Annotated in this window: 37 protein-coding genes (1 of these 37 running past the window's edge); 21 read left to right on the plus strand and 16 right to left on the minus strand. The window is 49.0% G+C overall.

Going from position 1 to position 40,578, the window contains the following annotated elements; all coding sequences use genetic code 11:
- On the minus strand, positions 1-899 hold the 5' portion of the coding sequence (coxB, locus tag E2I14_RS09275) for a cytochrome c oxidase subunit II (RefSeq protein WP_133327716.1). The gene continues 292 nt to the left of window position 1, outside the view; 899 of the gene's 1,191 nt are visible here — the first part of the coding sequence; it begins with the start codon at positions 897-899; its stop codon lies off the left edge, out of view.
- A gap of 418 nt (positions 900-1,317) precedes the next feature.
- Positions 1,318-2,220, minus strand: coding sequence for a methyltransferase domain-containing protein (locus tag E2I14_RS09280; protein ID WP_133327718.1), 903 nt, complete (start codon positions 2,218-2,220; stop codon positions 1,318-1,320).
- Between the two features lie 80 nt (positions 2,221-2,300).
- On the opposite strand from E2I14_RS09280, the gene E2I14_RS19670 reads away from it, so the two are divergent.
- From E2I14_RS19670 to E2I14_RS09295, 4 genes are all read left to right on the plus strand, one after another.
- A complete protein-coding gene (locus tag E2I14_RS19670) occupies positions 2,301-2,753 on the plus strand; it encodes a ComF family protein (protein WP_227544677.1) in 453 nt (150 codons plus the stop codon).
- Between the two features lie 24 nt (positions 2,754-2,777).
- Positions 2,778-3,071, plus strand: coding sequence for a ComF family protein (locus tag E2I14_RS19675; RefSeq protein ID WP_227544682.1), 294 nt, complete (start codon positions 2,778-2,780; stop codon positions 3,069-3,071).
- A 69-nt stretch (positions 3,072-3,140) separates the two neighbouring features.
- Positions 3,141-3,611 (plus strand): tRNA (uridine(34)/cytosine(34)/5-carboxymethylaminomethyluridine(34)-2'-O)-methyltransferase TrmL, encoded by a 471-nt coding sequence (gene trmL, locus E2I14_RS09290; protein WP_133327720.1) that lies wholly within the window; start codon positions 3,141-3,143, stop codon positions 3,609-3,611.
- 66 nt (positions 3,612-3,677) lie between these two features.
- The gene (locus E2I14_RS09295) at positions 3,678-4,157 is read left to right on the plus strand and encodes a copper chaperone PCu(A)C (protein ID WP_133327722.1); all 480 of its coding nucleotides are present in this window, start codon (positions 3,678-3,680) and stop codon (positions 4,155-4,157) included.
- 26 nt (positions 4,158-4,183) lie between these two features.
- Here the strand turns inward: E2I14_RS09295 and rfaE2 are convergent, their stop codons facing one another.
- Entirely contained in the window at positions 4,184-4,651 is a 468-nt protein-coding gene (rfaE2, locus tag E2I14_RS09300; RefSeq protein ID WP_133327724.1) for a D-glycero-beta-D-manno-heptose 1-phosphate adenylyltransferase, read from the minus strand.
- A 281-nt stretch (positions 4,652-4,932) separates the two neighbouring features.
- Between rfaE2 and E2I14_RS09305 the strand changes: the two genes are divergently transcribed.
- The 4 genes from E2I14_RS09305 (at position 4,933) to E2I14_RS09320 (ending at position 11,278) form a co-directional block, all read left to right on the plus strand.
- Positions 4,933-6,105, plus strand: coding sequence for an efflux RND transporter periplasmic adaptor subunit (locus E2I14_RS09305; protein ID WP_133327726.1), 1,173 nt, complete (start codon positions 4,933-4,935; stop codon positions 6,103-6,105).
- Entirely contained in the window at positions 6,098-9,193 is a 3,096-nt protein-coding gene (locus tag E2I14_RS09310) for an efflux RND transporter permease subunit (protein WP_133327728.1), read from the plus strand. Before E2I14_RS09305 ends, E2I14_RS09310 begins: the two co-directional genes overlap by 8 nt.
- The gene (locus tag E2I14_RS09315; RefSeq protein ID WP_227544678.1) at positions 9,193-10,701 is read left to right on the plus strand and encodes an efflux transporter outer membrane subunit; all 1,509 of its coding nucleotides are present in this window, start codon (positions 9,193-9,195) and stop codon (positions 10,699-10,701) included. The genes E2I14_RS09310 and E2I14_RS09315 overlap by 1 nt, the downstream gene beginning before the upstream one ends.
- A 199-nt stretch (positions 10,702-10,900) precedes the next feature.
- Positions 10,901-11,278, plus strand: a complete 378-nt coding sequence (locus E2I14_RS09320; RefSeq protein WP_133327730.1) for a RidA family protein — start codon at positions 10,901-10,903, stop codon at positions 11,276-11,278.
- Between the two features lie 75 nt (positions 11,279-11,353).
- On the opposite strand, the gene E2I14_RS09325 is transcribed toward E2I14_RS09320, so the two are convergent.
- Both E2I14_RS09325 and E2I14_RS09330 read right to left on the minus strand, forming a co-directional pair.
- Positions 11,354-11,977: a hypothetical protein gene (locus tag E2I14_RS09325; RefSeq protein ID WP_133327732.1), complete on the minus strand. Its 624-nt coding sequence runs from the start codon at positions 11,975-11,977 to the stop codon at positions 11,354-11,356.
- A gap of 206 nt (positions 11,978-12,183) precedes the next feature.
- Positions 12,184-13,026, minus strand: coding sequence for a ferritin-like domain-containing protein (locus E2I14_RS09330; protein ID WP_133327822.1), 843 nt, complete (start codon positions 13,024-13,026; stop codon positions 12,184-12,186).
- A 328-nt stretch (positions 13,027-13,354) separates the two neighbouring features.
- Between E2I14_RS09330 and E2I14_RS09335 the strand changes: the two genes are divergently transcribed.
- On the plus strand, positions 13,355-14,290 hold the full coding sequence (locus tag E2I14_RS09335; protein ID WP_133327734.1) for an IS1595 family transposase: 936 nt from the start codon (positions 13,355-13,357) through the stop codon (positions 14,288-14,290).
- Positions 14,291-14,408: 118 nt separating this feature from the next.
- On the opposite strand, the gene E2I14_RS09340 is transcribed toward E2I14_RS09335, so the two are convergent.
- Together E2I14_RS09340 and E2I14_RS09345 are read right to left on the minus strand one after the other, a co-directional pair.
- Positions 14,409-14,924: a DUF924 family protein gene (locus E2I14_RS09340; protein ID WP_319945925.1), complete on the minus strand. Its 516-nt coding sequence runs from the start codon at positions 14,922-14,924 to the stop codon at positions 14,409-14,411.
- A 9-nt stretch (positions 14,925-14,933) separates the two neighbouring features.
- Complete coding sequence (locus tag E2I14_RS09345; protein ID WP_133327736.1) at positions 14,934-15,455, minus strand: hypothetical protein; 522 nt, start codon at positions 15,453-15,455, stop codon at positions 14,934-14,936.
- Positions 15,456-15,579: 124 nt separating this feature from the next.
- On the opposite strand from E2I14_RS09345, the gene E2I14_RS09350 reads away from it, so the two are divergent.
- Positions 15,580-16,461, plus strand: a complete 882-nt coding sequence (locus E2I14_RS09350; protein ID WP_133327738.1) for a LysR family transcriptional regulator — start codon at positions 15,580-15,582, stop codon at positions 16,459-16,461.
- A 264-nt stretch (positions 16,462-16,725) separates the two neighbouring features.
- Here the strand turns inward: E2I14_RS09350 and E2I14_RS09355 are convergent, their stop codons facing one another.
- The 4 genes from E2I14_RS09355 to E2I14_RS09370 form a co-directional block, all read right to left on the minus strand.
- Positions 16,726-17,841 carry a substrate-binding domain-containing protein gene (locus tag E2I14_RS09355; RefSeq protein ID WP_133327740.1) on the minus strand — a complete coding sequence of 372 codons (1,116 nt, stop codon included), beginning with the start codon at positions 17,839-17,841 and terminating at the stop codon, positions 16,726-16,728.
- Positions 17,842-18,251: 410 nt separating this feature from the next.
- Positions 18,252-19,061: a head GIN domain-containing protein gene (locus E2I14_RS09360; protein ID WP_133327742.1), complete on the minus strand. Its 810-nt coding sequence runs from the start codon at positions 19,059-19,061 to the stop codon at positions 18,252-18,254.
- Positions 19,062-19,131: 70 nt separating this feature from the next.
- Complete coding sequence (locus E2I14_RS09365; RefSeq protein WP_165967805.1) at positions 19,132-19,929, minus strand: DUF1700 domain-containing protein; 798 nt, start codon at positions 19,927-19,929, stop codon at positions 19,132-19,134.
- Positions 19,930-20,067: 138 nt separating this feature from the next.
- Positions 20,068-20,814: an MgtC/SapB family protein gene (locus E2I14_RS09370; RefSeq protein ID WP_133327746.1), complete on the minus strand. Its 747-nt coding sequence runs from the start codon at positions 20,812-20,814 to the stop codon at positions 20,068-20,070.
- Between the two features lie 307 nt (positions 20,815-21,121).
- On the opposite strand from E2I14_RS09370, the gene E2I14_RS09375 reads away from it, so the two are divergent.
- Entirely contained in the window at positions 21,122-22,363 is a 1,242-nt protein-coding gene (locus tag E2I14_RS09375) for a TIGR03862 family flavoprotein (protein ID WP_133327748.1), read from the plus strand.
- Complete coding sequence (locus tag E2I14_RS09380) at positions 22,360-22,572, plus strand: DUF1289 domain-containing protein (protein ID WP_133327750.1); 213 nt, start codon at positions 22,360-22,362, stop codon at positions 22,570-22,572. The genes E2I14_RS09375 and E2I14_RS09380 overlap by 4 nt, the downstream gene beginning before the upstream one ends.
- 43 nt (positions 22,573-22,615) lie before the next feature.
- On the opposite strand, the gene E2I14_RS09385 is transcribed toward E2I14_RS09380, so the two are convergent.
- Together E2I14_RS09385 and E2I14_RS09390 are read right to left on the minus strand one after the other, a co-directional pair.
- Positions 22,616-23,998, minus strand: coding sequence for a carbohydrate porin (locus E2I14_RS09385; protein ID WP_133327752.1), 1,383 nt, complete (start codon positions 23,996-23,998; stop codon positions 22,616-22,618).
- Positions 23,999-24,104: 106 nt separating this feature from the next.
- Positions 24,105-24,776 (minus strand): TetR/AcrR family transcriptional regulator, encoded by a 672-nt coding sequence (locus E2I14_RS09390; RefSeq protein ID WP_133327754.1) that lies wholly within the window; start codon positions 24,774-24,776, stop codon positions 24,105-24,107.
- A gap of 158 nt (positions 24,777-24,934) precedes the next feature.
- Here E2I14_RS09390 and E2I14_RS09395 point away from each other — a divergent pair, with 158 nt between their 5' ends.
- Together E2I14_RS09395 and E2I14_RS09400 are read left to right on the plus strand one after the other, a co-directional pair.
- Positions 24,935-25,906 carry an NAD(P)H-dependent flavin oxidoreductase gene (locus E2I14_RS09395; protein ID WP_133327756.1) on the plus strand — a complete coding sequence of 324 codons (972 nt, stop codon included), beginning with the start codon at positions 24,935-24,937 and terminating at the stop codon, positions 25,904-25,906.
- A gap of 141 nt (positions 25,907-26,047) precedes the next feature.
- Positions 26,048-27,190: a carbonic anhydrase gene (locus tag E2I14_RS09400; protein ID WP_133327758.1), complete on the plus strand. Its 1,143-nt coding sequence runs from the start codon at positions 26,048-26,050 to the stop codon at positions 27,188-27,190.
- A gap of 200 nt (positions 27,191-27,390) precedes the next feature.
- Here E2I14_RS09400 and E2I14_RS09405 read toward each other — a convergent pair whose 3' ends face one another.
- Positions 27,391-29,343: a methyl-accepting chemotaxis protein gene (locus tag E2I14_RS09405; protein ID WP_133327760.1), complete on the minus strand. Its 1,953-nt coding sequence runs from the start codon at positions 29,341-29,343 to the stop codon at positions 27,391-27,393.
- 778 nt (positions 29,344-30,121) lie between these two features.
- Between E2I14_RS09405 and E2I14_RS09410 the strand changes: the two genes are divergently transcribed.
- A complete protein-coding gene (locus E2I14_RS09410) occupies positions 30,122-30,937 on the plus strand; it encodes a Rossmann-like and DUF2520 domain-containing protein (protein WP_319945926.1) in 816 nt (271 codons plus the stop codon).
- Between the two features lie 71 nt (positions 30,938-31,008).
- On the opposite strand, the gene E2I14_RS09415 is transcribed toward E2I14_RS09410, so the two are convergent.
- Positions 31,009-32,469: a sensor domain-containing diguanylate cyclase gene (locus tag E2I14_RS09415; RefSeq protein ID WP_133327762.1), complete on the minus strand. Its 1,461-nt coding sequence runs from the start codon at positions 32,467-32,469 to the stop codon at positions 31,009-31,011.
- 292 nt (positions 32,470-32,761) lie between these two features.
- Here E2I14_RS09415 and E2I14_RS09420 point away from each other — a divergent pair, with 292 nt between their 5' ends.
- Positions 32,762-33,139 (plus strand): MAPEG family protein, encoded by a 378-nt coding sequence (locus E2I14_RS09420; protein ID WP_133327764.1) that lies wholly within the window; start codon positions 32,762-32,764, stop codon positions 33,137-33,139.
- A gap of 97 nt (positions 33,140-33,236) precedes the next feature.
- A complete protein-coding gene (locus E2I14_RS09425) occupies positions 33,237-34,262 on the plus strand; it encodes an AI-2E family transporter (RefSeq protein ID WP_133327766.1) in 1,026 nt (341 codons plus the stop codon).
- 380 nt (positions 34,263-34,642) lie between these two features.
- Here E2I14_RS09425 and E2I14_RS09435 read toward each other — a convergent pair whose 3' ends face one another.
- On the minus strand, positions 34,643-35,317 hold the full coding sequence (locus E2I14_RS09435; RefSeq protein WP_133327769.1) for a hypothetical protein: 675 nt from the start codon (positions 35,315-35,317) through the stop codon (positions 34,643-34,645).
- A 158-nt stretch (positions 35,318-35,475) separates the two neighbouring features.
- Between E2I14_RS09435 and E2I14_RS09440 the strand changes: the two genes are divergently transcribed.
- The 4 genes from E2I14_RS09440 to E2I14_RS09455 form a co-directional block, all read left to right on the plus strand.
- On the plus strand, positions 35,476-35,961 hold the full coding sequence (locus E2I14_RS09440) for an asparaginase domain-containing protein (RefSeq protein WP_133327771.1): 486 nt from the start codon (positions 35,476-35,478) through the stop codon (positions 35,959-35,961).
- 14 nt (positions 35,962-35,975) lie between these two features.
- A complete protein-coding gene (locus E2I14_RS09445; protein ID WP_133327773.1) occupies positions 35,976-36,302 on the plus strand; it encodes an antibiotic biosynthesis monooxygenase family protein in 327 nt (108 codons plus the stop codon).
- A gap of 540 nt (positions 36,303-36,842) precedes the next feature.
- The gene (locus tag E2I14_RS09450) at positions 36,843-40,118 is read left to right on the plus strand and encodes a metallophosphoesterase (RefSeq protein ID WP_133327775.1); all 3,276 of its coding nucleotides are present in this window, start codon (positions 36,843-36,845) and stop codon (positions 40,116-40,118) included.
- A 72-nt stretch (positions 40,119-40,190) separates the two neighbouring features.
- A partial coding sequence (locus tag E2I14_RS09455) for a hypothetical protein (RefSeq protein ID WP_206105614.1) occupies positions 40,191-40,578 on the plus strand: 388 nt, incomplete at its 3' end.

Genomic DNA, 40,578 nt, shown 5'->3' on the forward strand with positions numbered 1-40,578 from the left:
AATTCATCGACAGTCCAAGTTTTATTTGGATCATCGGCTAACGCTGCCATTTCTTTTTTCTTGGAATCGACCCAGACTTTGTAGTCTGCTTCGCTCACAACGTTGACGACCACTGGCATGAACGCGTGCTCTTTGCCGCACAATTCAACGCATTGACCACGGTATTTACCGACCTTTTCCGCTTTAAACCAAGTATCACGTACAAAACCTGGGATCGCATCCTGCTTCAAACCGAATGCAGGAATAGTCCATGAGTGGATGACGTCATTTGCAGTAGTAATGATGCGGACTTTTTTGTTGACTGGGACAACGACTTCGTTATCGACTTCGATCAGGTAGTTTTCGCCACGAGCTTGGGTTGGGGCTTTACCTGGCGCGCCAATTTGTTCGCGCGGAGTGGATAAAGTCGACAAGAATGAAATGCCTTCGCCTTCACCTTTGATGTAGTCGTAACCCCATTTCCATTGCATACCCGTTACTTTGATGGTGATGTCGGAATTGGAAGTGTCTTTCATCGCAACCACGGTTTTGGTCGCTGGCAAAGCCATACCAATAACGATTAAGAATGGAACGATGGTCCATGCGATTTCAACGGTAATGCTTTCGTGGAAGGTCGCTGGTTTGTGGCCTAAGGATTTGCGGTGTTTCAGGATGGAATAAAACATTACTCCGAACACCACAACGAAAATCGCCAAGCAAATACCCATCATCAAGTTGTGAATGGAATAGATTTGTTCTGCAATTTGCGTCACAGGCTGCTGGAATGTCATTTGACGTACCGCAGGGCCACCTTTGCTATCAACAACATTTTGAACAACTTGCTGCGCCCAAGATGACGTCCCTGCTGCCATCATTAAGGAACCGAGCATTAACGATGGTAATCGCTTCGCATGTTTCATGTTTTCCCCAAAAAACCAATTAGAATTCTTATCACTAGGTAGCCTAAGCCGGACACAATTTAGCTAAAAAATTGGGCTTAAAATTTACCCCTGCCGTTACTTAAAAACTTAAAACACTTACTGAAATCAAGCACTTGCGCGCTGATTTGGATGGCATAGCTACTGTGTACCGATTGTTCAGACGAGTATTGAAAAGAATGTAACAAATACCAATAAAAACAATAATTTACTAAAAATAATATGTTTTTTAATAAAAAACTGAGGCAGCTATATATCTAGGTGATATCCCATATTGACGAGAGTATATGTCGAAAACAGGCTTGCCATCAAGCAAAATGCTGCCAAAAATCAATTGATGTACCGCAAAAAAGTTCTCAATTATGGAACAAATATTTAACACAGATCAAAAACTGCCGACTTAATTCCGTCGATCGATGAATTGAATAACGCTTTCCCCGGATTTGTTTGTTTTAGGCATTGGCTTAAAAGCATGGCCGTAGATAATTTCTAAGGTCAATGGAATCCGCCCATCGGCAGCACGCATCCCATCCAATCTAGTTCGCATCTGATTCCATTGCAACTTTCCCGTCAGCGATTTGTTACGGGTGGCTAGCGGATTACCGCCCAGGGCGCGCACTTCAGTCAATAATTGATCGACCGTTTCGTAGGTCAACGTAATGACTTCCATGTCCATGACGGGGGTCGAAAATCCGGCATTCACCAGCATATCGCCAAAATCGTGCATATCCACAAACGGCAACGTATGCGGGGTTAAGCTGCCGTCAAAGGCGGTGCGGATTTCTTTCAAACTATCCGGTCCGAAAGACGAAAACATCAGCAAACCGTTAGTACGCAAAAGGCGGCGCCATTCTTTGAACACCTGATCCGGTTCCGGATGCCAATGCAGCGCTAAGTTAGACCAAACCAAGTCCATCGATTGATCCGCAAACGGCGTTGCGCCAAAGTTTCCGGTCACCATTTGGGAATTACTCGACGTGCCTTTGGAAAACAGCCATTTCGACATCAAACGCTGCAACGACGAATCCGCGGCAGCGCGCTCTTTTAGTACGCGGCTTAGCAACTGGTGGCTACCATCCAAGCCAAGTACGTGCGCTTTGGGATAGTTATTTTGCAAGACGCCTAAATCAGCGCCGCGACCACAACCTGCATCCAAGACGTGTGCAGGGTCCAAACGCACTAATTGCAAGCGCTCCAGCATACGCGCGGCGATCTCGCGATAGACGAAATCAGCCGGCGCTCGGCGCTCGGGTCGGTTAAAGGCGGCTCGTACTGACGCTAATTCGATTGGCGCACTTTGCATAAATACAATTCGTTATGATAAAAATATTTTTTAAGGTTGAATTCAACGTCCAATCGTCGATTTAACATCAAACACCGCTCATGCACTTGAAATTGGCGCACATTCTATCGAAAAACATCTTATTCCGCGCCCAACAAGCATTGCGCGAAGCAACTCGTTGTTTTCCGAACAGTTGCCAACTGTGCGGCATCGAAACGCACGACATTCTATGCGCGGAGTGCGTCAACCAATTTTTTACGGCTAACCAGCCAAACAGCTTCAGTCGCTGCCAAATCTGCGCTTTACCCGTTCTGCGTCAATCAACCACATGCGGCACATGCATCAACAAACCACCTGCCTTTGATGCCACTTTCGTCGCCTGCGATTATTCAGCGCCGCTCGATCAATTAATCTTATCGCTCAAATTTGGACACCGTTTAGCCCTGGCTCCGATGATGGCTAGATTAATGGCGCAATCAATCCAAGCTGCGCCAAATACATCTTGGCCGGATGTCATCATTCCCGTGCCGTTGAGCAAAGAACGTTTAGCGTAACGTGGATTTAATCAAGCATTAGAAATTTGCAAACCGTTAGCCAAAATAATTAAGCTCCCCTACCAAGCGCGCCTCTTGATGCGGGTGCGCGATACACAGCAACAAACCCAACTCCACCCCAATCAACGGCATAAAAATATTAAATACGCTTTTTCCCCCAACGAGCGCTATGAAGATAAAATACGCGGCTTACACATTGGCGTAGTTGACGACGTAATTACCACCGGCGCAACCTTGCACGAAGTCGCAGCTTGCTTGAAGCGGCATGGCGCAGCAAGAGTGACCAATTATGTGTTTGCCCGGACACCACCGCATTAGTTGGCACGCTTCAATACACTTTGTACGCCGCGCCAAACCCACATTTAGCAGTTCACTGAGGAGTTTATTTTGTTCCACGTCGTTCTGGTTGAACCGGAAATCCCGCCCAATACCGGCAACATTATTCGTCTATGCGCCAATACCGGCGCACAATTACATTTGATTGAACCGCTAGGTTTTCCCTTAGAAGACAGCAAACTCAAGCGCGCTGGCTTGGATTATCACGAGTACGCCAAAATGCGCGTGCATCCGAATTGGGATGCGTTTATGGCCGAATTAAACCCCGATCCGACGCGCCTGTTCGCCATGACTACACATGGATCGGGCGTATTCTCGCAAGCGCGCTTTCAGCCTGGCGATGTGTTTGTGTTCGGCTCTGAAACCAAAGGCCTCGATCCAGCTTTGCGCAATTCGTTTCCTACCGCGCAGCGCATTCGTTTGCCTATGCGGCCCGACAACCGTAGCTTGAATTTATCCAACAGTGTGGCAATTGTGGTCTATGAAGCTTGGCGGCAAAACGGCTTTGATGGTGGCGCTTAGTAATATTTTATTAATGAACACACTGTGTTAACATCTGCGCCACGTTTTATTTTCAAAGGAATTACCATGTTCTCAAGCACATTCAAAACCTTCGCTAGCATCGTTAGCACAGCATTACTTGTTAGCTCTGCCTACGCGCATGAATTCACGTTGGGCGACATCCAAATTGCCCATCCGTACGCGCGCGCCACGGTAGCGCAGCAAACCTCGGGCGGCGCGTATTTTGGGTTGGAAAACAAAGGCAAGCAGGACGACAAATTAGTCAAAGTCAGCGGCACGATCGCTAAATCGGTCGAAATTCACAATATGGAAATGGCGGGCGACGTCATGAAAATGCGTGAAGTCGATGGCATTGAATTAAAAGCTGGCAGCAAAATCAGCATGAAACCGGCTGGCGGCTATCACATTATGTTGATTGGCTTAACGCAGCCGTTGAAAGCGGGCGATAAATTTCCGCTGACTTTGCAGTTTGAAAAAGCGGGCAAGATTGAAGTCGTTGTGCACGTCGAGGCCGCCTCAGCCGCGCCTATGGAACACCAACATTAATGCATTCTTTTTATAACAAAGCGCGCTTATTTGCGCACTTTAGCCAGTAATTTTGAAGTCGAGCGATCATGCAAGAACGTGATCGCTTCGACCTTCCCACCGTAAGATAAGACTTCCTTCCCTTCTGGAATCGCATCCATCTGATAATCGCCACCCTTGGCGTAAATATCAGGATGGCCAACTTTGACGATTTCTAGCGCCGTATCTTCTTCAAACGCCACCACCAAACTGACCGATTCCAGCGCGGCCAACACCGCCATGCGATCAGCGCACGTATTAATCGGTCTATCGTCACCTTTTCCTAAACGCTTAACCGACGCGTCGGTATTAACCGCCACCACTAACGATGCGCCCAGTTCACGTGCCTGCTCCAGATAGGTCACATGACCGCGATGCAAAATATCAAATACACCATTGGTCAGCACAACCGGCTTGGGTAAATCTTGCATCCGTTGTTGTAATTGCTCGACTGTGGTGATTTTATTTTCAAACATACTGGCTCCGTTGCTATAGTGAATTGGACTAATTTTAGACCGCGCAGATGATAACAGGTATCGATTTTATCGTGAGCCAATTGCTGTGGTCGCTCGATATCCAAGGTTAAGGCAAACAAACGGCTCGGTCAGGTTTTTGTCAGGAAAATGTCATACCGCTGTCAGTAAATCTTCGTAGACTAGTTGCAAACTACGAAGCATCAGCCGTCTGCGCTCGATGTATCTGATAGTAATCCGCTAAAAAAATTGGCAATTGTCTCCCCCAATAAACGAGTCAGCACATGAAAAACAACAGCGAATTTAGCTCCGCCCCCCTGAAAAAGCCAATTGCCATCGCGGTTGCGTGTTTAGTGCTCGTCGGCGCAGGCGCGCTCTACATTGGCAAATCGCATTCGGAAGAAAGCAAGAAAACGGCGACAGTCGATGCCCCGATGTTCACCGCGCAAGGCGATAAATTAACGGTGCCAGCCGATTCGCCATTACGCAAACGTTTGGCAGTTGCAGCAGTTAGCTCTGCCGCGCCGATTCATACGATTGATATTCCTGGCGTGGTCGAGGCCGATCCAGCCAATACAGTTAATATCCTGCCGCCGCTCACCGGGCGCTTGCTTGAGCTAAAAGTTAAATTAGGCGATGCAGTCAAAGCCGGACAAATCGTTGCGGTAATGAGCTCACCCGATTTAGCCCAAGCCTATGCGGACGCCGACAAAGCGCGTGATGCGCTTGAGCTTGCACAAAAAGCCCAGCAACGCGGTGAAGGTGTCAACAGCGCGGGCGCCAACGCGGCCAAAGATTTAGAACAAATTAAGAGCAATACTAATCAAGCCTTGGCCGAATTCAATCGCGCCCAAGCGCGCTTAAAAACATTGGGCGTTTCCAGCGATAGCAAAGACAACACCAATCGCCTACTCACGATCGTCGCGCCTGTTTCAGGAACCGTTACCGCGCTCAATCCCGGCAAAGGTGCTTACCTTAACGACCCGACCGCTAGCATCATGACCATCGCCAATCTCGATACCGTTTGGGTCACCGCCAATGTGCCGGAAGATTTGGTCTCCAAATTACACAAAGATCAATCCGCCGAAATCAGCTTGCAATCCTATCCCGATCAAACCTGGCAAGGAAAAATCAACTCCATCAGCGCGGTGCTCGAACCGGACACGCATCGCAATAAGGCGCGGATTAGTTTCAATAATGCTGATGGCCGCCTAAAGCCGAACATGTATGCCAACGTCAAACTGGCAACGGCTCAAACGGGCAAATTGATGATTCCTACTTCGGCGTTATTAATGAATAACGACAGCATCACCGTATTTGTTGAGACCTCGCCGTGGGTATTTGTGCGCCGCACTGTCACCATCGGCAGCGAAGATGGGGAACAAGTTAGTGTGTTGTCGGGTTTAGCCGCCAATGAGCGTGTGATCGTGCGTGGCGGAGTTTTACTCAATGATTAATTTACTCATCTCCATTTGCTTTCGCCGCCGCTATCTAGCTTGGGCTATCGCTATCTTGGTGTTGATCTACGGTTATGTATCGTGGACCAATATGTCGGTTGAAGCGTTTCCCGATATTAGCGACATCACCGTACAAGTCACGACCCAAGTTCCCGGATTGGCCGCCGAAGAAATTGAGCAGCAAATTACCACGCCCCTAGAACGCGCTTTATCCAACACGCCGGGCTTGGTGACGATGCGCTCGTCGAGCACATTTGCGTTATCGCTGGTCACGTTGGTATTTAAAGATGGATCCGAAGATTATTTCGTGCGCCAGCGGATTTTAGAGCGCATCGCCACAGCGACTTTGCCAAGCGGAATTCAACCTACGTTAAATCCCGTCACCAGCGCAGCGGGTGAAATTTTTCGCTACACATTGGAATCGGACAGCAAGAATTTAATGGAGCTATCCGAGATCCAAAAATGGATAGTGGTCCCAGGTTTAAAACAAGTGCCGGGCATCGCTGACGTGAGCAACTTTGGCGGCTTCACGAAAGAATTCCAACTGGAACTCAACCCAGCGCAATTACAACGCTACAACCTCGCGTTAAACGATGTAGTCACCGCGATTAACAACAATAGCGCCAACGCTGGCGGCGGACGTATTTCGCGCGGCGAGCAAAGTTACGTGATTCGGGGCATTGGGCAAATTCATTCGCTCGACGATTTAGGCAATGTCGCTGTCACGCAAAGCAACGGCAATCCTGTGCTGGTGCGCGATTTAGGCAAGCTGCAATTTGGTCATCAAGAACGCGAAGGCATTTTGGGTAAAGATTCCAATCCCGATACGCTGGAAGGAATTGTCTTGATGCTCAAGTACGAAAACCCTTCGGTCATTCTCAAAGGAGTGCACGCCAAAGTCGCTGAACTACAAAAGAAACTCGATCCGATGGGCGTCAAAATTGCGCCCTACATTGACCGCGACGATTTGGTGAAATTGACGGTGCATAAAGTCAGCCACACTGTGCTCGAAGGTATCGGCTTGGTGTGCATCGTATTGATTTTATTTTTAGGCAGTCCGCGCAGTGCGATTGTGGCGGCGGTGGCGATTCCGATTGCCTTGGTCACGGTATTCATCATCATGCACGCGACCAAAATGCCGGCTAACTTATTCTCACTCGGCGCGATCGATTTCGGGATTATTGTGGATGGTGCGATTGTGGTGATGGAGGCGATTTTGCGGCGGCGCGAAGAAAATCCAACGCTGGAGTTAACCGAAAACGACATTCTCGAAACGACCAGCCAAGTGGCGCGCCCAATCTTTTTTGCCACCTTGATTATCATCGTGGCGTACTTACCGCTGTTTGCGTTTGAACGCGCTGAAGGTAAATTATTTACGCCTATGGCTTACACCGTTTCGTATGCATTATTGGGTGCTCTGCTGTGCGCTCTGACGCTGATTCCGGGCTTGGCATATACCGCGCTACGCATGCCGCGCAAAATATTTCATAACAAACCCTTAGCATGGCTGACCACACGTTATCGCGCTGGCTTGGGGCATTTACTGGAACGTCCTTGGATCGCCTACCTCATCGCGTCTGTCGCCTTGGTGTGCGTATTGATTTTGGGTGCGACTGCGGGTAGCGAATTTTTGCCTGAACTCGATGAAGGCGCGTTGTGGCTGCAAGTACAAATGCCAACTGGATTATCGCTAGAAAAAGCCAGCGAAATGGCGTCCGAATTACGCAAGGAAATTAAATCCTTCCCCGAAGTTTCTTACGTCATCACGCAACTAGGTCGCAACGACGACGCGACCGATCCGTGGACGCCATCGCACATTGAAGTGCCGGTTGGCTTAAAACCGTATGACCAATGGGCGTCGGGCGAGAGCAAGGCCGAATTAATCGCCAGAATGAATGAGCGCTTTAAGCACATGCCGGGCTTTTCGATTGGTATTAGTCAGCCAATTATTGACGGCGTCAATGACGCCATTGGCGGCGCGCACAGCCCATTAGTATTGCGCGTTTATGGCAGCGACTTAAAAGAAGATCGTCGCATCGCCAATCAGATCGTCGATATTCTCGAATCAATCCGCGGAACCGCCTCGGCGTCGATTTTCCAAGAACCGCCTATTCCGCAAATGGTGGTAAAAATTGATCGCGCTGCCGCAGCGCGCTTTGGGATTAACGTCAACGATATCGCCGCGCTAATTCAAACCGGCGTTGGCGGTGCACCGGTCACAACGGTGTATCAAGAAGAGCACATTTACAATTTGACGGTGCGCTTCCCTAAAGCCAATAAAAGCAATCCAGAATCCTTGGGGCGCTTATATTTAAGCAGCCCCTCTGGCGCTAAAATCCCGCTCTCCCAGTTAGCGACGATACGTTTGCAAACCGGTGAAAGTACGATTTCGCACGAAACCAATAATCGCCAAATCACTGTGCGTATTGATAATCGCGGACGCGATTTAACGTCGTATTTAGCGGAAGCACAGCAACGCATCGATAAAGAAGTGAAATTTAATCCACAACAAAATCGCTTGGAATGGGCCGGACAATTCGAAAACCAGCAACGTGCCCAAGCCCGCTTGGTGATTATTTTGAGCGTAATGCTATTGATGATGGCGGTATTGTTGTACTTCCAGTTTGGCAAATTGCGCCAGTCATTCTTGATTCTCGGCGTGGTGCCGTTGGCGACTCTGGGCGGTTTGATTGCCTTGCACGTTACTGGTGAAACATTGAACGTGGCGACCGCCGTTGGCTTTATTGCGCTGTTCGGTGTGTCGGTACAAAACGGAATCATCATGGTAGCGAACTTCCGCCGCGTGCATGGTGAAGGATTGAGTTTGTCGGAAACCGTCATCGAAGGTGCCAGCGAACGTTTGCGTCCGGTGTTAATGACCGCCACAGTGGCGTCCATCGGCATGTTGCCGGCAGCGTTGGCTACTGGCGTTGGCACCGACGTGCAGCGCGGATTAGCCACCGTCGTGGTGGGTGGCTTGGTAGTCTCGACCTTGCTGACTTTATTTATTTTGCCGACCTTTTACTTTGCGCTCGAAAGTTTCGTCGCCGGTAAAGCGTGGGGCGTGCGCCGCAGACAGGATCGCTGATGACTACGCGCACCGTTGACTCATTGATGATTATGAAGAAAATTCCATTGCTCAATTTAATTTCACGGCCATGCAGCATCGGCTTGGCCTGCGCGTTGTTGCTGGCGGGCTGCGCCGTTGGGCCGGATTATGTGCGTCCTAAAGATGTCCTACCAAACGCGCATACTGAGGAGCCATTAACGCTCGCCGCCGCACCGCAAGGTGAAGTCACTCAGCAGTTTGTCGCCGGGCGCGATATTCCAGCGCAATGGTGGGAATTATTCCATTCTGAGCCGTTGAATAATTTAATTACCGACAGTCTGAAACACAATCCAACGATTTCAGCAGCGCAAGCCGCTTTGCGTCAGGCGCAAGAAAATAAGGAAGCGCAAGTTGGCGCCTATTTCCCTACCGTGTCGGCCTCGTACACGCCAACGCGGCAAAAAGTGACGAGTGATCTGGCCACGTCGGCCGCCTCTGGGAACTACTTATACAATCTGCACACAGCGCAATTAAGTATCTCTTATGCGCCGGACGTGTTCGGCTTAAATCGTCGCCAAGTCGAAGGCTTGCAAGCTCAAGTCGATACGCAACAATATCAATTGCAAGCGGCCTATTTGACCGTGACCACTAACGTCGCCACGGCCGCAATCACCGAAGCCGCCTTGCGCGCGCAGTTGACTGCTCTCAACGACGTGTTAGTCATTCAAAAGAAAACACTAGAGAGCACCTTGCGCCAACTTGCTCTTGGACAGGTCGGACAGTTGGACGTTGCAACGCAAGAATCGGCAGTTGCCAATGCCCAAGCAGCGATTGCGCCAATCCAAAAACAATTAGCCCAACAACGCGATTTAATTAAGGCCTTGGCTGGGCGTTTTCCCGACGATACCAGCACGCCAAAATTTGAACTCGACTCATTGCAATTGCCTGCGGAAATCCCGCTGACGCTGCCATCAACATTGGTCGAACATCGGCCTGATATCTTGGCGGCGGAAGCACAATTGCATGCAGCCAGCGCGCAAGTTGGCGTGGCGGTAGCCAATCGCTTACCCAACATCGCGCTCGGTGTTGAGTCCTATGGTTCTGCCGCTTACAGCTTATCGAACCTGTTTAAAAGCAGCACCGTGTTCTGGAATTTAGCTGGCTCGATCACCCAACCTATCTTTGATGGCGGCACGCTCAAACATCGCCAAGGCGCCGCCGAAGCCGCCTATCAACAAGCAGAAGCGCAATACCGCTCGACGGTGATTTCCGCCTTCCAAAATGTGGCGGATGCCCTGCAAGCGATCCAAGCTGACGCGTTCGCCTTACAAGCCAACAAAAACGCGGAAGCGGCGGCAGCTAAGACCTATGCGATTGCACAACAACAATTAGCACTGGGCGACATTAGCCCGATGGCGCTACTGACAGCTCAGCAAAACTATCAGCAAGCCAAAGTCGCACTGGCGCAAGCGCAAGCTAATCGTTACGCCGACACGGTGGCATTGTTTCAAGCCTTGGGTGGTGGTTGGTGGAATACGGCAAAATAACGTCGCCAATGGCGCTGCCGAATGAGCAGCGCATAGTGACTTAATCTGCGACGCGGTTGGGCCTTTTGGGTCGTTATTTATTTTGTGTGATTTTTTGCACAGGATAAAAATAGTTTGCCGTATTTAGTTTTTTTACGGCAATATTGCACAACCTTGTTGCACTCCCAATTCCATTCTTTTTTATCAGAAATGTGCCGCCATGAACATCACCCGCTTTGAAATGGGCCCGCGTTTTAGTGAAATGACTGTGGTTGATTTAGGTAATGCCAAATTGATTTATCTGGCCGGCCAAGTCGCCCAAAACACCTCACTTGATGTGTCCGGTCAAACCCGCGAAGTGCTGCAATACATCGATCAATTATTAGCCAAAGTCGGTGCAGACAAAACCAACATCGTGGCTGCGCGCATTTATCTGGCCTCGACGGGTGACTACGCCGTGATGAATGCGGTCTGGGACGATTGGGTCCCGCAAGGACATACGCCAGCGCGCACTACTATTGGAACACGCTTGGTCAATCACGAGTACAAGGTTGAAATTGAAGTCACTGCAGCGATCAATAGTTCAGCCGCCAGTTAGCCGCCAGCTAAAGTCGGAAGGCAATAAAAAAACCGCCAGTAATTAATTACTGGCGGTTTTTTTTAGCCAATTAATTTAATTGCAGGTCACAATCACCGCTGCTGCACTGCCCGATGTGGGGATTGTTCCAATGCCGTTGGTCACCAAGCACGTATGGCCAGTGGGTTGCGTTCCGACTGTGACGCTATAGTTAGAACCAGAGGCCAGCGGGGTTGGGAATAATTGGGTAATCGTGCCGCCCGCGGCAGTCGTGGCATTGCCAGTGACACTTAACGCATCCACGCCGTTATCCAATAACACCACGGTTGCGCCCGATGCCAAGCCACTGATATTGACCGACACGGCTGAGGTTGTGGTGCTGCCAGCGACGCAATTGACTTGAACATTGGTGACATCGTTGCCGCGCGAGTCAACCGTACCAGAACCATTGACCACGGTGCAAGTTTCTCCCGTCGGCTGTTTGTTGACGGTGACTAAATAAGCTCCTTTAGAACTCACTGTTTTATCGAACGTAAAGCTGCCGTTGGCCGACACGGTAATCGCGTCGCTACCATTGTTGAGCAAACCAACCGAGGTTGCACCAGCTAAACCAGAAACATTGCCGCCAATACGCGCGTTCAATGCGCCACCGCAAGCAGTTAACGTCAGGGCTGTGACGGCTGTAACGACTGCAACCGCGATTAAGGGTGTTAATTTCATTAATCTCATTATTTGTCCTTTGTCGTATTTGAGCAATTAGCGCGCGTTGATTGCACCGACCAATTGGCGTCGACGCTTTGCATGGTAAATCGTGTTAGAGAGTCAAAACGAAACAAGCAATGGCGTCACCGAAGTCGGAAATCATACCATTGCTTGTTGGGCAGTTTATGCCGAGATGGGATTTGTTTGTAACAAACGCGAATCGCTTATGCCACTTCCGCCAGACGCGCAGTGATTTGCTTACGGTAGCGGTTTAAGTCTTGCACTGTCTCAAAACTTTGATCGAACAGCAAAGACAGATTATGCAAAATGCGGTCGATGACTTTCTTTTCCCATGTGCCATCAAATTTGATTTGACCGTCTAACCAACGCTCTAGCCAATCCGGATCAGGCAAACGACTTTGAATCGTGTCTTTTGGGAAGAATGCTTGCGCTACGTGCAAATTGGTTGGATGCAGCGGCTTCTCAGTACGACGCGCTGAGGCCATTAACACACCGATTTTGGCAAATGCCGAACTGGCGCTGTCGCCCAATTCGTTTAACGCTTTTTTCATGTAACGCAAATACGCGCCGCCGTGGCGAGCTTCGTCTTGGCTGATGATCTTGTAGATGTGCTTAATGACTGGTTCGGTATGCCAATCGGATGCGCAACGATACCAATGGTTTAAACGGATTTCGCCGCAAAAATGCAGCATCAAGGTTTCCAAAGGCGGAGCAGGATCGAACTCAAACCGCACGTTATCCAACTCTTCTTCTGTTGGTACTAATTCTGGATAGAAGCGGCGCAGGTATTCCATCAACACCAATGAGTGCTTTTGTTCTTCAAAAAACCAAACTGACATGAACGCGCAAAAATCGCTGTCTTGGCGGTTGTCGCGCAAAAACATTTCCGTCGCTGGCAACGCCGACCATTCCGTGATGGCATTCATCTTGATGGTTTGTGCTTGCTCTAAGGTCAGTTTAGAACCGTCAAACTGATCCCACGGAATGTCTGTCTCCATGTTCCAGCGCACTTGTTCTAAGGACTTAAATAATTCGGGATACAACATAGTCACGTGAGACCCTTTTCTATATCATCAAATACGTTTTAGAAGAATTCGCCTAATTCTACCAGAACGCGTAAATTAACTCTTACTGTACCTAGCCATGAAGTGTGCAGCTCAATTGCTACAGCAATGTGAAACCGTAGGCCGCCTGAAATATTTTATAAATCCCCGCAACAAATGCAACAACGGTGAATAATTCGGCGCAGAAATGAAAAAAGCATAATAAACCGAGAGGCGGTATTAGCGTTTAGGTCAGTTTTGTCAACCGGGTTGACGGGAAGCGCGTTATTTGAATAGCATAGGCTGTGATTTATCCGGCTGAGTGCTCCCCATGAAACCCACCGCATTCAAGAAGCTCATCGAGGACGTCGGCACCCTGTCCGCGTCCGAGTGCATCGAAGCCAAAAAGGCCCTGCGTGGGCGCGAACAGGAGGTGCAAGGCTCCTTGGTTCTACGCGAAGCGGAAGATGCGATCAAGACCTGCCCCTACTGCGATTGCGAGCACTTCACCAAGTCAGGAGTCCGCGACGGACGGCAACGCTTCAAGTGCAAGGCATGCTCCAAAACCTTCAACGCATTGACTGGCACTCCATTGGCAAGACTTCGCATGGCCGAAAAGCATATCGAGAATGCGGAGTGCATGGTGGATGGGCTGAGCGTGGCCGCAACTGCTGAACGATTGGGCGTCGCATTCACCACGGCATTCCGTTGGAGGCATCGCTTCCTGCGCTCGCCGCAAAAAATACAACCTCTGCAATTGACCGGAGTGGTGGAAGCGGACGAGACGTTCTTCATCGAGTCCTTCAAGGGTCAACGCAAGGGCCTGCCTCGCCCGGCGAAAGTGCGTGGCACCAAGGCCGTGAAGCCTGGACTGTCCAAGGAGCAAATCCCCGTGCTGGTGGCCCGCGACCGTTCGAGCGGAGCCACGCTGTCAGCCGTCATCGCCTCACGCAAGGCCAAGGACATTGGAGAGAAGTTGTCGCCTGTCCTGTCTGACGATTGCCTGCTTTGCTCGGATGGCTACAAGGCTTATGGAGTCATTGCCAAAGCTAAGGGCATCCAATCCAAGAGCGTGCCAGCAAAGAAGGTGGCTGGCAGCTACCATATTCAAAATATAAATTCCTACCACTCGCGTCTCAAAGGATGGATGCATCGCTTCTACGGAGTGGCCACCAAGAACCTCGACAACTATCTTGGCTGGCACCGCATGCTCGATAAGGACAACTGCATGGACGGCAAAACCTTCTTGAATACCTCGTTTCGCTAGGACTCCAACCTTCTTCAAGCACCTCTATGCAATAGATGTGGCCGCCATTGTGGATATGGCACATTTATCAGCAAAATTGAGAAACCGTTAGAAAGACGAGTCTGGCATTGCCAGGAATTCAATTTCGTTTGGCGTGGAGACGCGCCCCCAACAATGCGTTGCGATGCGGAAACCGGCCAAAACGTTCGATGATGTCCTTATGCTTTCGTTCGAATTCCAAACTACTCTCCATGCCAGGAGCATCGAAAAGTGCCATTGCCACTAAGTGCATCATTGATGACTCGCTGTGCATGTAAGGAAGGAATAAAAATGAACGTTCTTTCACTTCAAGTTCACTGTCAGCTTGGACTGCAACGGCGGTTTGCGCCAGCGCAAGCGCCAAAGGGTCGCATGCAAAGGCTGACGCTTGGTCCCGGTAAATGTTGCGCGAAAACTGATCAAGCACCAAAATTTCGGCTAGTCGGCCAAGTGCAGTCTCACGCCACGCAAATAGTTCGCAAGCTGCCGCCGCCTTGTGCAAAGCCCCAAACCGCCGGAAAATCAACTGGTCAAAATCCGCTGATTTCTCCCACCACTGTTTAGGCGCGATCTCCTCAAACCAGAATGAAATGACTGAGTCGGGGCTCTGGTGCATGGTGCTCGCCTATCGGTTTGAATTATTGCGCAGTGAAGGCATGCCATACGGGGTCATGATTATCGCCAAAAACCAAATGACAGGACCGCCAACCGTCCCTGCGTTTAGTTCAATGACACCTGAGGTGACCATGGCAAAGAGAAAGGTAAGGTCGGCAATGCCTATGATGAATACGCCTATGAAATAGGCAGGCCAAGAAGCACGATTCAAAATGAGCCATGCCACGGCGAGGCCCAGAACTCCATATCCACCAACGTCGATGCAGAAGTTCAAAAGCAATTGGCCCTGCGCGAAGAGAGTGGTCGCATCGGTTGCTTGCAAAAAGGTCGAGCGAAGAGCCTTGCTGCCGCCAATCATCATGTTCCACTGTCCTGGAGTCCCGTTGCTGAGGTATTGGTGAATGCCTTCATAGCCCACCCAGACGTGCAATACGCCCCATAAGACGAACAGCCAAGCTCCCACCTTTGCGGCTGCTCCTAAGTTGGGTTGAGATGCAGATGTGCCATTAGGACCGGATGCGAGAAGTGTCATTGCAGATTCCTTATTAAATGTTTGTGCCGTTGTAGAAGAGGTTGTATCAGTGGTTAATATATGATATTTACAATCGAAACGAAATACCATAAAATAAGACTATACGTCTCATATATGGAACGAAATGAATCTTGATGACTTGTCCGACTTTGTCTTGGTGGCATCCAACGGTGGATTTTCTCAAGCGAGCCGGATGAGTGGACGCCCGAAAGCTAGCCTGTCTCGCAAAGTCATGGATTTGGAGAGGAGCATAGGGGTGCGCCTGTTTGAGCGAAGCGCCAGGTCCGTCCAACTGACAGAGGAAGGAGAGATGCTCTTCAAGAGCACTTCGGGACCCCTCAATGACATTGCCCAAGCAGTGGACATGCTGCGAGACGGAAGTGCACAACCAAAGGGTCGATTGCGCGTTAACGTTCCATTTCTATTTGGGCTCATGTTTATGGGCCGCCTAACTGGCCAATTCAAGTCTGCCTATCCAGAGATTGAGTTGGATGTAACGATGGAAGATCGCGAAGTGGACCTCGTAAGTGAAGGCTACGACGTAGTGATCCGGGTTAACCCGAAAGCGGATTCGGAGCTTGTGGGGACATGCTTCCTCAGGGACCAACTTTTAGTTGTTGCGGCGCCGTCCTTGTTGGATCCGTCAACGTCGGCTACTTCCCCTCGCCAGCAGTCGCTACCCGTGGTGGTTAGGAATGCTGCTAGGAACCCCGCCACTTGGAAGATCGGGGGGAACCCCTGTCGTGAAATCGAAACGAAGCCAGTTCTTGAACTGCCGACGTTCACGATGATCCGTGATGCTGTGCTCACAGGCATCGGCGCCGCCAAACTGTCGAGCGCACTTGTCGAAGAAGATTTAGCTGCGGGCAGGCTTGTCTGTTGGGGGCCTTCATCCGCTGCTCCTGCTGAAATTTGGGCATTGCACACTTCTAGACGCTTTGCGAGTGCGAAGGTTAAAGCGTTCATGCAGTATCTGAAAACAGCTTTTCCTGCGCGACGTGGATAGCAACAAACTTTATCTAGACTGCCACAGAATCGGTATGGGTATTGCTATTGCTATTCTAGGATCATGAATTTTCCGGTAATGAAAGCTCTGACTGCACATCAATATTATTTCGTGGAGTTTGCGCAGTCGAGTGGTCGTTTAGTTCGAAATGGTTTTTCGATTAGCTGACCTTATCGCTAATACCGCCAACCGAGATTTATTATGCCTTGCAACCCAGCGATAAAGTGAATGAACTGTCGCCTACTTACTTTAAAAACGGTTCACTTACGGTGTCCAATAGCGTTTGTACTGGTTGCGGTAATCGTTGTCAGGATCAAAAGTGTTTTTCGAGCCGCCGTCAAACGCGATGTTTTGATCGGTCGCCAAATGCACCGCTGGCGTGTAACCACTTGGGGCAACTCCTGCAAAAGCGCGGTTAAGTTCGTCGATCACCTGCCAGCCATGCATATTGCCCGGTTCTGGGACGGTACCAATTTGCACACCATTGGAATGAACTCGTTGATAAGCCGTAACTGAGCCCTCTCCTGCCGAAATGCCTTTTAACTTGTTGGCCGCAATCAAAGCGGCAACAGCTGGCTTATCGAGCAAATCAAAATACACATCGTTTACCGCTAATACGTGTGTCCATTTGCTGCCTTGGCGCTTCACAATATCGTCCACCGATTGTTGCATCTTGAGCGACGCTTCGGCAATCGGCAATTCTTCTACGCTAAGCAAGCGGCAAGTTTCGCATTGTTTGATGATTTCTATCATCGCTGCTGATTTAGCCGCTAAATAAGGGGTGGATGAGTCGGTGAAGATCACTAGACCCATTTTTGAGTTAGCTTCTGTCACGCCATATAAGGCCGCCAATTGCGCGACTTCGCGTGGGTTGCTGCCGACATTAGTGAACAAGCCATCGACCGGACCTGGCTTGGTAATAGAGTGCCAGCCGACAACGGGTATTTTTGCCTCTTGTGCTTTGGCAAGACCTTTAGCTTGGGTGGAGGCATCGACGCCGGCCAAAATAATGCCATCGGCTTTCATACCTAAGGCTTGGTTAATAACCGGCTCGCCTTTGTAACAGGCGCCGCGACAATCGATAGTGAGCAATTCCCAGCCGCCTAGGGTGGCCGCCTCGCGCGCACCTTTGTAGACGTTGCCAGTTACGCCACTTGCCATATCGCCAGCGATAAACACCACGCGCTTTTTAGTCAGTAATTTTGGGCCATCGAGCGGGCCGTCCCAACGGTTTTTGCGCGAAGCCGCTTTAGCGACTTTGGCATTCGCTTTACCCATGGCTTGCATCGCGTTTTCTTGTGCAAACCCGGCGTGGCTGGCAGCCAGTGTCACCATCAATCCCAGCAAACCAAACAACTTGTGAAAGTTTCTTTGTTTCATAATTTCTTTTGGAAAAAAATCTAGTTAGAGAGAGCGAAGAACATCTGTGCTTGTGACACGCTGTCTGAGCGGCATTGCGCGACAGCAATATTTCGCGAGAATTATTACAGATATTTATTCTAAGTAACAATATTTTTTAAAAGAAACACTTGAAAACATCAATTTACCGTTAGCGATGCTTTTTATATTTTTAATTTAACAAGTTAATTGGGCGATGTGCACAATATGAGTGCGAAAAATAGCTACCTTGCCGCAGCGGCGAGAATTGAGAATTGAGAAGTGAGTTGTAATTCGGCAAACCAACGCGCCGCCAAGTCCAACGAGTGGACTGGCAGCGCGTAAGGTTAGATGGTAGTTAGATAGTGACAGAGCAATCAGTGAGAGATTTGCTCAACAACGCTATTCCAAATTTAATCATAAGTCACTTCACCCGAACCGGAACGGCTTACCTCACGGGTGTTTGGGTTGCCATAAATCTCGACGTCGCCGCTGCCGGTTTGATTCAGGTGCACCGATTGGCTGGCATACACTTTGACATTGCCTGAACCGTGGCATTCAACCTGTGCTTTTTGTGCAATCAACCGTTGTGCATCCAAGTCACCCGAACCAGTGTGGACAACAGTGACCGCAGCGGCCTTGGCAATGGCGCTCACGTCGCCTGAACCGCTTGCGGTGATGCTCACTTTGTCACTCGTGCCGCTATTGATATCCATTTCACCCGATCCGTTGACCGCTGCAACTACTTGCAGATACTGGCCAGTGACCTTAACGTCGCCAGAACCGGATGATTGCAAAGTGATATTAGGCTGATTAAATCCGCTCACAATCATATCGCCGCTGCCTTGCTGAACAATCTCAACCAACTTCGGCAAGACCATGCTGATCTTAATCGGCTGATTCATGGTCAACAACAGCCCTTTAGTCGAGATGCGTAATGTGCGACCGTTTTGCTCTGTGACGATTTTCGATAACAAGCGGGCATCGGTTTTTAATTCCAAACTGGCTTTATCGCCTTGCGTAATTGACACGTCCACCGGCGCGTCCAAGACGATTTTATCGATATCGTTGGTGATTGTTCTTGCTTCGGATTTTAAATTTGGCTTAGGCAGTGTCAGGGGCTCGCCTTGCTTGGCGTGAGCGCTGACTGCGTTATACACCACGCCGCCCAAGGCAAGCGCCAGCACGATTAAGACTGCAAATGAGTTAGCGATAAATTTCATGATTTCACCGTGTTTAAAAAGTTAAATTTCACCAGTAGCTTATTGGATTGCTGAATTGAGCAATGACAGGTCACGCATTTTTCAAAATATTGAATTGCCACAGCGCGAAACTGCGCAACAAACGGAAACCCAAGCGCGTTGCTAGGAAACACAATACCAACATCACCATTCCCGCAAAGGTAATACCCAAACCATTCCAAAACGTGTTTTTCGGCAATCGGCTGACGATATCCAAGCTGTCATATTGCGGTTTGCGATGATCCGCCTCATCCGCTGCGCCGTTAGCATCCCCGACCTTGTCAGCCTGCGGAGTACGCAACACGCCAATGGTCAAGTCAGGCTTTTCGGATTTATCGATCTTGGCTTTATTGTCGCCATCGTCAAACAAGCTATCAGGGCGAAAATGAATCCGACCGACGTCGAAATGACTGGCGAAATGCAATGGCAGGTACTGGGATGGAATTTCGATGTAAGTTATTCCCGTCAAGCTGGTTGCGCTAACAAAAATGCCCGTCAAATAAACAACCAACGAAACAGCATAAAAGGCAGACAGCAAACCCGAATAAATCGCCGTGGGGATGATCGCGAACAAATCAACGATCGCCAGCCAGACTGCGCTAATGCAGATCCGTGCGACTTTGTCCGCTTTGACGGGTTGCTTTAAATTGCCATTCAAGGTCTTTAGCTTCAGCTTTAAGGCCGCGTTCTGCGGCGAACCCCAGCTCTCGACGATTGTTTGCTCGCTCACGCCAGCCAAAAATTGATCGGTGAATTGACGCTCATAATCGGCCAAAGCCGCTTCCAACAAATCTGTCGGCAAGTTATCGCATGCCGCTTTGAATGCAGTGATAAATTCTAGTTTTGTCATGATGGTTCCCCTAATCAACATTACTTAGGTGGAACTATATTAAAATTAAGCCTAGGATGCGCGAGTTTTGCGATAAAGCGCGTTTTTCGTGGGACAGTCTGCGCCGCGCAGGCTTAATTGTTGTTGGAGTAGGGAATTCTAGATACGCGCCAAAGCCAGATTAAGGTCTTCTACGCCCTCAATTCGTTGGAATTGGTCGGCCAAATCGGGCAACACCGCGCAAGCAACCTTATCGATAGCGACCATCACAAAATGCCATTCGGTGCGCCCTTGCTGATGCGAAATCACAATTGACTGGGATTGAATCGAAAAACCAGCCAAATGAGCTGACTGACGGATCAACTCAATCTTGGGGACAAATCCAGCTCTAAAACGCAAGGTGATCGTAACCGCCGGGCGCGATGGTAAATGTTGCTCAACCTTGGACACGATCGTCATGCAGCCGATGGCGCCAACCGTGAAAAAAATCGCGGCAGGATACAAACCCATTCCCACCATCACCCCAATGGCCGAAGCAGTCCAGAGCGACGCGGCCGTGGTTAAGCCACTAATACTTAAGCCATCTTTCATAATCACGCCAGCACCCAAGAAACCGATGCCGGTCACAATGCCCTGTATCGAACGAGTGGGATCAACGTGCCAGTCCGGACTGGACACATGCCCGCCAAACCATAGTTCTGGATAACCGCTAACCAAAACGATTCCCGCCGATGCCATGCACACCAAACCGTAAGTGCGCATGCCGGCAGCGCGACCGTGATAAGTGCGCTCATAACCCAATGCGAATCCCAATGCCAAGGCGCCAATTAAATTAAGCACAACAATAAAGTTGCCTTTGATTAAAGGGATCGACCAATAGCCGGCCAAAATCTGGGTTAAATCCATTGAAACCACTCCAACAATGTTAAATTATTCATAAAAAACCAATAAATTATTGTTGCGTTTGTATTAAATAGACAAAAACAATAATAAATTTCCTCATCTCTTCATCAAGTATTCACATATTTCGCTTAGAATTCGACTTTAAATTTTTCAATAAATTTAATTACGGTAACAAATTAGGTAGAGATAAAAGTAACTCACAGAAATAACTTTTTCGCTGGGTTAGTTTTACATCTATTCTTAGCAGCAACAATGAATGGGAAGCAGTCTACGTGGCATGCAAATTTCACTCAAGAAAAATTAAATATAAATGAATTCAATCAACTTTGTTCCTCACGTTGTCGTCATCGGCGGTGGTCCTGCTGGCTTGATGGCCGCAGAAACACTCGCCCAAGGTGGCGCGCAAGTCGATGTATTTGATGCAATGCCGTCCGTTGGACGCAAATTTTTATTGGCGGGGAAAGGCGGATTAAATCTGACCCACGCCGAAGATTTACCCGATTTCTTGCGCCGTTACGGCGACAAGCAAACTGCCGTCACGAGTTGGATTAACGAATTCAACCCACAAAACTGCCGCCAATGGGCCAAACAATTAGGAATTGAGACCTTTGTTGGCACGTCGGGGCGCGTTTTCCCGCAAGACATGAAGGCCGCCCCGCTGCTGCGCGCTTGGTTACATCGGATGCGCGCCAAAGGAATTCGATTCCACATGCGTCACCGCTGGATAGGTTGGCACGAAGGCAGCCTGCGCTTCTCCACCCCGAACGGCAATGTAGTGCAACGCGCCGATGCGGTAGTGCTGGCCTTGGGTGGCGCAAGCTGGCCACAACTGGGTTCCAACGGTGCTTGGGTTCCGCTGCTGCAACAAGGCGGCGTTGACATTGCGCCACTAGAACCGACCAATTGCGGCTTTGAAGTCAATTGGAGCGACCATTTCAAAACCAATTTTGCCGGTGAGCCGTTAAGCCCGATCGCCATCACTTACACCAATGAAAAAGGCACGACGACTCGCCGTTTAGGCCAATTCGTGGTGACCGAACATGGCGTGGAAGGCAGCTTGATTTATGCCTTGTCGAGCTTGTTGCGCGATCAAATTAAAGCTAACGGCAGTACACAAATCCACTTGGATTTATTACCGGATTTGCCGCTGCACCGCGCTGTGCAACATTGCGAACATCCACGCGGCTCACGTTCGGTGGCTGGACATTTACAAAGCCGTCTAAACCTACGTGGCGTCAAAACCGCTTTACTGCGCGAATTCTGCTCGCCAGAAACTTTGCAAACTCCGGTATTGTTAGCCAATGCGATTAAAGCGTTGCCCATCACCTTGTTAGCACCGCGCCCAATTGCCGAAGTCATCAGTACCGCAGGCGGTGTAAAATTGGATGCGATGAATCGTGACTTAATGCTCACCAAAATGCCGGGCGTCTTCTGCGCCGGTGAAATGTTGGATTGGGAAGCCCCGACCGGTGGCTATCTGCTAACAGCCTGTTTAGCGAGCGGCAAAGTTGCCGGTAAAGCAGCCTTAACTTGGTTAAAGAAACAGAAATGATCGTGAATAAATCAGCGACATTGCCCGATGTCGCTTCCCCCTGCATCAACATTTGCAAAATGAATGAGCGCAGCGGCTTGTGCGAAGGATGTTGGCGTACTCTGGATGAAATTATCGTTTGGGGTAAATCAGACAACGCCAACAAACGCGCAATCTTGCAACAAATTGAATTGCGCAAACACGCGCAATTTGATGGCGATTTACATTAGTAAAACGGCGCGGCCTTAGTATCGAATCGCCGCGCAAGCTTGACTAAAAATTAGCGTGCAAACGCAATCCATACACCGAAACTGGTCCACGATCTTGGTTGTAAGCAGGATTGGTGATGTGCTGATAATCCAGCGTGACCGCGGCATAAGAGGTTGCATGCCATGAATAATGCAACTCGGCAATTTTCTCTGGTGCATAATTCAATGCGCCGTCACCCACTAAAACTCCCAAGCCCCCTGCCGCTAAATAGTGTTGGGCGTCCCCCGAAATACGATTAACCACTCCTGCAATCCCAACCGTATCGTCAGCGCGATTCCATGACGCACCCTTGATCGACACGCCAGCGGACAATGAGTGATTGATATCGGAAAATTCGTAGGCTTCTTTATCGCCGCGATCAGCGCTCAAGCGCGCAAATGCGCCGACCGTTGGTGATAATTCTTGTTCAACATTTAGCACCACGCCCGGGCGTGAACTGTAACGGCGCACCAAGGCAACATCAGAAATTGTTTTCGTTTGTTGTGCCAGCACAAGCGCATCGCGATAACTAGCCATACGCGCTTGGTTATCCCACACCAGCAGCTTGACTTTACCGGGGTGATTCAACCAATTTTGGCGCGCTTCAAATTCAATATTGGTTGAATTCTCACCAAAATTAACCCGCGCAATTTTGGCATTTGGCACTGGCGACAATTGAAAAAATCCGAAGCGCAAAGTCCACCAATCCTGCGTCCATTCAACGGCGCCACCGTAGGTATAGCCCCACGAATCCGCCGCGTAATCGTAGGCGCCCGCATCAATAATTGACCAGTTTAAAAAATCGGCGCGCGGATCATGTGCATAACTATTCGCATCAAAAATATCAGTTACCGCGAACTTGCCAACGGTGACGATGACATTGTTAGTCGCTTGGTGCCCAGCAAATTGGTTAGGCCCGGCTTCAACTGAATTTAACTCGCCCGACAAATCAATCGACTGGCGCAAAAACAGGCGTGGCACGCGCAGATACGGCTTGTTTTCACCGATCTTGTACGCGCCACCGCTCGGAAAACCGGCCACACCCAAGGTGCCGTTCATGCCAAAGCCTTGATCGATTTCCGGATTTAACCAAACCTCGGCACCCTGCCACAAACGTCGTCCGATAAACAAGGTGGCATCGGTCGTTTCCACCGTGGGGCCTTGCGGGCTTAAGCTATTCGTCCCGCTATACGGAGCGTTAAACGAGCCGTGTCGCTGCGTAATATTGGTCAGTTGCCCGTACAGAGACCATGACTGATCTTCGATAGCGACGCTGTCTTGCTTAGTATCCTGCGCGCCAATCTGCTCATCGGCCAAGGCGAGATTCACGCCCCACACAGAGCCGTTGATTGCCAGGGCGAACAAGAGAATTACCAGTGGATGCTTTCTTGAATTGAATGGAGACATATTGATTCTTTATTGGAGCGTTTACCAGCCGTAGGGAGTAGCTCAATGATAGCGAAAATGAGCGTATTTTTTAGACTTAAATCTAGTTGGGTTGCGCCAAGATAAATTACTGAGGATGTTGAAGCGCAATGAGCACAGCATTGACTGCCGCTTCATACAATTGATCCGCCTGCGAGACGGTTAAATAATAACCCTTCAATTCCAAATTAATGACGCCATGCATCGCCGCCCACAATAAGCGCGCCGCTGAATTAGGACTCGACTGCGGAATCAGTCCCAATTCCATGCAACGCGAAAAATGGGAAATCAATTGCGTAAACGCCTTCCACGCGGTTTGAATCGATTCTGGCGGCGGCACAAAACCAACCAACCCGTCCCCGAACATGATCACGTAATAACTCGGTGAATGCTGTGAAAACGTGCGATAAATTTGCGCGTATTTACGCAAGCGCTCGATGCCATCGAGTTGCGCCAAATTTTGCTGTTCAAATTCCTGCTTTAACAATGCAAAGCCTTCCAAATACAATGCATTCGACAAACCATCTTTGCCACCGAACTGGGAATACAACATCGTGGTCGAGCAATTCACCGCTTGCGCTACCCGACGCAAAGTGAAGCCGGCTAAACCTTCCTCGCGCAACAATTGTTTTGCCGCAGTCAACATCCCTTCGCGCAAGGAAGAGCGCAAAGCTTGTTGCTGTTGCCTATAATCAATTAGCGACGGCACGTCGGTTGACTCGAGTGAAGTTTCTGGCGGGATTGGGTTAGCTGATTTCATAGCGGGTCAAATTTAGAAGTAAACATTTACTTTATTCGATTAAAAAACAGCGTTTTTTCTGATAACATTAATTTTAGCACGTACTTTAGTAAGAACTAAGCACTAAAAAGAGCTGCAAAAGCCAAACTCGACAAAATGTTAATCACAAGGAAGTCACCATGACACAATCACGCCTCCCCGCCGTATTGCAAAACTTATCGCTCCCCGTCATTGCTTCACCCATGTTTATCGCCAGCGGACCAAAACTGGTCGCCGCGCAATGCAAAGCTGGCATTGTTGGCTCCTTCCCCGCGCTCAATGCGCGTCCGGCAGAATTATTAGATGTGTGGCTGACCGATTTAAAAGCGGAGCTGGCTGAATTTCAAGCCGCTAATCCAAACGCCAAAGTTGGCCCAATCGCCGTCAATCAAATCGTGCATCAATCGAACGATCGCTTAGAACACGATGTGGCCGTGTGCGTAAAACATCAAATTCCTATCATTATTTCATCGCTACGCGCTCCACCAAAGGAAATGCTGGACGCAATTCACAGTTATGGCGGGATTGTTTTGCACGATGTAATTTCGATTCGCCATGCACAAAAAGCACTGGAAGCGGGCGTAGATGGTTTGATTTTGGTCGCCACCGGCGCGGGCGGTCATGCGGGCTTATTGTCGCCGTTCGCGCTGGTGGGTGAAATTCGCAAATTTTATTCTGGCACGATTGCTTTGTCCGGTGCAATTGCCAGCGGTGATGCTATTTTGGCGGCACAAGCCTTAGGCGCGGACTTCGCCTACATCGGCTCGCGTTGGTTAGCGACCCACGAAGCCAATGTGACCGAAGAATACAAACAAGCCATCATCGAATCCAGCGCCGCCGATATTGTCTACACCAATTTATTTACCGGCGTGCACGGCAATTACCTTAAAAAATCCATCGTTGCAGCAGGATTAGACCCTGACAATTTACCCGAAGCCGACAAGAGCAAAATGAACTTTGGTGGCAGTTCTACCGCCAAGGCGTGGCGCGATATTTGGGGTGCTGGTCAAGGTGTCGGCTTAATGGACGACGCGCCCAGCGTAGCCGAAGTTGTTGCGCGGTTGCATACGGAATATCAAGCCGCCCGTGAACGCTTGTTCGCACTTGGTTAAATCCTTGTTCCGAACCACTTCATAGTCCTCCCTTAGTTCAAAACCTCATTGATTGCAATGAGGTTTTTTTTAGAATTTATTCAAGTTTTTTCCCTGCGCTGCCGTAATCAGAAGTACCCCAAACTTCTCAGTCGATTTATCATGCGCAGTCATTTTCCCTCGATCAACTTAGCGACCATTGTTTGCACCTTAGGGTTAAGCTTGGTCGTCATGTCCGCTGCAACGACCCACGCAGCCGAAGATAGCTCGCCCAGCAAACCCATCAAAGAAGCACCAGAGAAATCCAAATCTGGCGAGGCTAGCGATAACGTCATCAAGTCCAAGTCCAAAAGTAGTGAAAAATCCAGCGAAAAGTCCAGCGAAAAAAGTAACGCCAAAGCCGCCGCTGCTCAGCGTGACAAGGAGGAATTGGATGCCGATGTTCTAGCCGATAAGATCGCAAAAAAAATGGCAGAGCTGCGCAAAGAAAGTGAAAGAAAAGCACCACCTCCACCAGCAATGCGCCGCTCTGAACCCAAGCCGGTGCAACGCGCAGCCAGCATCACTAATCCAAGCGCTGGACAGCCGCACGGCAGTAACTTGGCTGGCGACGCGATGTTAATTCCGCACGACGTGCATTGGAGTTACGAGGGTGAAGGCAGCCCGCTGCGTTGGGGCAAAATCGATCCAGCGAACGCCAAGTGCGATACCGGTGAACGTCAATCGCCAATCGACATCCGCGACACGATTCGGGTCGATTTAGAGCCAGTCCAATTCGATTACAAACCAGTGCGCTTTAACGTGATCGACACCGGTCACACGATTCAAGTCAACCTTGGTGCGGGCAATAGCATTACGATTTTGGGTCGGCGCTATGATTTGATGCAATTCCATTTTCACAAACCATCCGAAGAACGCATTAATGGTCGCAACTATGAAATGGTGGCGCACATGGTACACAAAGATGTGGATGGAAAAATTGTAGTGGTGGCGATTCTGATTGAACAAGGCAAAGCGCATAGTTTGATTCAAACCGTTTGGAACAATATGCCGCTGGAAAAAAACGACACCGTGCAACCTTCCGGCACCATCGACATGAACCAAATTTTACCGAAAGATCGCCAATACTTTACCTACATGGGCTCGCTCACCACGCCGCCTTGTACTGAAGGCGTGTTATGGGTTGTCATTAAAGAGCCGATCGAAGTATCGCAAGATCAGATCAGCATTTTTAGTCGTCTCTATCCCATGAATGCGCGACCAATTCAAAATAGCGCAGGCCGTCTCATCAAAGAATCTAACTAACGCCATTGAGCAACGCAGGCATCGAGCAAAACGGTGCTTGCAAAGTCGCCTAGCATGTTTCACAGCGCAAGCATCCGTAAGAAACCTATTCCACCTGCGTTCCTAATACCTAGCGACCGATCTATCCGCCGTATCAATATCCGAGCTAGCTACACCACAATCCACCGAGCGCGCATGAACACATCACGCGCACCCATTTTCTAATACGCCACTTTAAAGTTCGCAATCTCTTCTTGTAACACTTCCGCCTGCCTTAACAACGATTCGGCAGCTGATTTAGTCATGTCTGCAAGGGCTAAATTATTCTGGGTTTCATCGTTTAACGTCATGATCGAGCCGCTCACCGATTCAATTTGCATTGTTCGCTGCTCGGTCGTTTCGGCAATGGCTGATAAAAACTCATTCATCTTGTTGGCATTTTCAAGTACCTGCTGAATCGTCAGGCCGGCGTTTTCAACTTGTTTGGCCCAACCGTTAACCCGCTCTACGCTAGCTGACACAAGCTTTTGAATCTCAGCAGCAGCTTCGGCACTGCGTTTAGCCAAATTACGCACCTCAGTTGCGACCACCGCAAAGCCAAGACCGGCCTCGCCTGCCCGAGCGGCTTCGACAGAGGCATTCAACGCCAGGATATTAGTTTGAAAGGCGATCGAATCAATCACACCAATAATATCGCCTATCTTTTGCGATGAAGCATTGATACCGCGCACGGTGGAAACAACGTCTGCGATTGCTGCCCCGCCACGTTTTGCAACCTCAGCACTGTTACGAGAAAAATCGACGATTAATGCGGCACGCTGAGCAGAATCCAAAACCGCATTCCGAATCTCTTGCATAGCCGACAATTGAGATTTTAAAATCTCGCTCGTCTGTAAAGTTCGATCGGCTGTTTCGTGGCTGCGCTCGGTAATGTAATCCCCAGCAATTTTGACTTGGCGCGCGCCATTGTTAACCCGCTGAATCAATGAATGCAGCGACTCATAGGTTCTGCGTAAATCAGCCAGGACCATAGCAGACTCGTCTCGCCCCTCTGGATGCCGCGGAACGTTACGCAAATCGCCATCCGACATTTGCAATAAATGGTCGGAAATTAAAGTTAGACTTCCTTTGGTTGCAAAATAAAAGGACGTGAATAAATACAATGCCAAAACCAAACTGAGGCTAATTAGAGCAATATCTAAATTTTTTTGACGTGATAAATGGAGCAGGCGCTCATTCAACACTTGATCTAAGGCCGCGACTACCGATTGCTGCAAATCCAAGTATTGTTTGATCGTTTTCTGAGTTGCCATTTCAAAGCGCTCTTCGTTTCCGCTCACCGCAGAATCCAAAAAGTAATGGCGAGTTAAACCGAGAAACTCGGAGGAACTGGGTAAATCTTTACCAATTTTTTGTTGAATAATTTCGCTGGCTTTGTAAGTAGAAGCAATATTTTCTTGAATCTGATTTTCTAAATAATCGATCAACGGTAAGCGATCCGAAATCAAGCGCTGCTGTTGAGTACTTGCAGTGCTTGTTTTTAATATCTTCGTACCCGAGGCCTGCACATAAGATGTGTGATCAAGCACAATTGGTATATCGTGCAAGCCAATGATTACCAGATTATTAGCCACTGAATCGCTCTCGCTTTCCAACCCCGATTCTTTAAGAATGTTTTGCAACAGATCTAATTGGTTGATCAAAAACTGGGTATAAATCGCTAACTCATCATCGGGATCGGTAACGGATTTATCCAGCGTTGGCAATGCAGTTGGCAACGCGTCAAACTGTTTGGTATCATTAAACTGCGACCTGATGGACGCGCGCATGAGTTGTAGTTGGCGAAACTGCTCAGCGTAAGAAACTTGATTTGACTCCCAACCAAGTGGCATCTCCTTACTCTGAACGAATTGCACTGCCAGCATTCGTTGACGCGCTGTAATTTCCATTAACGGCAATACCGCACGCGCATAATTTAATCCAAACAACTCTTTATTGGTGGTTGCCAACTTGACCGAAATCTTCCCAATTAAATCGCTACTCAGTAACAAAATGGGGATAACAAAAACCATCGAAATAACAGCAGCCTTTACCGAAAAAGCCATCCGCATAAACAAATTAATACCTGGCCAAAAAATGGCAAACCATTTGGAATTAGTGTGAGTAATCATCATGAAATTATTGTGCTGCGCTTAGCCAAAAAACTACCAGGTTGCGCCGAAGAGGAAGCTAAATACATCGTTAAAATAACCAACCAAATTAATCAATCGAACAAATCATCTACGAATCGCTTTTATGTTGGGAAAAATTCCTCTCAAATTAGGAACGATAAAAAGACGTGCAATAAAACGCAAAATTTTTTACTCATCTTCGATAATTCAACACCATAAAAATCATCCTTTTTAATAGATAAAATTTTTTAACAAAAAACGAAATGCGATTTAATTTTTTACGAAAATTAGCGATCAATTTGGTTGAATGAGGGCAAGTTCAATATATTCTGCGGGTATGTACGAGTCAAGGAAGTTTGCGATTTTTATCGTCCTCAATTCGCATAGAAAAGGTGATTTTCACCTAGGGAATTTAACGAAAAAAATTTTATTTTTATTTTGATTTTTTTTGCTTCTTTGTTTGATTTTTGCACTGTTAAATCAGCGAAATCAACAAAGAAACTTTTAGACTTAGCATGAAAAAATTGTTACTTTGCGCGTACTAAATTGTGCGATCTTGCTGCGCCAAATTCTTAACAATTAGCACCTGTGGAAAGTAACGATTCACACCGAAATCGAAACCATCACATCTAAAAAAATATGCTGAAAAATAAGCTGCAATAAAGACTGATTGCGATGCGTTACTTGTGCCATTTAGCAGCATGAGAAACTCAACGAAGCGCTACCGATATAACTTATAATTCGACCTCAATCGCAATTTAACTTTTAGGGCTTACCACCCATGATGAAACCCACACTCACTATCGTCGGCGCAGGTAAAGTTGGTCGTGTCTTAGGGCGGCAATTTGTTCAACACGATGTTTTCGAGCTGCGGCAAATTTTAAATCGCTCGCTATCCAGCGCGCAGTCGGCGCGGGATTTTATCGGCGCGGGTGTAGCAATCGATAATTGGGCGGATTTAAAGGCTGCGGATATGATGATGCTGACTGTGCCTGACGATCAAATTAAGTCATGCGCCGCACAGTTAGTACGTCTCGATTTAATTGGACCAACAACGATAGTGTTCCACTGCAGCGGTGCACTGGGCGCCAGCGAACTTGGCTTACTGCGCGGCGCGGCCAGCTTGCATCCGGTGCGCAGCTTTGCCGATCCAGAAAACGTCGCCCAGCATTTTTCAAAGACGATTTGTAGTTTAGAAGGTGATGCGGATGCGACCGCAGTATTGACCAAAGCGCTTGAGCAAATCGACGCGCAAGTAGTGCCTTTGGAAAGCGCCGGAAAAACGCTCTATCACGCAGCGGCGGTATTTGCCAGCAACTATTTAGTGACCTTGATGGATACGGCTCTGACCACGTATCAAGCCGCTGGAATCCCATTAGAAATGGCGCAACGCTTGGCAGCGCCATTGGCTCAAGAAACCTTAAGCAATGTATTTCGAATCGGCGCGCAACAAGCATTAACGGGACCGATTGCTAGAGGAGATTTAGCGACCGTAGCGCGTCATCAAAGTGCGCTAGATCAAGTAGATCGCGATACGGCGCGGCTGTATCAGGAGTTGGCGCAAGCGACGTTGCGGATGAAACAGCGCCGCCAATAAGTAGCGCGATGTGTGACTACACTTGAGACGATTTAATGGCGCTGTGAACTATAAACAGTGCAAAGCTGAAATTAAGCACTGACGTAATACGACACCTCGGCGCGATTTCTACCTTCCGCTTTGGCCTGATACATCGCTTCATCGACCCGCGCAAACAATTCATCGGCAGTTTCATCTTCAGCCCATTCAGCTACGCCAAGGCTGATGGTGACGGGTGTTTTTTCGCCTAAAGCGAAAGAATAATTTTGCACGTTGAGGCGCAATTGCTCGGCGATTTTATACGCTTGCTCCAGCTCGCATTTTTTGAGTAGTAACGCAAACTGCTCGCCACCCCAGCGACATAATAAATCGCTCCCGCGTACCGAGTTCAAACTCATCCTTGCGATTTCCATGATGATGCGATCACCCGTTGTATGACCGTGTGATTCATTAATTTTCTTCAAAAAATCAATATCAAATAGGATAAAGGACAGCGGCGCTTTAGATCGGCGTAACTGTAAAACTTCTTTTTGAAACGTGGTGGTAAAAGATTGGCGATTCATCAGACCCGTCATACCATCGTAATTAGCCAATACATTTAAATGCTGTTGATGGCGTTTAATCGATAGTCCAACCAACCACAACACCAATACCGCAACAATCACCCCAATCGCTGCGGTGATATACAGTGTCCACTGCGCCGCCGAAAAATCACCTTGTGGCGGTTCTTCAATAATTAAATACCAACCGAGTTCCGGCAAATAGCGCGAATGAATCACGGCACTGGTTTGCTCAGTCGTAATCAGCTTTGTTAGGTTAGCTTGATTGTTAGCAAGAATGTCATCCGCAATCGCCTTCATCCCTTCTTGCGCGCGGATATTGCCGTGCTTGTTATGCTTGTTATCGGACAAAATAATCTTGCCGCTATTGTCAACAAAATAGATCGCTTGCTTAAATTGATTCACGTAGCGATCACTAGTCGGGCTATAAATTTCTAGTGGCAGAATCAGGCCAGAAATCCCAAGCAATCTGCCCGACGCAGCAAGCACGCGGTAACTGATGAAAATCACAGGATGATTAATGACACCTAACTCAGGTAGAACGGTGCTATCAAATGCGACGTTTTTGTCGCGTGTTTTAAAGTACCAACTATCACGCACGTTATCGGCGTCAAGCGCGCGTACCGAACCTTGGCTATCGTAAAATTGGTGATCGAATTCGGACACAAAAAAATGCGCGATGGCGTGGTCGTTTTGCTGCGCAGATTTTAAATGTGCTAACAGTGCAGCTTGATCGGGTTCGTCGTTAGCGCTCCACTCACGGATAAAAGTTTCATCAACTTCGGAAGAGGCCAATACTACTGAACGCGCAATATTACGTTGAATCTCAGCGTGAATCGCATCCGCGCTCAGTGGCAGGGAATGCTCAGCTAAGGTTTGTGGAAAAACATTATTGGCTGCATAGAAATTCACAGCGCCGCTACTTAACATGCCAATCAACAGCAATAAAGCCAGCCAAATCAACAAAGAATATTTCTTAAAAAATTGGCTCATAGCGCTAGGAAGAAATGATATTTAATCGGACATCGGATAACCTTTGGCAAGCAGGCTGATTTTAGTGCATGCGCGCCTAGTTTGTGCCGGTTTATCGAGCATTAGCACTAGCTGCGTTGCGGCCAGAGTACGTTAGGCCGTTATTCTATTTGCAAAAATGGTATTTCAATATCTAAAAATGCACCGCATTTAGGGCTTAATTGTTGATTTTGGCATGGTAATTGGATGTATCATTCCTACGTTAAATTTTTACTATGACCACCACAATAACTAACCAAAATTCGGAGACAAAATGAAATTAACCGCTTGGGCGACTATCGCGAGCTTATTGATGTATATCTGGGTTTTTGCCAAAGCTGGGCAAGCACGCGGCAAATATAAGGTCGCCGCGCCATCGGCTGAGGGCCCAATCGAATTTTTGACCGCCCAACGCGTGCAAGCCAACACGGTTGAGCAATTGATTCTGTTTTTGCCATTATTGTGGCTGTGCTGTGTTTTTCTTAACGATATGATCGCTGCGTCGTTGGGCGGTTTTTGGGTTGTTGGACGGGTGTTGTATGCCTTGGGTTATTACGAAACACCCAGCAAACGTTCCTTAGGATTCGGCATTTCTAGCCTTGCCGCGGTAGCGCTTTTAGGCTGCACTATTTTCGGTTTGATTTTTCACTAAAACTTCACTTACTAATCCGTTTCAATGTAGTCGTTAATAACAGCCTACTGTTGCTTTTACCGCGACCCAATTTTGCGCTTTTCCAATGAATCACATTATGAATAGCAAACTTACTTTACCGGTTATTTCCTCCTACATATTGGCATTGCTAGCCGGATTGGTGGTGCTAAAAGCCGGTTTGTTGCTGGCCTTATTTTCCGGCTTATTGGTGTATTCATTGGTGCATTTGATCGCACCTAGCATTGAGAAGCACATCAGATTTATGCCCGCGCGTTTGGTTGTATTGGGATTGTTGGCCATCATTGTTATTAGTGGATTGACGGCGGTGATCTTAGCGGCGATTTCATTCGCTAAAAGTGATGCAGGCAGCGTGCGCATGTTGCTGCAAAGTTTGGCTGGCATTATTGAAACCTCGCGCTCGCAAGTGCCAACTTGGATTAGTGATTACTTACCGAACGGCAGCGATGCCTTGCACGATTTGATGTCTGGTTGGTTGCGCGATCATGGGCAAGAAGCCAAGATCTTGGGACAAGAAGCGGGCCATTCGATTATTCATTTGTTAATGGGCATGGTGATTGGCGGGATGATTGCGATTCACGATTTAAAAACAATTCTGCCGCCGTTTGCCAACGCGCTGTTGCAACGCGCTGAAAACTTGCAGTGTTCGTTCCAGCGCATCGTTTTTGCGCAGGTGAGGATTTCTGGTATCAATGCCGCGCTGTCGTCGATTTACTTACTGGTGATTCTGCCGGCCTGCGATGTCCATCTACCGTTCGCTAAAACAATGGTGTTAGTCACGTTCATCACCGGTCTATTGCCAGTGGTTGGCAACATTATTTCGAACACAATTTTGGTCATCATCAGCCTGTCGCACTCCGTCAATATTGCCGCGTTTTCACTCAGTTATATGGTGTTAATTCATAAGCTAGAGTACTTCTTAAACGCTAAAATTATTGGTACGCAAATCAATGCTAGAGCGTGGGAATTATTAATTGCTATTTTGGTGATGGAGTCGCTGTTTGGCATCGCCGGTTTGATCGCCGCACCCGTGTTTTATGCTTGGATAAAAATTGAGTTAGGCATGGGCTGCAAGCCAGCAATTAGTCATACTCCGCGCCATTGATGCGTTTCATATAAATGGTTTATGTCCGACTATTCCGTCATCCTGATTCATAAACATGCTCCCGCTAAACCAATGCTAGGAGCGCCGTGTAATGGCTGCGGTGTTTGTTGTGCTTCGGCGCCTTGTCCGGTTTCGGCGTTTTTATTAAAGCATAGAGAAGGCGGGTGCTGCGCCTTGGTTTGGGACCAGACAACGCGGCAATATCGGTGTGGAATGCTACTGACCCCCAGCCATTATTGCGGCTGGCTACCAAAGAGTTTGAACACCGTCACAAGCAAGTTAATACGACGCTGGATTGCGGTAGGTGTGGGGTGTGATTCTGAGGCTCAGATTAGTGCACAAGCCGATTAGGCCAGCGTCGATGTGCGAATGCTATTGGCTTAAAACCGATAATTCAAGCCCGCGCGTAACAACGGAAAATAGCGTAATTTATTAGCCTTATCTTCCAAGGTAACGCGCTCAGCGGCTAAATCATTTTCCAAGTTTTGGCACAAATTCACGCCACCAACAATTCCCAGCGTACAACCAGAGTTGGTTAATGTGATATTGGAATTCCCTTGGAACATGACGCCAATGTCGCCATTAAATCCCCAGCCTTTTTGCTTAGCGTGCGAAGTATCCCAACCTATGCCTAAATACGGCGCAACGCTGCGGTAATCGCCCGAACCGCTAATCACGCCGGCTTGTGCCGCGTTATATACGTTGCCATTGATCGTGTAATTAAGATTTCCATCGGCTTGCGCGGTACCGCTAAATTTATTGCCGTTCAAGATCAAGCCGCCGGTTAAGCGAAACGAGCCTTCCATTGGGTACCAATCAAGCAACATATCGAGCGTGCGCAGTTTGAGTTTGATGTCATAACTCATGTCGTTGACATCGCGACTCGTATCAGCGGTGAAGAAATTTGCACCGAGTCGACCTTCCACGCTGTTCCGAACGGGATACGCTAGGTGAACGCCCAAGCCCGACGTTCCGGCATCGAACCCAAGAACCGGTTCGTCCGCCAGTGCATGATGAGTTATTAACAGCGATGCAATCCATAGCCACTTCTTCATGATGAAATCCTCAGCGCATGACGGCAAATAGAACACTTGGGAGGGTTAAAGCAGGTAGAGTTTGTATCGTAGTTTCGTTTTATTCTTGGTGCAAGGCAATGTTACACTTTCTAAACTCTAACGTACAATGTTACCCTTTTACACAACAAGAGCACGCTATGACTTTGCGCATCCTCGCCACCGGTGGCACTTTTGATAAACATTACGACGAAATCGCGGGCAAATTAACCTTTGCCCACAGCCATCTGCCCGACGTGATTACCCGCGCCAGATTAACCCTGCCAACCGAGCTAGAAATTGTCGCCATGCTCGACTCACTGGAAATGCAAGACAGCGATCGCAGCAACGTTTTAGCCGCTTGCCAACGCGCCACTGAAACCGCCATCGTGATCGTGCACGGCACCGACACGATGCGCGAAACCGCGCACGTAATCGGCAACGCCAATCTCGCCAAAACGATTGTGCTAACTGGCGCAATGATCCCGTATGAAATTGCCAATTCGGATGCTTTTTTCAATTTGGGCCTAGCTTGCGGCGTAGCACAAACACTGCCGCACGGCGTTTATATCGCCATGAATGGTCAGATATTTAATTGGGATAATGTGAAAAAGAATCGCTCGGCTGGCGTATTCGTCAACGAATAATTCAGCGCCATCTCATGTTCAGCGCCACCTTCATTTTTAAGAAAAAGCAATTTGACGACGAGTTCTTTCAACTCGATCAACAGATTGCCAATTTCGCCAAACAAAGCACCGGTTATTTAGGCGAGGAATCGTGGGAGAACAGTGCGACAGGTTGCGTTTCCAATGTCTATTATTGGGAAACGATGGAAGGCTTGCAGCAGTTAATGCAACATCCGGCACACCAGCAAGCCAAGCAAAATAATCGCAATTGGTTAGCCGGTTACCAAGTCATCATCGCGGAAGTAAAACGCGCTTACGGCGATGGCAGTATTGCGCATCCAACTGCTTTACTGAAATACTAACAACCCAATTTTTTTAACACCGCGTTGAATACAACGCGGTTATTCGCGACATACCGCGCCAAGATCCACGTCGCTTCCCAAGCTACATTTCAACACGCTTACTTTCCCAGTAACAGTAACGCCCCGCCTGAACCAATAGCACCAATCCCCTCAACTGGCGCTGTCTGCATCCTCAATCCTTCCAAAGCGAACATGCCAAGCACTAGCCAAACTCGCCTCACACTGGTCAATTAAAACGCCTGCAATAGTGTTTGCCAACTCGGGGACTCGTGAAGTTCTAACAGACAGCGCGAGCACGATAATTTTGATTTCCAAAAAATAACGTTACGTTTTATTTTAGTTAAAAACACAATTAAATCGAATTTTCATCGTGAAATGCACTCAGTTACGAGGCTTATGAATAAGCAATCGTCGAACAAAATTTTATAAGTAAGAACGTAGCCCACAAACAAGACACGACTAAGCATTACCTGTGCTTGCTTTTTCAACTTAGCACATCCGATTTATCGACTTTAACATCAATATTAGCAAAGACGCGCCATGACCCAGCAGCCCCAGAATACCGAATTTCATATTGCGATCCACGTCAATCAACAACCACAAAACGAGCCGCCCTGTACCGACGGATCACCGCCTGCGCCCGTGGAAGCGATTATTTTGTACCCTAGCCTAGGCACGCCCTTAGTCCTTAGCCCAGATCAGAAATACTGCTGCATCTACTTAGCCGCACCACCCCGAGTGGCCGCGCACTTTGGGGTGGTAAGGCGGACTCCGCCGACCGTCTCGGGTAGTGCAAGTTCAGACACCAGCAACGGCATTCACTTCGCCCCGTGCGCCTATGCGCTCATTGATCGCCACTTACGACTTGTCTCCATGCAGTGCGACAAACCCACCGATGCCAATATGGAGCTGGGGATGCTCTATGGTGGCAGCTACAAGAACAGTTACGACCTTGCGCGCCAAGCGATTCGTACCTGGCAGGTCGCCGAATTCACGCCCCATGCGCTGATTCGTGACCGCTTTGGCCGTCACTTCGCCACCCTATCGCCGCACACCGTCGCTGCCTATCCAGCGTTGCAGGGCGGGCATGTCTATGCTGTTGAGCTGGATTTAACGCGTCTGGTTATGCCGATTACCTCCGCTGAGTTTCTCTCGTTTGCATGGATGGTGCCTGTTGTGAAATCCACCGAAGCCAGCAAGGACGAAGAGGTCGGGGGCTTTAAGCGTATTATTGGCCAAACCTACCATTACCAAGATCGGCTCATTGCCCGCTTCTTACACCAACAACAAGCGCGCCAACACCATCTGCCCGATGTCCGTGAATACGACATGACGCTGTATTCGGAGGCCAACCGCTTTCCCGAAACAGCCACCACGATGCTGCGCCATAAAACCGGTGGTTTGACTCTGGCGGCGTGGCATCCTGTGATTCGCGCCAGTAACACCATTCCGCTCAAGCTCGGCCATCTCACCGATGTGCACGTGAACGTGCGCCATCAGGCCTTAGCCAATTCCCCTGCACAGGTGATCGAAGACTTGCCCGCGGCCGAGAACGATCCCGATCTGGACACGCCGGTCGGTAAAAAAGTCTGTAACAGCTTTCTGGCACTCAAACATCTGTTCGATCAAATGAGTCCCCGCCAGCAGCCCGATACGGCCTTGCTGCTCACCGGCGACTTAATCGATTTCAACCGCAACGTCGTGCCGCGCAGCATGGACAGTTACAGCACCAACATTGGGCAGCAATGGAAGAATTTTAATGTTCTCAACAACATCGACAATCCCAACCTCTACCAACGTGGTCAAGACGATATGCTGGTCTATAGCCTCATCCGTTATGCCTACACCGAGCGACGCCTGCCGGTCTTTATGACCACGGGTAACCACGAAGCCTACCAAATTCCGTATGGCATTAGCCCGCGCAAAAACAACCGCACCGTGGCAGTCGGTCTATTAGAAAAAGGCGGCACCTTACCCGAACACCAAGAAGGCACGCCCTATGGACGCGATCGAGCCTTAGTCGGCACACCCACGCTCTCAGAACGTCTCAACAAAGTAGCCGTCAACATCTTCACCGACACCGCCATCACCGAATTAGAACATCAATACCGCGACATGGATTCCGCCAGTCAATGGGCGGACGGCAAAGCCAACGACGGCATCGCCGCCGACCATAACCTCACCATCTATGAGGCAACACTAGCCTACGGGCCGAGCTATCCGCAGGCGCTCACCTCCAACAACTTTCAGGCGCGCCAACTCGATTGGTTCTCGACCCTCTTCACTCCGCTCACGGATGTCGTCATCACGCTTGGCAACGAGGCCAACACTGCCCAAAGCCCAGCGCGCCAAATCATCGCTGCGCTGGGCTGGGGCGACGCCGAAGAATACGTCAACCTGTCCACGGGATATGCCAAGGTCGGCGTCGATCAGCAAGGCCTGGGCATCTTGCCGCGCGCACCGCACGCCATCAATCCCCGCCAGCTCACCCTGTTACGCCGCGCGCAACGCGAGAAGCAACAAAATCCCAACGCGCCCTTCGTCGTGGCCACCCATTTCACCATGCTCAATTACGACATGGCGCTCCCTCTTAAACTGGCAAAGCCACCCACGCTCACCCCCAGCAACAGCACCGGCGGCGCGGGCGCAGCGGGATTCACCGCGGCCAACTTTGGCACATGCGAACAACACGTTGGCACCTACTTTAGCGACTTTGTGTATGGTGCGGCCAACAGTCACAGCCGCGCGCAACCGAGTCCTTCGGTCGCGGTGGACTGGCACTTTAGCGGGCACAGTCACCGCGCGGGCGTGTATGAGGTCACCAAAGACCTCGCCGTCACCGGCCGCCAGATCGAAATTAGCATCAGCGCCAACGATCCGGCTTTTACCCCAATCTCAGCCCATGTGCCGCAGACCCAATTCATCGTCAGCTCCTGCGGCGGCCCGATTGGGGTGCAAAACTTCGAGGGCGAACTCAACGGCTGGACGCTGCGCCCGCCCAGCGGCACCTTACTTGATCCCCTCAGCGGCAAGATCACCCAAATTACCAGCAAGCGCTTTGACCTAGCGCGCGGCTACAACGAACAACCACGCCTAGCCGTCGCGTTGGATTATTTAACCCTGACCAACAAAAGCAGCAGCGCCGACAACGACCAACCCGAAATCGCGCCCAGTCACCACGCCAAAACCCCGCTGCGTTTTGCGCACATGACCCATCCGACCAAGCTGGACGTGTACTTTAACCACCAACTCGCCGCGCTGGACTGTATTGAGCGGATTGACTTTTGGGTGTTTGAGGGAAGTGAACAAAGACTTATGACTGGCCGAACCAAAACAATCAAAACATGGCACAAACTCAGCCCAACCTACTCAGCGATCCCCGATAAAGACAACGTCATCCGCCGCGCGCAACTCACATTCACCAAAGAACACATCGCCAATCTCAAGGCATCGTTAGCCGCCGGAATCGTTCGCCAGATTGGACGTGCGCCACGCCGCACGATTGCGCAAGCGTTTTGTGCAGTGAAGCTCAAAAAGCCAGCGGATCATTGGTTCTGGGCCAACGACATGCGCATCGGTCAAGGCAATCCCGAGACATGGGTATTTCCAATCGATATCAGCATTAGCGGCACGGAGTTTCAGGAAAAGACTTTTTTAACCCCTAATTCCGCGTTGCGGTTTCATCGTTCAGCGGGCGAACGTGGTGAGGTACCCGATTGGGATTGGCTGGCTAAAACATACAAGGAAAAAGGCTATATCTCTATAGACGACGCAATCAGCGTCCCCAAAAACGATCAATCAAAAGTCCAAATTTAAATGCTTAGAAGACAATTTCTCACTCTTTCCATTGCGCTAGCTAGCCAAAATCTACTGACAGGATGTTTCAACATGAGCCAAAAAAAACATATTACCCAATTCGGAAAGGCATTTGACTATTTAAAAGACCCAGCATTCCGCGCAGCGGAAATTGGTGATCAACAATTGACCATCAAAGATGCCTTCATTGTTGACATTGGCTTTAAAGACCTTATTTGGAAAAACATTCAGTTTGTGAACTGTAACTTTGAAGGTGGCTACCAAATCAAACTGAACCAGCTAATCAATTGTCGCTTTATTGAATGCAATTTCAGGGCAATTATTAATTGGGGGACCCAGACCAACGTCCATTTTTTACGATGCAAAACCTACACGCCAAGCAGCATTATTGGCGATCGCGGTAGCAAGAATGTATTGCATGAGGAGTGCGATTTTATTGGGAACAGCACCGATAGAAATC

Origin of the sequence: Sapientia aquatica (assembly GCF_004358105.1) — a bacterium.
GTDB classification, from domain to species: domain Bacteria; phylum Pseudomonadota; class Gammaproteobacteria; order Burkholderiales; family Burkholderiaceae_D; genus Solimicrobium; species Solimicrobium aquaticum.

Excerpts from the sequence above, each read along its gene's own strand:
- E2I14_RS09375 (WP_133327748.1), top strand. The coding sequence starts at position 21,122 with ATGAATTCAATCAACTTTGTTCCTCACGTTGTCGTCATCGGCGGTGGT.
- E2I14_RS09325 (WP_133327732.1), bottom strand. The coding sequence starts at position 11,977 with ATGAAATTAACACCCTTAATCGCGGTTGCAGTCGTTACAGCCGTCACA.
- E2I14_RS09405 (WP_133327760.1), bottom strand. The coding sequence starts at position 29,343 with ATGATGATTACTCACACTAATTCCAAATGGTTTGCCATTTTTTGGCCA.
- E2I14_RS09385 (WP_133327752.1), bottom strand. The coding sequence starts at position 23,998 with ATGTCTCCATTCAATTCAAGAAAGCATCCACTGGTAATTCTCTTGTTC.
- E2I14_RS09425 (WP_133327766.1), top strand. The coding sequence starts at position 33,237 with ATGAATAGCAAACTTACTTTACCGGTTATTTCCTCCTACATATTGGCA.
- E2I14_RS09370 (WP_133327746.1), bottom strand. The coding sequence starts at position 20,814 with ATGGATTTAACCCAGATTTTGGCCGGCTATTGGTCGATCCCTTTAATC.
- E2I14_RS09400 (WP_133327758.1), top strand. The coding sequence starts at position 26,048 with ATGCGCAGTCATTTTCCCTCGATCAACTTAGCGACCATTGTTTGCACC.
- E2I14_RS09450 (WP_133327775.1), top strand. The coding sequence starts at position 36,843 with ATGACCCAGCAGCCCCAGAATACCGAATTTCATATTGCGATCCACGTC.
- E2I14_RS09295 (WP_133327722.1), top strand. The coding sequence starts at position 3,678 with ATGTTCTCAAGCACATTCAAAACCTTCGCTAGCATCGTTAGCACAGCA.
- E2I14_RS09330 (WP_133327822.1), bottom strand. The coding sequence starts at position 13,026 with ATGTTGTATCCCGAATTATTTAAGTCCTTAGAACAAGTGCGCTGGAAC.
- E2I14_RS09415 (WP_133327762.1), bottom strand. The coding sequence starts at position 32,469 with ATGAGCCAATTTTTTAAGAAATATTCTTTGTTGATTTGGCTGGCTTTA.
- rfaE2 (WP_133327724.1), bottom strand. The coding sequence starts at position 4,651 with ATGTTTGAAAATAAAATCACCACAGTCGAGCAATTACAACAACGGATG.
- E2I14_RS09365 (WP_165967805.1), bottom strand. The coding sequence starts at position 19,929 with ATGACAAAACTAGAATTTATCACTGCATTCAAAGCGGCATGCGATAAC.
- E2I14_RS09410 (WP_319945926.1), top strand. The coding sequence starts at position 30,122 with ATGATGAAACCCACACTCACTATCGTCGGCGCAGGTAAAGTTGGTCGT.
- E2I14_RS09440 (WP_133327771.1), top strand. The coding sequence starts at position 35,476 with ATGACTTTGCGCATCCTCGCCACCGGTGGCACTTTTGATAAACATTAC.
- E2I14_RS09335 (WP_133327734.1), top strand. The coding sequence starts at position 13,355 with ATGAAACCCACCGCATTCAAGAAGCTCATCGAGGACGTCGGCACCCTG.
- E2I14_RS09360 (WP_133327742.1), bottom strand. The coding sequence starts at position 19,061 with ATGAAATTTATCGCTAACTCATTTGCAGTCTTAATCGTGCTGGCGCTT.
- E2I14_RS09395 (WP_133327756.1), top strand. The coding sequence starts at position 24,935 with ATGACACAATCACGCCTCCCCGCCGTATTGCAAAACTTATCGCTCCCC.
- E2I14_RS09420 (WP_133327764.1), top strand. The coding sequence starts at position 32,762 with ATGAAATTAACCGCTTGGGCGACTATCGCGAGCTTATTGATGTATATC.
- E2I14_RS09305 (WP_133327726.1), top strand. The coding sequence starts at position 4,933 with ATGAAAAACAACAGCGAATTTAGCTCCGCCCCCCTGAAAAAGCCAATT.
- E2I14_RS09320 (WP_133327730.1), top strand. The coding sequence starts at position 10,901 with ATGAACATCACCCGCTTTGAAATGGGCCCGCGTTTTAGTGAAATGACT.
- E2I14_RS09445 (WP_133327773.1), top strand. The coding sequence starts at position 35,976 with ATGTTCAGCGCCACCTTCATTTTTAAGAAAAAGCAATTTGACGACGAG.
- E2I14_RS09315 (WP_227544678.1), top strand. The coding sequence starts at position 9,193 with ATGACTACGCGCACCGTTGACTCATTGATGATTATGAAGAAAATTCCA.
- E2I14_RS09390 (WP_133327754.1), bottom strand. The coding sequence starts at position 24,776 with ATGAAATCAGCTAACCCAATCCCGCCAGAAACTTCACTCGAGTCAACC.
- E2I14_RS09340 (WP_319945925.1), bottom strand. The coding sequence starts at position 14,924 with ATGCACCAGAGCCCCGACTCAGTCATTTCATTCTGGTTTGAGGAGATC.
- E2I14_RS09435 (WP_133327769.1), bottom strand. The coding sequence starts at position 35,317 with ATGAAGAAGTGGCTATGGATTGCATCGCTGTTAATAACTCATCATGCA.
- E2I14_RS09350 (WP_133327738.1), top strand. The coding sequence starts at position 15,580 with ATGAATCTTGATGACTTGTCCGACTTTGTCTTGGTGGCATCCAACGGT.
- E2I14_RS09380 (WP_133327750.1), top strand. The coding sequence starts at position 22,360 with ATGATCGTGAATAAATCAGCGACATTGCCCGATGTCGCTTCCCCCTGC.
- E2I14_RS09310 (WP_133327728.1), top strand. The coding sequence starts at position 6,098 with ATGATTAATTTACTCATCTCCATTTGCTTTCGCCGCCGCTATCTAGCT.
- E2I14_RS09345 (WP_133327736.1), bottom strand. The coding sequence starts at position 15,455 with ATGACACTTCTCGCATCCGGTCCTAATGGCACATCTGCATCTCAACCC.
- E2I14_RS19670 (WP_227544677.1), top strand. The coding sequence starts at position 2,301 with ATGCACTTGAAATTGGCGCACATTCTATCGAAAAACATCTTATTCCGC.
- E2I14_RS09280 (WP_133327718.1), bottom strand. The coding sequence starts at position 2,220 with ATGCAAAGTGCGCCAATCGAATTAGCGTCAGTACGAGCCGCCTTTAAC.
- E2I14_RS09355 (WP_133327740.1), bottom strand. The coding sequence starts at position 17,841 with ATGAAACAAAGAAACTTTCACAAGTTGTTTGGTTTGCTGGGATTGATG.